General features: G+C 62.1%; 57 protein-coding genes and 1 tRNA gene (2 of these 58 cut by a window edge). 25 read left to right on the forward strand and 33 right to left on the reverse strand.

Going from position 1 to position 55,158, the window contains the following annotated elements; all coding sequences use genetic code 11:
• The 3 genes in view from glyS to Q0908_RS09450 are tightly spaced (each overlapping or abutting the next) and all read right to left on the reverse strand, a layout consistent with a single transcriptional unit that may run on beyond the window.
• A protein-coding gene (gene glyS, locus Q0908_RS09440) for a glycine--tRNA ligase subunit beta (protein ID WP_299283356.1) crosses the window boundary here: on the reverse strand, positions 1–980 show its 5' end (the start). It extends 1,321 nt beyond the left edge of the window; the window shows 980 of its 2,301 coding nt (coding positions 1–980); its start codon is at positions 978–980; the stop codon falls past the left edge of the window.
• A complete protein-coding gene (locus tag Q0908_RS09445; RefSeq protein ID WP_299283358.1) occupies positions 980–1,495 on the reverse strand; it encodes a DUF6446 family protein in 516 nt (171 codons plus the stop codon). Before Q0908_RS09445 ends, glyS begins: the two co-directional genes overlap by 1 nt.
• Positions 1,492–2,433 carry a glycine--tRNA ligase subunit alpha gene (locus Q0908_RS09450; RefSeq protein ID WP_299283359.1) on the reverse strand — a complete coding sequence of 314 codons (942 nt, stop codon included), beginning with the start codon at positions 2,431–2,433 and terminating at the stop codon, positions 1,492–1,494. Before Q0908_RS09450 ends, Q0908_RS09445 begins: the two co-directional genes overlap by 4 nt.
• A gap of 168 nt (positions 2,434–2,601) precedes the next feature.
• On the opposite strand from Q0908_RS09450, the gene Q0908_RS09455 reads away from it, so the two are divergent.
• Positions 2,602–4,353, forward strand: coding sequence for a serine protease (locus Q0908_RS09455; protein ID WP_299283360.1), 1,752 nt, complete (start codon positions 2,602–2,604; stop codon positions 4,351–4,353).
• Between the two features lie 122 nt (positions 4,354–4,475).
• Positions 4,476–4,742, forward strand: a complete 267-nt coding sequence (locus tag Q0908_RS09460) for a hypothetical protein (protein WP_299283361.1) — start codon at positions 4,476–4,478, stop codon at positions 4,740–4,742.
• A 79-nt stretch (positions 4,743–4,821) separates the two neighbouring features.
• Here the strand turns inward: Q0908_RS09460 and Q0908_RS09465 are convergent, their stop codons facing one another.
• The 6 genes from Q0908_RS09465 to metZ all read right to left on the reverse strand — a co-directional run bounded on the left by Q0908_RS09465 (position 4,822) and on the right by metZ (position 11,205).
• Positions 4,822–6,402 carry a 5-guanidino-2-oxopentanoate decarboxylase gene (locus Q0908_RS09465; RefSeq protein ID WP_299283362.1) on the reverse strand — a complete coding sequence of 527 codons (1,581 nt, stop codon included), beginning with the start codon at positions 6,400–6,402 and terminating at the stop codon, positions 4,822–4,824.
• Entirely contained in the window at positions 6,402–7,850 is a 1,449-nt protein-coding gene (locus tag Q0908_RS09470) for a TrkH family potassium uptake protein (protein ID WP_299283363.1), read from the reverse strand. Before Q0908_RS09470 ends, Q0908_RS09465 begins: the two co-directional genes overlap by 1 nt.
• A gap of 57 nt (positions 7,851–7,907) precedes the next feature.
• Positions 7,908–8,147 (reverse strand): hypothetical protein, encoded by a 240-nt coding sequence (locus tag Q0908_RS09475; protein WP_299283365.1) that lies wholly within the window; start codon positions 8,145–8,147, stop codon positions 7,908–7,910.
• A gap of 124 nt (positions 8,148–8,271) precedes the next feature.
• Positions 8,272–8,646 (reverse strand): hypothetical protein, encoded by a 375-nt coding sequence (locus Q0908_RS09480; protein ID WP_299283367.1) that lies wholly within the window; start codon positions 8,644–8,646, stop codon positions 8,272–8,274.
• A gap of 99 nt (positions 8,647–8,745) precedes the next feature.
• Complete coding sequence (folE2, locus tag Q0908_RS09485) at positions 8,746–9,849, reverse strand: GTP cyclohydrolase FolE2 (protein ID WP_299283369.1); 1,104 nt, start codon at positions 9,847–9,849, stop codon at positions 8,746–8,748.
• 156 nt (positions 9,850–10,005) lie between these two features.
• On the reverse strand, positions 10,006–11,205 hold the full coding sequence (gene metZ, locus Q0908_RS09490) for an O-succinylhomoserine sulfhydrylase (RefSeq protein ID WP_299283370.1): 1,200 nt from the start codon (positions 11,203–11,205) through the stop codon (positions 10,006–10,008).
• 295 nt (positions 11,206–11,500) lie between these two features.
• Between metZ and Q0908_RS09495 the strand changes: the two genes are divergently transcribed.
• Genes Q0908_RS09495 through Q0908_RS09505 form a run of 3 tightly spaced genes read left to right on the forward strand, consistent with a single transcriptional unit; the run spans position 11,501 to position 13,913 of the window.
• Positions 11,501–12,439 carry a DUF726 domain-containing protein gene (locus tag Q0908_RS09495; RefSeq protein ID WP_299283371.1) on the forward strand — a complete coding sequence of 313 codons (939 nt, stop codon included), beginning with the start codon at positions 11,501–11,503 and terminating at the stop codon, positions 12,437–12,439.
• A gap of 26 nt (positions 12,440–12,465) precedes the next feature.
• Entirely contained in the window at positions 12,466–13,152 is a 687-nt protein-coding gene (locus Q0908_RS09500; protein ID WP_299283373.1) for a glutathione S-transferase N-terminal domain-containing protein, read from the forward strand.
• A 50-nt stretch (positions 13,153–13,202) separates the two neighbouring features.
• Positions 13,203–13,913: a cyclic nucleotide-binding domain-containing protein gene (locus Q0908_RS09505; RefSeq protein ID WP_299283375.1), complete on the forward strand. Its 711-nt coding sequence runs from the start codon at positions 13,203–13,205 to the stop codon at positions 13,911–13,913.
• Here Q0908_RS09505 and Q0908_RS09510 read toward each other — a convergent pair.
• From Q0908_RS09510 to ftsY, 3 genes are all read right to left on the reverse strand, one after another.
• Positions 13,910–14,521, reverse strand: coding sequence for an inner membrane-spanning protein YciB (locus Q0908_RS09510; RefSeq protein WP_299283376.1), 612 nt, complete (start codon positions 14,519–14,521; stop codon positions 13,910–13,912). The genes Q0908_RS09505 and Q0908_RS09510 overlap by 4 nt on opposite strands.
• Before the next feature lie 9 nt (positions 14,522–14,530).
• The gene (locus Q0908_RS09515) at positions 14,531–15,433 is read right to left on the reverse strand and encodes an EamA family transporter (RefSeq protein WP_299283377.1); all 903 of its coding nucleotides are present in this window, start codon (positions 15,431–15,433) and stop codon (positions 14,531–14,533) included.
• A 109-nt stretch (positions 15,434–15,542) separates the two neighbouring features.
• On the reverse strand, positions 15,543–16,823 hold the full coding sequence (gene ftsY / locus Q0908_RS09520; RefSeq protein ID WP_299283378.1) for a signal recognition particle-docking protein FtsY: 1,281 nt from the start codon (positions 16,821–16,823) through the stop codon (positions 15,543–15,545).
• Between the two features lie 61 nt (positions 16,824–16,884).
• Between ftsY and Q0908_RS09525 the strand changes: the two genes are divergently transcribed.
• Positions 16,885–17,787, forward strand: coding sequence for a lytic transglycosylase domain-containing protein (locus tag Q0908_RS09525; RefSeq protein WP_299283380.1), 903 nt, complete (start codon positions 16,885–16,887; stop codon positions 17,785–17,787).
• Here Q0908_RS09525 and Q0908_RS09530 read toward each other — a convergent pair.
• A complete protein-coding gene (locus tag Q0908_RS09530) occupies positions 17,784–19,478 on the reverse strand; it encodes an NAD(P)H-dependent oxidoreductase subunit E (protein ID WP_299283381.1) in 1,695 nt (564 codons plus the stop codon). The genes Q0908_RS09525 and Q0908_RS09530 overlap by 4 nt on opposite strands.
• A gap of 228 nt (positions 19,479–19,706) precedes the next feature.
• Here Q0908_RS09530 and Q0908_RS09535 point away from each other — a divergent pair, with 228 nt between their 5' ends.
• Together Q0908_RS09535 and Q0908_RS09540 are read left to right on the forward strand one after the other, a co-directional pair.
• Positions 19,707–20,765 (forward strand): alkane 1-monooxygenase, encoded by a 1,059-nt coding sequence (locus tag Q0908_RS09535; protein ID WP_299283382.1) that lies wholly within the window; start codon positions 19,707–19,709, stop codon positions 20,763–20,765.
• Positions 20,766–20,769: 4 nt separating this feature from the next.
• Positions 20,770–21,165 carry a hypothetical protein gene (locus Q0908_RS09540; protein ID WP_299283383.1) on the forward strand — a complete coding sequence of 132 codons (396 nt, stop codon included), beginning with the start codon at positions 20,770–20,772 and terminating at the stop codon, positions 21,163–21,165.
• Between the two features lie 80 nt (positions 21,166–21,245).
• On the opposite strand, the gene xseA is transcribed toward Q0908_RS09540, so the two are convergent.
• Complete coding sequence (gene xseA / locus Q0908_RS09545) at positions 21,246–22,784, reverse strand: exodeoxyribonuclease VII large subunit (RefSeq protein WP_299283384.1); 1,539 nt, start codon at positions 22,782–22,784, stop codon at positions 21,246–21,248.
• A gap of 72 nt (positions 22,785–22,856) precedes the next feature.
• Between xseA and purD the strand changes: the two genes are divergently transcribed.
• Positions 22,857–24,122, forward strand: coding sequence for a phosphoribosylamine--glycine ligase (purD, locus tag Q0908_RS09550; RefSeq protein ID WP_299283385.1), 1,266 nt, complete (start codon positions 22,857–22,859; stop codon positions 24,120–24,122).
• Positions 24,123–24,210: 88 nt separating this feature from the next.
• Here purD and Q0908_RS09555 read toward each other — a convergent pair whose 3' ends face one another.
• Together Q0908_RS09555 and Q0908_RS09560 are read right to left on the reverse strand one after the other, a co-directional pair.
• Complete coding sequence (locus Q0908_RS09555) at positions 24,211–24,951, reverse strand: VCBS repeat-containing protein (protein WP_299283386.1); 741 nt, start codon at positions 24,949–24,951, stop codon at positions 24,211–24,213.
• Complete coding sequence (locus Q0908_RS09560; RefSeq protein ID WP_299283387.1) at positions 24,951–25,274, reverse strand: 2Fe-2S iron-sulfur cluster-binding protein; 324 nt, start codon at positions 25,272–25,274, stop codon at positions 24,951–24,953. The genes Q0908_RS09555 and Q0908_RS09560 overlap by 1 nt, the downstream gene beginning before the upstream one ends.
• Before the next feature lie 226 nt (positions 25,275–25,500).
• On the opposite strand from Q0908_RS09560, the gene Q0908_RS09565 reads away from it, so the two are divergent.
• Entirely contained in the window at positions 25,501–26,025 is a 525-nt protein-coding gene (locus Q0908_RS09565; RefSeq protein ID WP_299283389.1) for a peptidoglycan-binding domain-containing protein, read from the forward strand.
• Positions 26,026–26,073: 48 nt separating this feature from the next.
• Here Q0908_RS09565 and Q0908_RS09570 read toward each other — a convergent pair whose 3' ends face one another.
• The gene (locus Q0908_RS09570) at positions 26,074–26,871 is read right to left on the reverse strand and encodes a crotonase/enoyl-CoA hydratase family protein (RefSeq protein ID WP_299283391.1); all 798 of its coding nucleotides are present in this window, start codon (positions 26,869–26,871) and stop codon (positions 26,074–26,076) included.
• A gap of 62 nt (positions 26,872–26,933) precedes the next feature.
• Complete coding sequence (locus Q0908_RS09575; RefSeq protein ID WP_299283393.1) at positions 26,934–27,101, reverse strand: twin-arginine translocation signal domain-containing protein; 168 nt, start codon at positions 27,099–27,101, stop codon at positions 26,934–26,936.
• A 99-nt stretch (positions 27,102–27,200) separates the two neighbouring features.
• On the opposite strand from Q0908_RS09575, the gene Q0908_RS09580 reads away from it, so the two are divergent.
• Both Q0908_RS09580 and Q0908_RS09585 read left to right on the forward strand, forming a co-directional pair.
• Positions 27,201–28,304 carry a pyridoxal phosphate-dependent aminotransferase gene (locus Q0908_RS09580; RefSeq protein ID WP_299283394.1) on the forward strand — a complete coding sequence of 368 codons (1,104 nt, stop codon included), beginning with the start codon at positions 27,201–27,203 and terminating at the stop codon, positions 28,302–28,304.
• Between the two features lie 56 nt (positions 28,305–28,360).
• On the forward strand, positions 28,361–28,579 hold the full coding sequence (locus tag Q0908_RS09585) for a hypothetical protein (RefSeq protein ID WP_299283395.1): 219 nt from the start codon (positions 28,361–28,363) through the stop codon (positions 28,577–28,579).
• 7 nt (positions 28,580–28,586) lie between these two features.
• Here Q0908_RS09585 and Q0908_RS09590 read toward each other — a convergent pair whose 3' ends face one another.
• Positions 28,587–29,795, reverse strand: coding sequence for an aminotransferase class V-fold PLP-dependent enzyme (locus tag Q0908_RS09590; RefSeq protein WP_299283396.1), 1,209 nt, complete (start codon positions 29,793–29,795; stop codon positions 28,587–28,589).
• Positions 29,796–29,909: 114 nt separating this feature from the next.
• On the reverse strand, positions 29,910–30,578 hold the full coding sequence (locus Q0908_RS09595; protein WP_299283397.1) for a TIGR04283 family arsenosugar biosynthesis glycosyltransferase: 669 nt from the start codon (positions 30,576–30,578) through the stop codon (positions 29,910–29,912).
• Positions 30,579–30,648: 70 nt separating this feature from the next.
• On the opposite strand from Q0908_RS09595, the gene Q0908_RS09600 reads away from it, so the two are divergent.
• Positions 30,649–31,407, forward strand: coding sequence for a folate-binding protein (locus Q0908_RS09600; RefSeq protein ID WP_299283399.1), 759 nt, complete (start codon positions 30,649–30,651; stop codon positions 31,405–31,407).
• Positions 31,408–31,414: 7 nt separating this feature from the next.
• Here Q0908_RS09600 and efp read toward each other — a convergent pair whose 3' ends face one another.
• A complete protein-coding gene (gene efp / locus Q0908_RS09605; RefSeq protein WP_299149092.1) occupies positions 31,415–31,978 on the reverse strand; it encodes an elongation factor P in 564 nt (187 codons plus the stop codon).
• 219 nt (positions 31,979–32,197) lie between these two features.
• On the opposite strand from efp, the gene Q0908_RS09610 reads away from it, so the two are divergent.
• On the forward strand, positions 32,198–32,518 hold the full coding sequence (locus Q0908_RS09610; RefSeq protein WP_089420757.1) for a DUF6280 family protein: 321 nt from the start codon (positions 32,198–32,200) through the stop codon (positions 32,516–32,518).
• A gap of 67 nt (positions 32,519–32,585) precedes the next feature.
• On the opposite strand, the gene Q0908_RS09615 is transcribed toward Q0908_RS09610, so the two are convergent.
• The 4 genes from Q0908_RS09615 to Q0908_RS09630 form a co-directional block, all read right to left on the reverse strand.
• Positions 32,586–33,164, reverse strand: a complete 579-nt coding sequence (locus tag Q0908_RS09615) for a cobalamin biosynthesis protein CobQ (RefSeq protein ID WP_299283402.1) — start codon at positions 33,162–33,164, stop codon at positions 32,586–32,588.
• 38 nt (positions 33,165–33,202) lie between these two features.
• A complete protein-coding gene (locus tag Q0908_RS09620; RefSeq protein WP_299283404.1) occupies positions 33,203–34,117 on the reverse strand; it encodes a hypothetical protein in 915 nt (304 codons plus the stop codon).
• A gap of 74 nt (positions 34,118–34,191) precedes the next feature.
• Positions 34,192–35,616: a TolC family outer membrane protein gene (locus tag Q0908_RS09625; RefSeq protein ID WP_299283406.1), complete on the reverse strand. Its 1,425-nt coding sequence runs from the start codon at positions 35,614–35,616 to the stop codon at positions 34,192–34,194.
• A gap of 84 nt (positions 35,617–35,700) precedes the next feature.
• On the reverse strand, positions 35,701–36,354 hold the full coding sequence (locus Q0908_RS09630; protein ID WP_299283408.1) for a protein-L-isoaspartate O-methyltransferase: 654 nt from the start codon (positions 36,352–36,354) through the stop codon (positions 35,701–35,703).
• 151 nt (positions 36,355–36,505) lie between these two features.
• Between Q0908_RS09630 and Q0908_RS09635 the strand changes: the two genes are divergently transcribed.
• The 7 genes from Q0908_RS09635 (at position 36,506) to Q0908_RS09665 (ending at position 42,974) form a co-directional block, all read left to right on the forward strand.
• A tRNA-Cys gene (locus Q0908_RS09635) sits at positions 36,506–36,579 on the forward strand.
• Positions 36,580–36,904: 325 nt separating this feature from the next.
• Positions 36,905–37,963 carry a hypothetical protein gene (locus Q0908_RS09640; RefSeq protein ID WP_299283410.1) on the forward strand — a complete coding sequence of 353 codons (1,059 nt, stop codon included), beginning with the start codon at positions 36,905–36,907 and terminating at the stop codon, positions 37,961–37,963.
• Positions 37,964–38,116: 153 nt separating this feature from the next.
• Positions 38,117–39,010, forward strand: coding sequence for a hypothetical protein (locus Q0908_RS09645; RefSeq protein WP_299283412.1), 894 nt, complete (start codon positions 38,117–38,119; stop codon positions 39,008–39,010).
• On the forward strand, positions 39,003–39,254 hold the full coding sequence (locus Q0908_RS09650; protein ID WP_299283414.1) for an acyl carrier protein: 252 nt from the start codon (positions 39,003–39,005) through the stop codon (positions 39,252–39,254). Before Q0908_RS09645 ends, Q0908_RS09650 begins: the two co-directional genes overlap by 8 nt.
• Positions 39,254–40,768 (forward strand): AMP-binding protein, encoded by a 1,515-nt coding sequence (locus Q0908_RS09655; protein WP_299283416.1) that lies wholly within the window; start codon positions 39,254–39,256, stop codon positions 40,766–40,768. Before Q0908_RS09650 ends, Q0908_RS09655 begins: the two co-directional genes overlap by 1 nt.
• On the forward strand, positions 40,765–41,892 hold the full coding sequence (locus tag Q0908_RS09660) for a hypothetical protein (protein ID WP_299283417.1): 1,128 nt from the start codon (positions 40,765–40,767) through the stop codon (positions 41,890–41,892). Before Q0908_RS09655 ends, Q0908_RS09660 begins: the two co-directional genes overlap by 4 nt.
• Positions 41,889–42,974, forward strand: a complete 1,086-nt coding sequence (locus Q0908_RS09665) for an MBOAT family O-acyltransferase (protein ID WP_299283418.1) — start codon at positions 41,889–41,891, stop codon at positions 42,972–42,974. Before Q0908_RS09660 ends, Q0908_RS09665 begins: the two co-directional genes overlap by 4 nt.
• 113 nt (positions 42,975–43,087) lie before the next feature.
• Here Q0908_RS09665 and Q0908_RS09670 read toward each other — a convergent pair whose 3' ends face one another.
• The 5 genes from Q0908_RS09670 to Q0908_RS09690 are packed head-to-tail and all read right to left on the reverse strand — an operon-like array spanning position 43,088 to position 47,350.
• On the reverse strand, positions 43,088–43,981 hold the full coding sequence (locus Q0908_RS09670) for an alpha/beta hydrolase (protein ID WP_299283419.1): 894 nt from the start codon (positions 43,979–43,981) through the stop codon (positions 43,088–43,090).
• Positions 43,981–45,060: a tartrate dehydrogenase gene (locus tag Q0908_RS09675; RefSeq protein ID WP_299283420.1), complete on the reverse strand. Its 1,080-nt coding sequence runs from the start codon at positions 45,058–45,060 to the stop codon at positions 43,981–43,983. The genes Q0908_RS09670 and Q0908_RS09675 overlap by 1 nt, the downstream gene beginning before the upstream one ends.
• A 15-nt stretch (positions 45,061–45,075) precedes the next feature.
• A complete protein-coding gene (locus Q0908_RS09680) occupies positions 45,076–46,005 on the reverse strand; it encodes a formylglycine-generating enzyme family protein (RefSeq protein WP_299283421.1) in 930 nt (309 codons plus the stop codon).
• Positions 46,002–46,427: a heme-binding protein gene (locus tag Q0908_RS09685; RefSeq protein WP_299283422.1), complete on the reverse strand. Its 426-nt coding sequence runs from the start codon at positions 46,425–46,427 to the stop codon at positions 46,002–46,004. Before Q0908_RS09685 ends, Q0908_RS09680 begins: the two co-directional genes overlap by 4 nt.
• The gene (locus tag Q0908_RS09690; protein ID WP_299283424.1) at positions 46,427–47,350 is read right to left on the reverse strand and encodes an SMP-30/gluconolactonase/LRE family protein; all 924 of its coding nucleotides are present in this window, start codon (positions 47,348–47,350) and stop codon (positions 46,427–46,429) included. The genes Q0908_RS09685 and Q0908_RS09690 overlap by 1 nt, the downstream gene beginning before the upstream one ends.
• Positions 47,351–47,547: 197 nt before the next feature.
• On the opposite strand from Q0908_RS09690, the gene Q0908_RS09695 reads away from it, so the two are divergent.
• The 4 genes from Q0908_RS09695 (at position 47,548) to Q0908_RS09710 (ending at position 51,958) form a co-directional block, all read left to right on the forward strand.
• Complete coding sequence (locus Q0908_RS09695; protein ID WP_299283426.1) at positions 47,548–48,012, forward strand: (2Fe-2S)-binding protein; 465 nt, start codon at positions 47,548–47,550, stop codon at positions 48,010–48,012.
• A gap of 1 nt (position 48,013) precedes the next feature.
• Positions 48,014–50,191: a molybdopterin cofactor-binding domain-containing protein gene (locus Q0908_RS09700; protein WP_299283428.1), complete on the forward strand. Its 2,178-nt coding sequence runs from the start codon at positions 48,014–48,016 to the stop codon at positions 50,189–50,191.
• A 106-nt stretch (positions 50,192–50,297) separates the two neighbouring features.
• Positions 50,298–51,203, forward strand: a complete 906-nt coding sequence (ltnD, locus tag Q0908_RS09705) for an L-threonate dehydrogenase (RefSeq protein ID WP_299283430.1) — start codon at positions 50,298–50,300, stop codon at positions 51,201–51,203.
• Entirely contained in the window at positions 51,200–51,958 is a 759-nt protein-coding gene (locus Q0908_RS09710) for a TIM barrel protein (protein WP_299283432.1), read from the forward strand. The genes ltnD and Q0908_RS09710 overlap by 4 nt, the downstream gene beginning before the upstream one ends.
• Here the strand turns inward: Q0908_RS09710 and arsJ are convergent.
• The 3 genes in view from arsJ to Q0908_RS09725 are tightly spaced (at most 57 nt apart) and all read right to left on the reverse strand, a layout consistent with a single transcriptional unit that may run on beyond the window.
• Positions 51,924–53,186, reverse strand: a complete 1,263-nt coding sequence (arsJ, locus tag Q0908_RS09715; RefSeq protein ID WP_299283434.1) for an organoarsenical effux MFS transporter ArsJ — start codon at positions 53,184–53,186, stop codon at positions 51,924–51,926. The two genes, Q0908_RS09710 and arsJ, sit on opposite strands and share 35 nt — an antisense overlap.
• Positions 53,183–54,175, reverse strand: coding sequence for an ArsJ-associated glyceraldehyde-3-phosphate dehydrogenase (locus tag Q0908_RS09720; protein WP_299283436.1), 993 nt, complete (start codon positions 54,173–54,175; stop codon positions 53,183–53,185). Before Q0908_RS09720 ends, arsJ begins: the two co-directional genes overlap by 4 nt.
• A 57-nt stretch (positions 54,176–54,232) precedes the next feature.
• Positions 54,233–55,158, reverse strand: partial view of a beta-galactosidase gene (locus Q0908_RS09725; RefSeq protein ID WP_299283438.1) — the end only. The gene runs 1,006 nt beyond the window's last position; 926 of the gene's 1,932 nt are visible here — the last part of the coding sequence; its start codon lies beyond the right edge, outside the window; the stop codon is at positions 54,233–54,235.

A 55,158-nucleotide genomic window follows, 5' to 3' on the forward strand; every position in this document is an offset into this window, starting at 1 on the left:
AATTTCGCATCCGCCAGCCGCGCGCTTAGCACCTTTTCGTTGCCCGCCAGAATGGTGGCCCCGTTGTCGGCGGTTTCGCAGTTGGCCACAGTGATGAACCGTTCGATCCGGCCCGTCTTGGGATTGCGAACGGAGAAGAATTTCTGGTGTTCCTTCATCGAGGTTTGCAGGACCTCCGGCGGCAGGTCGAGGAAATCGTCGCCGATCTTGCCCATCAGCACCACAGGCCATTCGACAAGGCCCGCCACTTCGGCCAGCAGACCCGCATCCTCGACCACCTCGAGGCCGGAGGCGAAGGCCATGTTTGTGGCATCATTCCAGATGGTTTCGGCGCGCGCGCCGGGGTCCAGCACCACGTGGGCGCGGGCCAGCTTGGCCTCGTAATCGGCAAAGGACGTGACCGACATCTGCGCAGGGGCCATGAAGCGGTGGCCGCGCGTGGTGTCGCCCGAGGTGATCCCGTCAATGTCCACCGGGACAACCGCGTGCCCGGCCTCGTCGCTCAGGATGCACAGGATCGATTGAAGCGGGCGCACCCATTTCAACGCGCTGCTGCCCCACCGCATCGACTTGGGCCACGGGAAATGGCGGACGGTCGCTTCCAGCACCTCGGCGATGATCTCCGCCGCCGGACGCCCGGGTTTTTCGATCACCGCGAACAGCACATTGCCTTTGGGTGTTTCGCGTTCCTGCACCTGATCACGGGTCAGACCCGCACCGCGCAGGAACCCCTCGATGGCTTTTTCGGGCGCATCTGCCTTGGGGCCTTTGCGCTCTTCGCGGGTGGTCGGGCTTTGCGCCAGCAGCCCCTCAACCGTCAGCGTCAGACGGCGCGGCGTCGAAAAAGCCGCCGCAGAGGCATAGGTCAGTCCCGCCTCGACCAGTCCGTTCGTGACCAGCTTTTGCAGGTCTTCGCCCGCGCGTTTCTGCATCCGGGCCGGGATTTCCTCGGAAAAGAGTTCGATCAGAAGGTCAGGCATTATTCTGCGTCCCGTTTGGGGCATTCTTCGCCCACGATGGTTCCGTCATAGGCTTTTTCGCCGCAATCATTGAGTTCGTGCCAGACATAGCCGCGCCCGTCTTCGGTGATGGCCACGATCCGGTCGACGCCGAAATCGACGTTCTTCTGTCCGAGGAAGGGCAATGCGGTGCCCGCGTCGAGTTCGGCAGCGATGGCCTCGGCATCAAAACAGTCGAACCAGTGGGGCGCGTTGCGCGGGGTGGCATCCTCAAGGCCCACATAGGTCTCGGTCAGCACGGCCAGTGACATATCCGTCGTGAAGCAGGCGCGATAGCGGATCGGCGAGCTTTCGGCGTCGATTGCGTCAAAGCTGTTGATGCTGATCGGTTCCGGCTCGTCCGAGACGACCGAAACCAGCGCGACCTCTTCTGCCTTCACAGCTTCGTAGAAGCCGTAGACTTGCAGATAATAGAGCGCGATGCCGCCAATCAGTGAGCCGAGCAAGATGGTGATCCCTATGATTTTGCCGCTCACGCCGCATCCTCGGGTTGCCAGCCGCCCGCGCGGGTCTGCACGAATGCATCGGCGCATTGTTTGGCCAAGTTGCGCACCCGCCCGATATAGGCCTGCCGTTCAGTGACCGAAATCACGCCGCGCGCGTCCAGCAGGTTGAAGATATGCGAGGCCTTGATGCACTGATCATAGGCGGGGTGCGCCATGACGATCCGCTTGCCGGTCTTGGGGTCGTCATGGGCGGCAGAAAGGGTCGCCTTGCACTCGGCCTCCGCCTCCTCGAAGTGGCGCAGCAGGACGTCAGTGTTGGCGGTGTCGAAATTCCAGCGCGCATATTCCTCTTCGGTCTGCTTGAAAATGTCGCCGTAGGTCAGCGGGATTGCGGTTTGAGGGTCGTTGAAGGGCATGTCCATCACGTGATCGACGCCAAGGATATACATGGCGAGGCGTTCCAGCCCATAGGTCAACTCACCGGAGACAGGGTGGCAATCATGGCCCCCAACCTGCTGAAAATAGGTGAACTGGCTGACTTCCATACCGTCGCACCAGACTTCCCAGCCCAGCCCCCAGGCGCCGAGTGTCGGGCTCTCCCAGTCGTCTTCGACAAAGCGGATGTCGTGCAGGGCCATGTCGACCCCGATGGCCTCAAGCGAGCCGAGATAGAGCTCTTGCAGGTCCGGTGGGCTGGGTTTGATTAGCACCTGGTATTGGTAATAGTGCTGCAACCGGTTGGGGTTCTCGCCGTAGCGCCCATCGGTCGGGCGGCGTGAGGGTTGCACATAGGCCGCCGCCCAAGGCTGCGTGCCGAGGCTGCGCAGGGTTGTGGCGGGGTGAAAGGTCCCTGCCCCCACTTCCATGTCATAGGGCTGCAGGATCGCGCAGCCTTTGGACGCCCAGTAGGTTTGCAGCCTCAGGATGATCTCCTGAAACGAGCGGGGCGTATCTGGGGTGTCTGACATGGCGTTTGGCCCTCTGAGCGGTGCGCGTCTTACCTACGGCCCACCCCGGGGGAGGTCAATTGCGCGCGAGGTGTCTTTTTTGGGGGTATTCCCCCATTTTCATTGGGCGGTTTCCAGCCTATTCTTTCGCTCGGAAATGGGCGCAAAGACCATTAAAGGGGATATCGGGTGATTTTTAAAAAGTTAGCGCTGGTTTGGGCGTTGATCGTCTGGACCGCGGGTGCGGTTTGGGCACAGGACGACACGGTCTGGATCCAGATTGAAGCGCAACCCAACCTCAACGATGCCACCGCGCGGGCACGGGCCTTTGCGGCTGATCTGCCTGATGTGAATGGATTTTCACTTGGGGGCGGCTGGTATGGCATCGCCCTTGGCCCTTACGAGCGCACAGATGCCGAACAGGTGTTGCGGGTTTACCGCGCCGAGGGGGTCATTCCGCGCGACGCCTATATCGCGCTTGGCTCCAGCTTTCGCCAGCAATTCTGGCCTGTCGGGGCCAATGTGCTGGATCGCGGGGCCGTAAGCGCCCCTGTTGCGCCAAACACGCCCGTGGTCGAAACCCCGCCCGAGGTGGCCCCCGTGGTCGAGGCCCCCGCCCCTGCGGATGAAACGCCCGCGCAGGCGCAACGCAGCGAACGCACCCTCAACCGGACAGAGCGCGAAGCCTTGCAGGTCGCCCTGAAATGGGCGGGCACCTACACTGGCGCAATCGACGGGGCCTTCGGGCGCGGCACCCGCAATGCGATGGCGGCGTGGCAGGAAAGCAAAGGCTTTGATGTGACCGGCATTCTGACCACAGCGCAGCGTGCGGCATTGATCGGTGACTACAATTCCGTGCTGGATGATCTGGGTCTGCAAGTTGTGCGCGATGAGCGCGCGGGCATCGAAATCAAACTTCCAACGGATGTTGTCAGCTTTGCGACCTACGAATACCCCTTTGCGCAATATGACACGTCGGGCGACATCGCAGCCAAAGTGCTGCTGATCTCGCAAAAGGGGGACCAGAGCACGCTGTTTGGCCTGTACGACATCATGCAGACCCTCGACATCGTTCCGCTGGACGGCCCGCGCGAGCGCAAAAACACCTCTTTTGTGCTGGTCGGAGAGGATGCGACGCGCATTTCCGAAACGCGCGTCGCGCTCGAAGATGGGGTGATCAAGGGGTTCACTCTGATCTGGCCAGCGGGCGACGAGGAACGCCGCACAAGGTTGATCGACGAAATGGAGCAAAGCTTTGTCCGGCTCGCCGCCGTGCTGCCTGCGGATGCGGGGTCGCAGGATCAGGCGATTGACCTGATTGCGGGGCTTGAGGTGCGCAAACCCCGCCTGTCACGCTCGGGGTTTTTCGTGGACCGGCGCGGCACCGTGCTGACCACGACCGAGGCGGTCGAAGGCTGCACCCGTATTACCTTGGACGCTGATACCGAGGCTGAGGTGTCCTTGCTTGATGCCGCGCGCGGTGTGGCGGTTTTGACGCCCAAGGGCGCATTGGCCCCGCTGTCTGTCGCGACCTTTGCCGACACGGACCCGCGCCTCAACTCCGAGGTGGCCATGTCGGGCTATAGCTATGAGGGCGTCTTGGGCGCGCCGTCGATCACCTTTGGCACCCTTGGGGATGTGCGCGGCCTGAATGGTGAAAAGGACCTGTCCCGTCTGGCCATGACCACCCTGCCCGGTGATGCGGGCGGGCCGGTACTGGACAGTGGTGGGGGCGTCTTTGGGATGCTGCTGCCGGCACCTGACACCGGGCGCGCATTGCCAGAGGGTGTAGCCTTTGCACTCGACAGCGCGGTCTTGCAGGACGTGTTGGCCCAAGCCGGGATGGCCGCAGCCAGCACTGACAGCACGGCCCCGATTGATCCGCTGGACTTGGCGCAGGCGGCCACGGGCATGACCGTACTCGTCGGGTGCTGGGACTGACCCATTCGTTAAAATTGGGCAGACTGAAGCGTCTGCCGTTAGGGCGGCGTTAACGCACACGCGCCCATGGTGACATCAAGGCGTGGGGGCGCTGGTAACGTCATCAGTGAACGGAGTGTGTCATGTTCAAATCAATTCTATCTGCTGCCGCTTTGGCGGTGTTTTTCACCATCCCTGCCACCCAGACAGTCGCCGCGGTCGCCAAACCGCCCGCTACGTTTCAGGGACAATGGTGGACCCATCCTTTGGGCTGCGAATACAGCCGCGCCGGCCGTCCGGGCGAAACGATGTGGTTTCTGATCGTCAACACCCGCAAAAAAGGCTGCCCGGCTTACATCGCTGGCAAGACCTGGGGCAATATCTATCGCGAGGAAGGGTCCAAGATGTAGGACCCGCGCGGCTGCTCAGAGGCGCGGGGCTTTGGCCCAGCCTCTCCGGCCGCGTTTCTGATCTGAAAAAGTCAAGACATCACAGAACGTCTGATGTGAGGTAGATCAGCGTTGGGCCGTCTGCGTCGAATGCGGCGCGGACGGCCTTTTGCATGTCCGGCAGAGACTCTGGGGCTTTGGCATATGCGCCAAAGGCGTGTGCCAGTTTGACGAAATCGGGGTTCCGCGCAACGACCGCATTGGGCGCAATCTGGGCGCGCACCATCGAATCCTCGATCTCTCCCAATTTGCCGTTGTCCCACAGGATGATCGGCAGCGGCAGCTTGAGTTCGACGGCCACTCCCAGTTCCGCCATCGTGTAGTGGAACCCGTAATCCCCGATAATCGCCATGGTCGGCTGGCCTTGGCGCGCAACTGCGCCACCGATGGCTGCGGGTGTGGCGTATCCCAAGGTCCCAAATCCGAAAGGATGGTGCCAATGGCCGGGGTGATCCATGTCCCACACCTCTTTGGCGACATAGGCGAATTGGGTCATGTCGGAATAGATCATCGTCTGATCCGGCAGGCAGTCGCGCAGCGCGTCACAGATCGGCACGATGCCGGGCCGCTCCGCATCGACCTCCGCACGCCAACGGGCGCGGGTAGTGGCGATCTCCGAAGCGTTCCAGTCGGTCTTGCGCGGGGTGAACTCGTGGTCGAGCGCCGGCACAAACGCCTCCGCATCACAGTGCAATCGCAGTGCGGCATCCTGCGCATCGCACAGAGACGTCGCATCCATATCAACCCGGATCAGCGGTGCCGTGTGCCCCAGTTCTGCCCGCCACAGGTCGACCTCGGCCATTTCCGTGCCAATCGCAAGCACCAGGTCGGCTTGCCCAATAACACCCGCACTGTCGGGCCGCGCCAATGCAGCACCAAACAGGTACTCATAGGACGGCGGCACGATCCCACGCCCGGCATAGGTGGTGAAGACGGCAGCCGTCCAACGTGACAGCAAGCTGCGAATGGCCTCGGTCGCACCAACGGCCCCGCCCCCAAGGATCAATATCGGTTTTTCGGATTGGTCAATGAGATCAACGACCTGCGCGATGTCTTCTTTCGAAGCCACAGACCGCGCTTGCGGCAGCGGTTGAGCACTGTGCGGCGCTGCCGTTGCTTCAAGCGCGCCAATGGGCACCTGGATATGTTTGGGGCGCGGGCGGCCCGTCGCCAATTCGCCAAAGGCGCGGTCAATCAGCGTGTAGGCGGCCTGCGCCGTCCCCGCCTCCTCGGACCAGTCACAGACAGTAGCGGCAGCGGCGCGTTGATCGTTCATTTGATGCAGCTGCCCCTTGCGGGCTGCGACCTCATCCAGACAGCTGGAAATGACCAGCATCGGCACCGAATCCGAATAGGCCTGCCCCATCGGCGTCATGATATTGCACAGCCCCGGCCCTGTGATCACGTAAGCCACCCCCGGTTTGCCGGCGGCGCGCGCATATCCGTCCGCCATAAACCCCGCACCCTGTTCGTGACGGGCAAGGATGTGGGTGATCCCGGCCTCTTCGATACCGCGATACATTTCCTGATTGTGCACGCCGGGGATGCCAAAGATCGTGTCGACCCCGCGATCCTTCAGCATATGGGAAATTTGCGCACCAAGCGGGCGGTGTTGAGGCATCACGCTCTCCAGAATTGTAGGGTAAAGATCACGTAAACGGCCATGAGCTCAAGCCGACCAATCAGCATGGCCCCCGCCAGCAACCATTTGGCCGTGTCATTGAGCATCGAAAAGTTGCCGGCCGGTCCGATCTGATCCCCGAGACCGGGGCCGATATTGGCCAGGGCCGAGGCTGCGCCGGACACCGAGGTGATGAAATCAAGGCCCGTCATGGCCAGCCCGACAGACAGCAGCCCCAAGGTGACCGTGAAAAACATGAAGAAGGACATCACCGAGTTCAGCACATCCTCACTGACGGCCCGCCCGGCATAGCGCGGCGTGAAAATCCCATGCGGGCTGCGTGTTTTCTGGATCTGCGCGCGGATCGAGGCGAAAAGCAGCTGGTAGCGGAAGACTTTGATCGAACAGGCGGTCGACCCGGCACAGCCCCCGATCAGCCCCGTGAAAAACAGCACCGTCACCGCAAAACTGCCCCACTGCATGTAATCCGCACTTGCATAGCCGGTGCCTGTCATCAGCGACACGGTGTTGAACAGCGCAACCCGCACCGCCCCTTCGCCCGAGCCGTTTTGCTGCCACAGGTTCCAGACGGCAATCAGGCAGACGATCACGCCGGCGGTGATCAGAAAGGCATGGATTTGCGTATCGCGCATCAGCGGCTGCGCGGTGCCCGCGCTCAGCTGCACGAACCGCACAAAAGGCAAGGCGGCAAGGATCATGAACAGCACAGCCACATAGGAGGCCGCAGGGGGCAAGGCTCCAAAGGAGGCGTCGTAGTTTGCAAACCCCCCCGTCGCGATGGTCGTCATCGCGTGCACCGTGGCGTCAAAGGCGTTCATGCCGGACGAGATGTAGGCCAGCGCGCAAAGCAATGTCAGCGCCACGTAGATCACCGAAATCCGGCTGGCGATTTCCGTGGCGCGCGGCAGGATTTTCCCAAATGTATCAAAGGCTTCGGTACGAAAAATCTGCATCCCCCCGACCCGCAATTCGGGCAGGAACACCATCGCCACAACGATGATACCGATGCCCCCCAACCATTGCAGGATGCCCCGCCACAGCAAAAGGCCCTTTGGCATCTCGTCGAGGCCCGTGAACACCGTTGACCCGGTGGTGGTCAGCCCGGACATCGCCTCAAAGAACGCATCGACAAAGCGCGCCTCGGTGGCCCCGATGACAAAGGGGAGCGCACCAAAGATGGGCAGCGCAAGCCACACACCCGTGGTCAGCAGAAAGGTCTGTTGGATCGTGAGCCCTTCGCGCACCCCATTTTGGCAACTCAGCGCGATAATCGTCCCGATCAGGATCGTCAGCAGCGCGCTTTCGGCAAAGACCGGCCAGTGGTCGCGCCCCTCTGCAAGATCGACCAGCATCGGCAACAGCATCGCAATGCCAAGCACCGCGACCAGAAGGCCAATCACATATCCAACAGGGCGCAGGTCAATCATCTCGCACAGCGTTGGAGTGCCGCGCGCGGCGTGTCAAGCACGTGCGATCGGTTGGTTTCAGATGTGCATCAGGTCCCGAAAGACGAAGGCCGGAATATCGGCGCGGCGCAGGTTCATCGCGGCAAGTTCGGCGTCCGTCTTGGCATTGAGCGCCTCGATCCGGCGAAAGCGGGTTTCGGCTGCGGCGGACAAGGTGACGGAGTGCCCAAGTGCGCTGAGTGCGCGGGTGATCCCGTCCCTGAGGGATGACAGCAGGCCAGCGATGGATTTCGGGGCGGTGTGTGTGATGTAAGCCATTGGGATACCTTATAAACGTAACGGTTTTATGTGTCCTCCCGTTGGCTCAGGCGTAACAGTGCGGGCGCGAAACTACCAATGCCCGCTTTGCATAACCGGGTTGCACGCGGTCTGGGTCAGTACGTCAGATCGCGCGGGTCGGGGTCGATGAAATCGGGGGGGGCAGCTGCGCCAGACGGTGCGCCGTGATATGGGTATGCCCGAGATCAAGCGCCTTCAGCACCCTGTGCATTCCATCCATCACCCGCCCTTCTGGGCACAGCAGGATGGGCCATTTCAGGTCGGCCTGCTTGATCAGACGCGCGTGATGCAGGATCGACCGGCAAGTCGGCGTGGCCCCTTCCAGATCGTACCAATAAGGCGCGTCAATTTCACGGATCTGGTCGAGGGAAATATCGGTGACGGATGGATCATCACCAAGCTCGGCGATCAGTTTGGCGATATTCCAGACCAGAACGCGCCCGGCGTCGCGACGGAAATGGTATTGAGGACGGATCATGGTGGCAAAGACCCCTTGGACGTAAAAAAGGCGCGCCTCGGTTTCGGGCGCGCCTTGTCGTTTATTCCGTAAGGCGGAGGTGTCCTCCGCCCTGCGCTGCTAGCCCACGTGGAACAGGGTGCTGAACATCTTGGGATCGATGCTTTCGCAGGCGAAGGTCTCGCCTTCGGTCAGCACCGACACCGCATCGTGGCTGTGCAGGCTTTCCTGATGGCTTGCGATCACGCGGAAATCGCCGACACGCACATCCGCCAGAAGTTGTTCGCAGAACAGACGCGCTGCGTCTTCCACAAAGATCGGGTTGGCGGCGTTCAACTCGGCAAAAGCCTGTTCGTCTTCGCGTTTGACCATCACCTGCGTTTCGGTCGGCACTGCGCGGCGGCAGGCCTCAATCACGTCTTCGAACCACAGTACGTTTGTGTCGTCTTCCAGCACCACAGACACCCGCGCAACCGAGCGCTGCGAATGGGGCGTCGCCAGTTGCCCACGGGTGGCGCGGGCATGTTCGCTCAATTCCAGCGAACAGGGACAGGTCGAGGAATAGACATAATCGAGGTGCATGATCTTTTTGCGCACCCCGCCCCGTTCGACCAGTTCCAGCGCGATGTCATAGTACTGGTATCCTGACAGGCCCGAGCGCAGGCTGTCGATTTTCATCGGAAAGCTGAAGCGCATCTGAATGCGCGCATCAAAGGATTCTAGGTCGGTTTTGTAATCGTCCAGCGCCGCCTCGATCACCTCAAAGCTAAAGGTCTCTTCGGCGTATTTGTAGAACGACCGCATAATCCGGGACATGTTGATGCCCTTCTTGTCCGCCTCAAGGCTGACAGTGCCGGTCACGGAGGTCTCAAGCGTCAGCGCATCGCCCGAGCGGGTCTGCACCCGCAGCGGCAGGCGGAAATTCGAGATGCCAACGTGTTGAATCTGCTGCTTGGAGCCGCGGATCAGGCTTGAGGGCCCGTTTTGCAGATCGGGCAGCGTGTTCTTGTAATCAGAATCGACGTTGAAGCTGTCGGGATAGGTCCGCTCGAAGGACGGATAGTTCACCGCGTCCCCCCCAGGCACCAGTCGCGCCACGGATGGGTCCAGCTCAAGTATGTCAGTGGTTGATGCGGTTTTGGCCCATCTGCGCAGGGTGTCCAGCGCTGCTTCGGCGTCATCGCGTTTGGGTATTGAAGTCATGTCGGGCGTATGAATGTTCATAAAGTAGCCCCCCTTTTGTTTTGCATGTGACGATCATTTAGGTCGATCCGTCACAGATTTCCAATATTGCTAACGTACACGTGTGAGGTTGCAACATGGATGACATCACCGTGCGTGATGCTGTGGCCCCGCATAACTGCGGGGCCTGACGTCGATTTAGCCCGCCTTTTCCAAGGCTTGCAGCACATCCGCGATCAGATCATCGGGGTCTTCGATCCCCACGGACATCCGCACCAATCCCGGTGTGATGCCCAAAATATCTTTTTGGTCCTGTGGCAGGCGCTGGTGCGTCGTGGTGGCAGGATGGGTCAGGATCGATTTGGCATCGCCCAGATTGTTCGAAATCACCGGGATCGTCAGCGCGTTGAGGAACCGAAACGCCGCCTCTTGCCCACCTTTGAGGTCAAGCGACAACACAGTGCCCCCCTTGCCTCCCATCTGCGTCTGCACCAGCGCGTGTTGCGCGTGGCTTGAATGGCCGGGGAAAATGACCCGCGACAGGGCGGTGTGACCCGTCAGTGCTTCGGCCAGGGCAAGTGCCGATCCGGCCTGTACGCGCACCCGAAGATCGAGTGTTTCCAATCCCTTGAGCATGACCCAAGCCGTGAACGGCGACATGGAGCCGCCGGTGTGTTTCATATAAGGTTCAACCGTTTTGCGGATGAAATCGCGTGTGCCGAGGATGATCCCGCCAAGCGCACGCCCCTGCCCGTCGATATGTTTGGTGGCCGAATAGATCACCACGTCCGCCCCTTGCGCGATGGCATTCGAAAAAGCAGGCGTGGCAAAAACGTTGTCGACCAGCACAGTCGCCCCAACCGCATGTGCAAGTTTCGAAACCGCCGCGATATCAACAACTTCCAGTGTCGGGTTCGAGATGGATTCGAAGAAGACGGCCGTTGTGTCCGGTGTGATCGCAGCCTCCCAGGCCTCCAGATCGGTCCCGTCGACAAATTCGACCTCAACCCCATAGCGGGTCAGGATTTCTTCAAGCACATAAAGGCACGACCCGAACAGCGCACGCGCCGACACCACCCGATCCCCCGCCTTGAGCATCGCACTCAGCGCGCCGGACACCGCCGCCATGCCGGATGCGGTCGCAAACCCGTCTTCGGCCCCTTCGAGAAGGGCAATGCGTTCTTCGAACATCCGCACCGTGGGGTTGCCATAGCGCGCATAGATAAATTCGTCTTCACCTGCGGCCTGGAACCGCTGTGCGGCGGCTTCGGCACTGTCATAGACGAAGCCTTGGGTCAGAAATATCGCTTCGGAGACTTCACCGTATTGGCTGCGCCGCGTGCCGCCGTGTACCGCGTGAGTGCGCGGCTTCCAATCTTTGGACGTGCTGTCAGACATCTGTCTAACTCCTTGATCACGGGCCTGAAATCGGGTCAGGCCACAAAAAACCCCCAGACGCCAAGTCAAGCGAAAGGGGGGCTTTCATCCTGACCTTTTAGCGGAATTTTCCAGACATTCACTCAAGGTGAACACAAGAGAGGCCCGCAATCCGGTAACAAATCGCCTCATGCTTTGGATTTACGCGCAGGCTTGCGCAGCGTCAACACCGTCACGGTGCCGTAACCAAAATTTCATGCCCCCATCATATGAAGACTCCAGAGCAGCCCCACTAGATGTGGTAGGAGGTGGTGACATGCCGATCCTGAGAGTGAATGCAGGCCCCGAGGGGCTCTGCCTTGATCGCTCGCCCGCTGCCCCGTCTTCCGCCTTGCGCAGCGCAGCCCGTGGGACCGGTCCGATCATCATTCTGATCCACGGGTTCAAATATGACCCGACCTGCCTGCGCCACTCTCCGCACACCCGCATTTTTGCGCAGCGCACCCATCCGGACAAACCGGGTGATGTGGCGTGGCTGCGCCATTTGGGCTTTGGCACCGGCGACCCGGGCGAGGGGCTGGCCATCGCCTTTGGCTGGCGGGCGCGGGGCAATATCTGGGCAGCCCATGCCTCGGCCAGGGCGGCGGGTCGCCAATTGGCGGATATGGTCGCGGATTTGCATCGCCACGCGCCAACCCGTCCGATCCATGTGATGACCCATTCGATGGGATCCGAAGTGATCTTTGAGGCGCTGCGCACCCTGCCCGCCCACTCGATACAGCGCATCGTCACGATCACCGGCGCCAGCTATATCAGCAGCGCTGTGACCGCCTTGCAAAGCGGTGCCGGGCGTCTTGCTGAACTCATCAACATCACCAGCCGCGAAAACGATCTGTTCGATTTCATCTATGAACGGCTCATCGCGCCGCCCGCGCCGCTTGACCGCGCCATCGGGGGTGGTCTTGATCTGCCGAATACCGTGACCATTCAGCTAGATTGCGCCCACACATTGGCCCAACTGACCTGCTTTGGCGGTCATGTCGCCCCTGCCAAGGCGCGCGTCTGCCACTGGTCCGGCTACACGCGGCCCGGCGCGTTGCGCTTTTACACCCATTGCCTGCGCGCGCCGGGGGCCACCCCCTTGGCAGCACTTCAAGCCGCCATGCCAAGCGTCCCTGCCCCCCGTTGGTCACGTCTATTTGCCCAGCCATACACGCCCAAACCCTTGCCGGTGGCCCAAAAACACGCATCATGACGCCCTGAAACAACAGGGGCTGCGCAATGATTGATCTGTTTTACTGGCCCACGCCAAACGGGTGGAAAATCTCCATCGCGCTTGAGGAATTCGGCCTGCCCTACACGACCCACCTGATCGACATCGGGGCGGGCGATCAGTTCAAGCCCGACTTTCTGGCCATTGCCCCCAACAACCGGATGCCTGCGATCACCGATCCCGATGGGCCGGATGGCGCGCCGATTTCGATCTTTGAAAGTGGGGCGATCCTGCAATATCTGGCACGCAAGACCGGGCAATTCGGGGGCGCGACCGAACGCGAGCGTATTGCGGTCGATCAATGGCTGATGTGGCAGATGGGCGGCGTCGGCCCGATGGCCGGTCAGGCGCACCACTTTCTGAAATACGCCCCCGGCATGGGCCACGACATCCCTTATGCCAAGGATCGGTATCGCGCCGAAACGGGGCGGCTTTACGGCGTGTTGGACCGCCAGCTTACCAAGACCGAATATGTGGCAGGAGATTATTCCATCGCCGACATGGCGATTTGGCCCTGGGCCTCGCTGTGGGAAGGTCAGCAGCAGACGTTGGAGGACAAACCCAACCTCGCCCGCTGGCTGGATACCGTGGCCGCCCGTCCGGCTGTGCAGCGGGGTCACGCGTTGCATCTGGACAAACGCAACACCAAGCCTGACGCGGCGGCACAAGAAAAATTGTTCGGCAAAAAAGATTAGGTGACGCTAGATGGGCGCGCGGGACACCTGATCAAGAAAGACAAACCTCGATGCTGACTGACTATGTGGCCCCCGAAGTGGTGATTTTGCTGGCCGGTGGTGCCTTTACGATCGGCTATCTGATCATCAACCAGATCGTGCTGCGGCTGATGATCCTGTTGGGCACAAGCCTTTATATTTACTACTATTTCACCGCTGCCGACACACCCTTGTGGGAGGCGATCTACATCTCGATGGTGATGGGCACGGCCAATCTGATCGGGCTTGGCGGACTTCTTTGGCAGCAGTCCAAACTGGCCGTGCCGCATGCGCACCGCGACATCTATCCGCTGTTTTCCAGCCTGCCCCCCGGCGATTTTCGCGATCTGGTTCTGCGGGCCGAGCGGAAGGTGCTTGAGGCACCGATGCAGGTCACGACCGAAGGGGTGGAGCCGGACACCCTCATCTTTGTGATTTCCGGCCAGATTGATGTGGTTAAGCGAGGCGAGCGGTTTTCGATGCCGCCCAACCTATTCGTGGGCGAGGTCGCTTACCTGACCCAGCAACCCAGTGCGGCCACGACCCGCCTGCCTGCGGGGGCCGAGGTGTTGATCTGGGATGTCGCCGCCTTGCGCGCGCGGGCGGAGAAGAAATCCCGTTTCAAGCTGGCGATTGAGGCGATGATTTCAAGCGATCTGGCGGTCAAGGTCGCCTTTGCCGTGGCCCCCCATCACCACGAATGGGCCGAGGATGCCGAGGCGCGGCGGGTGGCGCGCCGCTAGTCGGCCTTGGTGTTTTCGTCGATCAGATAGCCCTGGAGCGCACTGATCTGCCAGAACAGGAACGCGACCAGTGCGAGGGGGAAACCGAAGGTTTCAATCTTGACCCAAGTGTCCGTCGACATGGTGCGCCAGACGATTTCGTTGGCGATGGCAAGTGCTGCAAACATCGCGCACAGCCGCTTTGTCAGGATCATCCACCCCTCGTGGCGCATCGGCATGGAGTCATTCAGCACCACCGCCAGCCAGCTTTGCCCGCGCAGCAGCCCGATGCCCAAGAGTAGGGCAAACAGGCCATAGACGATTGAGGTCTTCATCTTGAAGAACCGCTCGTCATTGAACCAGGCCGTCAGCCCACCAAAGAAGATCACCATGAAAGCGGTGAAAATCTGCATGCGGCTCAGTTTACCTGTCATCGCCCAGAGCACGCCGATGGCGATGAGCAGAATGGGCACAAAGATCAGCGTGGCCACGATGAACCCGGAATAGTCGATGCCACCAAATGTGTAGGTGTTGTCGCGGATGCGCAGGTAGATCAGGAAAAAGACCACCGGTGGCCCCAGTTCCAGCACCTGTTTCATGATCGGGTTGATGGTTTTTTCGTTGCTCATACCTGCCTCTTAGCCGCCCATTTCCACGATCACGGCCCCGGCCGCAATCAGCGCCATGAGCGCAATCCTGCGCGGTCCTACCGTTTCTTTCAGCACCAGCCAACCGATAATGGCCGCGAACACCGTTGATGTTTCACGCAGCACCGCCGCCTCGCCCACTTTGTCGAGCCGCGTGGCCATCATGATCGACCCGAAGGACAGGAACGCGACCACGCCGCCGATGACCCCGCGCAGGGCCAGCGGCGCAAGTGTCGGCGGGTTGTCCATCCGTTTGTAGCGCAGGTAGGCGATGGGCGGCATGAATATCCCGTCGATCATGAAGAACCATGCAAGGAACGTGAACGGGTTCGCGGTCGCCCGGATGCCGTAGGCGTCATAGGTGGTGTAGAGCGCAACGAAGAGCCCGGTGATCACGGCAAGTGTCAGCGCAAGGTGCAGCGTGTCCCGGTTGGTTTGCAGATAGCGCAGGTTATAGGCCGCCAGCCCGTAGATGCCTGCCAGCAGCACCCCCACCCCAAGCCATTGCACGGCTGTGAACGTCTCGCCAAACAGGAAATACGCCCCGATCACCGTGAACAGTGGCCCCGTGCCACGCACGACCGGGTAGACCACCGTATAATCGCCCTTGGTGTAGGCCCATGCTTGCAACACTTTGTACCCGATATGGATCACAAAGACCGTCGCAAAGATCGGCCACATATGTGGTTCGGGCCACGGCACGACGAACAGCGCAAACGGTGCGGCCATCAGCCCATAGCTGGCGTCAATCGCGCCGCGCGTCAGCCATGGGTCATGCCGTCCTTTCTGCAGCGCCCCGAACACCGCGTGCAGAAGGGCGGCAAGGATCGCAAGGCCGAGCGCGACGTGATGTCCCGTCTCGGTCCCTTCGATGCTGATCAGCCAGTCGGTCACCTCTGCGCCTGCGGCGGATACGTCTTCGCCTGCGGCGGGCGGGGTCGGGGGGCCAGCCCCCCGGCCTGCGGCCTCCCCCCGCGGTTTATCTGGCGAAATGAAATCAGGATCATTCCACCTCGAGACCGGTCAGCGCGGCGGCGAAGTCTTCTGGGTCGAAGGCTTGCAGATCGTCGATCTGTTCCCCCACGCCTATGGCGTGGATCGGTAGCCCGAATTTGTCCGCCAGTGCGACGAGCACACCGCCCTTGGCGGTGCCGTCAAGTTTTGTCATCACGAGGCCGGAGACATCTGAGACCTCCTGAAAGACCTTGACCTGGTTGAGCGCGTTTTGGCCCGTTGTCGCGTCCAGCACCAGCAGCGTGTTGTGCGGGGCTGTTTCGTCTTTCTTGCGGATGACGCGCACGATCTTGGCCAGTTCCTCCATCAGGTCACCCCGATTCTGGAGCCGCCCGGCAGTGTCGATCATCAGCAGGTCGGCCCCTGTTTCCTGCGCTTTTGTCATCGCCTCGAAGGCGAGGCTGGCGGGGTCGGATCCTTCGGGCGCGGTCAGCACCGGGACCCCGGCCCGTTCTCCCCAGACCTGCAACTGTTCGACGGCGGCGGCGCGGAACGTGTCGCCTGCCGCGATGACCACCGACTTGCCCGCCGCACGGAACTGGCTGGCCAGTTTGCCGATGGTTGTCGTCTTGCCCGAGCCATTCACCCCGACCACCAGCACCACTTGCGGGGTCTGCGGGTACAGCGGCATGGGCTTGGCAACAGGTTCCATGATCCGCGCGATTTCGCGGGCCATGAGGTCCTTGATCTCGGACACCGAGAGTTTGCGCCCCATGCGCCCTTCAGCCATGTTCGCCGTGACCCGCAGGGCCGTGTCCACGCCCATGTCGGCGGCGATCAGCAACTCTTCGAGTTGTTCGAGCATGTCGTCATCCAGCGTGCGGCGCAGGACGGGGGCACCGGTGTCGCGCTTGAGCAGGCGGCCGAGGATGCCGCGTTTTTGCGGCACGGGCGCGGTCGGTGTGGGTTCGGTGAGGGGTGGCAGCGGCTCAGGCGCGGGTGTCGGATCAGCGGCTGGCATCGGGGCAGGTTTCGGATCGACCGCCTCTGGCACATCGACAGCGGCGGCGGCGGGCTGCTCCATCTCAACATCGACGGGGGTGGGATCGGGGATGTCCGCCTCGGGTTCGGCGACGTCCATGGGCTCTTGGGGGCTGTCGATCGATGGTTCGGGTACATCCAAAGGCGGTCGATCCGCGTCCATCACAGGTTCGGCCAGCGGCGCGGCGGCTTCGGTCACGCCCCCATCTTCGACAATCGCCTCAAGCCCTTCATCCAGTTTGGACGATGATTTGAACAGCTTGTCCTTGAGTTTCTTGAAAAATGCCATGATGCCCCGATACTTGCACGTGCGTGAATTCCCTCACCTGACCTAATACGGGCGCTGCGACATGAAAAGGGACGGATTTTGGGCGGCCTGCCTTTGGGTCGTGGCGATGGCCCTGCCTGCGCCAGCCAATGCGAGCGAGCCGGGGACGATGTGTTCGACCGGCACCATCGGTCCGCGCGCCTGTATTCGCCCTGCGCATGCGCGGTTTGACATCTGCCAGCACATCCAAGGGGCCAGCCGCCGTTACATGCTGGATCCCGGGTTTTTTGCACGGCTTTTGTGGCAGGAAAGCCGATTTGATCCCTTTGCGCTCAGCCCGGCGGGTGCGCGGGGCATTGCGCAGTTCATGCCCGCAACGGCGGACCTGCGCGGCCTGCGCGACAGCTACAACCCGGCCGAAGCGATTGAGCGGTCCGCCCAATACCTTGGTGAATTGCAACGCCGCTATGGCAATCCCGGTCTTGCGGCGGTGGCCTATAACGGCGGGGAAGCGCGCGCGGGCGGGTTTGTGAACGGTGGCCCCCTCGCCCGTGAAACCATTGATTACGTGCGCATCATCACTGGCCACACGGCCCAGCAGTGGCGCGACGATCCCCCCAAGAGTGCTGATTTCCGGCTGGACAGGTCCAAGCCATTCTTGCCCGCCTGCCTTGCCATGGCTGCAAATCGGCGGGTGAGCCGTCTTGGCCCGCCGCCACCGCCATGGAAGACATGGGGCGTGCAGCTTGGCTACGGATCATCCACCCGGGCGGCGCGCAGCAGTTTTGAGCGTCAGACCCGTGCGTGCAGTGCGGTGGTGTCGGGGGAAACTGTGGATTACATCCCGGTCCCGTCACGCATTCGCGGGCAACGCCCCTATGTGATGGCGCGCATCAGCCGCCAGAAAAGGGGCGACGCCAGTGAGTTGTGTCGCGCCCTGGCGCGGTCGGGTTGCATCTGCCGGGTCTATCGCAACCCGCGCTAGACCTCTTCAGGGAAGTGTTTCATCACCAGCTTGATCGGGTTCGGGGCGGCCTGCCCCAGCCCGCAGATCGACGCGTCGGTCATGGCTGTACACAGCTCTCCAAGCAGCCCTTGGTCCCAGGTGTCCGCCTGCATCAGCTTGACCGCCTTTTCGCAGCCCACCCGGCATGGCGTACATTGTCCGCAGCTTTCATCCTCAAAGAATTTCAGCATGTTAAGCGCCGCATCGCGTGCCTTGTCGCGATCAGACAGGACGACGACAGCCGCCGAGCCGATGAAGGTGCCATGGGGTTGCAGCGTGTCGAAATCGAGCGGCACGTCATGCATGGACGCCGGCAGCAAGCCCGAGGATGGACCGCCCGGTTGGTAGGCCTTGAATGCGTGGCCCTCTGCCATGCCTCCGGCGGCGTCGATGATGTCGGTGATCGTCGAACCGGCAGACATCAGGTAGACCCCCGGCTTGGCAACCCGACCGGACACCGAATAGCTGCGCAGCCCCGTGCGCCCGTTTTTCTCGGTGCTGTTCAGCACCTCGGGCCCCTCGCGGCAGATGCGCGCGATCCAGTGCAGGGTTTCGACATTGTGCACCAGCGTCGGTTGGCCAAAAATGCCGACCTGCGCCACGTAAGGCGGGCGATGGCGGGGCATGCCGCGCTTGCCTTCGATGCTTTCGATCATCGCGGATTCTTCGCCGCAGATATAGGCACCCGCGCCGCGGCGCAGGTCAATATATCCCGGCGCGACGATCCCGGCCTCCTCCAGCGCCTTGATTTCATGCGCCAAAATCTTGAGCACGGCGGGATATTCATCGCGCATATAGATAAAGGCCGTGTCCGCCTCGACCGCCCATGCCGCGATCAACATGCCTTCCAGAAACAGGTGTGGCGTCCGTTCGAGGTAGTAGCGATCCTTGAACGTGCCCGGCTCGCCCTCGTCTCCGTTGACAGCCAGGTAGCGGGGGCCGGGATTGCCGCGCACGAAGCCCCATTTGGTGCCGGATGGAAAACCTGCGCCGCCAAGGCCCCGCAGCCCGCTGTCCTTGATTTTGGCCTGCACGTCCTGCCAGTCGCCGTTGGCGCGCAGGTCCTTGAGGGTCGCATAACCGCCCTGCCTCATATAGGTGTCCAAGGTCTCGTAGTCGGGAATGTCGGCGTGGGTGTGACCAGCGGCGATGGCCGCCTGCACCTTCTCGGGGGTCGCGTGATCGATGTGGTGGTGGCCCAGTTCGAGCACGGGGGCGGTATCGCAGCGGCCCATGCAGGGGGCGCGCAAAACGCGAACCTCGGAGGCGTCCAACCCATCCTCAAGCGCGGCTTTCAGCGCCTGCGCACCGGCCAGTTCACAGCTCAGGGAATCACACACCCGGATGGTCAGCGCAGGGGGCGGCACCTCGCCTTCCTTGACCACATCGAAATGGGCATAAAACGTCGCCACTTCATAGACTTCGGCCATGCTCATCCGCATCTCTTCGGCAAGCGCGCGCAGATGGGCCGCCGACAGATGGCCATAATGATCCTGGATCAGATGCAGAAACTCGATCAGCAGGTCAGCGCGCCGGGGCTGGTCGCCAAGCAGCGCACGGACCTCGTCCCATGCCCGATCCTCAAGCGCGCGGCCCTTCGGGCGCACCCGGCCTTTGCCTTTGCCGGATTTCCAGACGCCCTTGCCCTGCTTGCCGTGATCCAGCGCCATTGCGCACACTCCCTGCCCGATGCTGCGCCGCTGGCGCGTTCGGGGCGAGACTATCAGCGCCAATCCGCGCGGATCAGCCCAAAAGCGACCGGTCAGTGTGCAAATACCGCGCCGATAAACATCACCGTGCCGCCAATTGGCCCCATCGCCGCCCCAGTGGTCAGGGTAAGGTGGCGTCAAACGGTGTGTGATAAGGATTGCGCGCCGAAGATGGAGTGATTCTGTTTCATGATGCCGTTTGCGATTGCCACGCTGTTGCCTGCGCTTCTTTTGGGGCTTGCCTGCGTCCTTGGCGGCGTTTGGGCAATCCTGGGCATTTTGACAATCACTGTCGTGGTGTTCTTTCTGGACAAGATGGGCCGCGCCGAGGTCCCAAGCGCGCGCACCGGGCACCGCCTGTCGGAAGTCCTGGGGATTGTCCATTTCATCCTGCTTGGTCTGGCGGTTTGGGCGATGGGCGGGCCGCTGCCGACCATGGACAAAGTGCTGATCGTCGTCGGCTGTGGCCTCTATTTCGGGCAGATTTCCAACTCGAACGCACATGAGCTGATCCACCGCGCGGATCGGTGGGCGTTTCGCTTGGGGGCTGCAAATTACATTTCGGTGCTGTTTGGCCATCACACCAGCGCGCACCGTCTCGTGCATCACGTCCATGTCGCCACACCCCGCGATCCGGCATCCGCCCCCAAAGGGCGCGGCTTCTGGGCCTATCTGCCGCGCACATGGGCGGGCAGTTTTCGCGCAGGCCTGCGGGCCGAACGCCAACGGCATGGCGGCGTGAGGTTTCCTGCACCTTATGTGGTGTATGCTGTTGGGGCTTGCGTGACGTTGGCCATCGCCTATGCGCTTGGCGGTGGGGCGGGAATTGCAGGCCTGATCGCCATTGCGCTTTATGCGCAGACCCAATTGATGTTGTCCGACTATGTACAGCATTACGGGTTGCGGCGGGCGGTTCTGCCCTCGGGCAAGCACGCGCCCATGGGCCCGGCCCATTCGTGGAATGCGCCCCATTGGTATTCGTCGGCAATGATGCTGAACGCGCCGCGCCACTCGGCCCATCACACGCGCCCGACACGCGCCTTTCCCCAGCTTGATCTGGACCCGAGCACGATGCCTGTGCTGCCACATTCACTGCCCGTGATGGCGGTCGTTGCGCTGGTGCCACCGCTGTGGCGACGAGTGATGGATCGACGGGTTGATGCGTGGTCAGCGCCGCACTCTGACGGCGAAGTGATGCCTGCCGCGCGGGTCGTTGCTGGTGTCGCCCCCAGCACTCTGGCACATTGATCAAATGATACACCGCGCCCTTGCCCTGAGTTTCGTGTGCCTGTGCACATCCGCCGCCGCCGAGCCGATGACAGCCGCCGAATTCGAAGCCTATGTCACCGGAAAGACGCTGTTTTATGGCCGGGACGGAGCGGCCTACGGCGCAGAGATCTACCGGGACAACCGGCGTGTCACATGGTCGTTCCTCGATGGGGAATGCAAGGACGGATACTGGTACGACGAAGGGCCAAATATCTGTTTCGTTTACGAGGATCGCAGTGATCCGCAATGCTGGACCTTTGAACGCTCCCCCGGCGGGCTGATCGCGACCTTTGAAAATGACCCTGCCAGCACTGCGCTCTACGAAGCGCAGGATGTGGGTGAGGAACTGGTCTGTCTGGGCCCAAAAATCGGCGTGTGATTGTGTCGGTGCGGGGCGGAGGGCACCTCCGCCTTACGCGCCGATGGCCCGTGTAAGGCGGACGTGTCGTCCGCCCTCTTTCAAAATAATGAGCCTTGTTCCGGCGGTTCGGCTTTGGTCTTGCGCGCCGCGCCTCCCCCCAACTTCATCCGCCCATCTGCAAATTCGATCTCGAGCCCGCTGGCCGCTTCCGCAGCCACCTTCGTGGTCACGATCTCACCACCGCTGCGCACAACCGCATAGCCACGCGCCAGCGTCGCCTTGTAGCTGAGCGTTTCGCGCAACCGGTCCAGCGTTTCGATGCGCGTGCGCCAGGTCTGGGTCTGTCGCGCCCCCGCAGCGGACAACCGCGCGCTGAGTTGCGCGAGGGCCTGGGCCTTGCGCGCCTGATCCTGCACCAACGCATCCGGGCGCATCCGCGCAATACGATCCGCCAGAGCGCTCCTTTTGGCATCAATGGCGCGTTGCAAAGCCGGGGCCAGACGGGCGCTGCGATCTTCAATCCGACGCTGTTCGGTCTCAAGCGTGCGCCGCAATCCGGACGGGCGCAGCGCCCCTGCCGTGTCCGCCAGCTTTACCCGCCGCCGTTGGACCCCGGCAATCAACGCAGGGCCAAGTTTGTCGCCCGCCCGGTCCAGCCTTTGGCGTGGCCCGTCCAGCAGCGCATCCACCCGTGGCAAGGCGCGCGCGATATCGCGCAGCCGCTGGTCGCGGCGCTGCAAACCGGTGCTGAGCGCGCCGGACATCCGTGCGCCGACCCCGTCGAGCCATGCCGCAAGCTCAAGCCGCACAGGCACGGCCATTTCAGCCGCTGCCGTGGGCGTGGGCGCGCGCCGATCCGACACAAAATCGATCAGCGTCGTGTCCGTCTCGTGCCCGACGGCCGAGATCAAGGGAATGTCCGAGGCGGCGGCGGCGCGCGCGACCACCTCTTCGTTGAACCCCCATAGGTCTTCGACCGACCCGCCCCCGCGCGCGACGATCAAAAGATCCGGGCGCGGCATCGAGCGACCCGGTGTCAGCGCGTTGAACCCTGCAATGGCGCGCGCCACCTCGGGGGCGCAGGCCGCCCCTTGGACTGCCACAGGCCAGATCAGCACCTTGCGCGGAAAGCGGTCGCGCAGACGGTGCAGGATATCGCGGATCACCGCCCCCTGCAGCGAGGTCACGACCCCGATCACGTCCGGCAGATAGGGCAAGGGTTGCTTGCGCCCCTCATCAAACAGCCCTTCGGCGGCCAGCGCCTTCTTGCGTTTTTCGAGAAGCGCCATCAGCGCCCCTTCGCCCGCAATGGCAATCCGCTGCGCATTCAGCGAGAATTTGGACTGGAACCCCGACGCGGTCATGCGCCCTTCGGCGACCACCTCCATCCCCTCTTCCGGCATGGTGCCCAGATCGCCCACCTGCCCTTTCCACGTCATGCACGACAGCACGTTGCGGTCATCCTTGAGGTCGAAATAAAGGTGACCCGAGCGGGCCAGCACGACCCGGCCCACTTCGCCCTTGATCCGCACCCAGCCCAATTCGCCCTCGATCAGCTTTTTGACCTTTCCCGCGATCTCGGAGACCGAAAATTCGGGCGTGTTTGAACCCGGGATGGGATCGTCGAGCAGGTCCATGGCCGATGTCCTTGTGAAGCGGTGCAACCCAGCTTAGAACGCGCACCAACAAAGGCCAAGGAGGCGTGCGCAATGAATATCCTGATCCTGGGGAGCGGTGGACGTGAGCATGCCCTGGCTTGGGCCGTGTTGCAGAACCCCAAATGTGATCGCCTTGTGGTCGCCCCCGGCAATGCGGGCATTCATGCCATCGCCGATTGCGCTGATCTGGACATCAGCGACGGCGGCGCTGTCGCCGAGTTTGTCGAAGAAGAGGCCATCGATTTCGTGATTGTCGGCCCCGAGGCCCCCTTGGCCGCAGGGGTTGCGGATCGGTTGCGCGATGCGGGTGTGCTGGTCTTTGGTCCCTCAAAGGCCGCCGCGCAGCTTGAGGCGTCAAAGGCTTTTACCAAGCAGATTTGTGATGCTGCGGGTGCGCCCACCGCGGCCTATGGCCATTTCACGGATGCGGATGCCGCCCGCGCCTATGTCAGCAAGATGGGTGCCCCGATTGTGGTCAAGGCCGATGGTCTGGCCGCTGGAAAAGGCGTCATTATCGCCGAGACCGTGGCCGAGGCCCATGGCGCGATTGACGACATGTTCGGCGGCGCCTTTGGCGGAGCCGGTGCCGAGGTGGTGATCGAAGAGTTCATGACCGGCGAGGAAGCCTCGTTCTTTGTGTTGTGCGACGGGGAACACGTGGTGCCTATCGGCACCGCGCAGGACCACAAGCGCGTGGGCGACGGCGACACCGGTCCCAACACGGGCGGGATGGGGGCCTATTCCCCGGCACCTGTCTTGACCGATGCCATCGCCGAGCGCGCCTTGTCCGAAATCGTCCGTCCCACCATGGCCGAAATGGCCAAGCGCGGCATGCCCTATCAGGGGGTACTTTACGTAGGGTTGATGATCGAGGACGGCGCGCCCCGGCTGGTCGAATACAACGTCCGGTTCGGCGATCCCGAATGTCAGGTGCTAATGATGCGCCTCGGGGCGCAGGCGCTGGATGTGATGCATGCCGCCGCTGAGGGGCGTCTTGAGACGGCGCAAGTCAACTGGGCCGATGATCACGCGCTTTGCGTTGTGATGGCGGCGGATGGCTATCCTGCGGATTATGATAAGGGGGCCGTGATCGGCGGGCTTGATCGCATGCCCGAGACCAGCCAGGAAATGGTGTTTCACGCAGGCACAGCATTGAAAGATGGGGCTGTGACCGCATCGGGGGGCCGCGTGTTGAACGTTACCGCGCGGGGTGAGACTTTGGCCCAGGCGGCAGAGCGCGCCTATGCGATGGTCGATGCCATTGATTTTCCCGGCGGGTTTTGCCGTCGCGATATCGGCTGGCGCGCGCTCAAGTGATCCAAAGGCCGCTGGCGCGACGCTATGTTTTAGGGGCTCTGCCCCGTCCTTGCGGACTCCCAGCGGTATTTTGGGTCAAAAGAAGGGCTTAGTTGGCGCAGGTCATCGCCCGGTTGAAGGCGGGGCGCGAGGTGTCACTGCCCAGATCGGCTTGCAGAAAGGTGCTGCCCGTCCAACGCAGCGCAACCAGCGTGCGCCAATTGGCCGTGGCGAGGATCATTTCCGGAGTGCCATTGCAGGTTCGGATGCCCCCTGCGATGTCTGCCTCACCAATTCTGTGGTTCGTGAATCCCGCAAGGTCCGCACCTTGGGTCAGGGTGCCGTTCTCATACCGCCAGATGCGCAGCACCTTGGCCAGGTGGGGGCGGTCGATATAGGCGATCTCGGTGATCCCGTCCCCGTCGATATCAGCCGCGCCAAGCGGGGCAAGCCAGCGGTTGCGGGTGCCGATATGAGGGGTTTCGGTGATTTTGCCCGTGGGTCCGTAGATTGCGAATGCGCCGCCTTTGGTCACATCGGTTTCGACCACCATCACTTCGGGGCGACCATCCCCGTCAAGATCGGCAAGACGTGGAGCCACATCTTCGAACACGTGATCTTGCGGCAGGGTGAACTGGCGAGTTGTGCCATCCCCAAGCGTGATTTCCAGCCCGCCCCATTCGATCGCGTCGCCCAGGATCGCGTGGCCATAACGCTCGGTCGGGTCCGTAAAACGGGCCCCCGCGATCTCTTGGGCGTGACCCGCACCGACGCCAGCGAGCCACACATATGCAGCGGCGCGCACTGCGCGACGGGCGCGCGAGACACGACGCGGCACCCTGTGCAGCATCAGATCTGCTTTTCAGGCATTTGCACGACGAGGCCGTCGAGCGCGTCCGTTACCTTGATCTGGCAGGTCAGCCGCGAGCGGGTCTCATCCGGCTCATAGGCGAAATCGAGCATATCGGTTTCCATGTCGTCCTTGCCGGGCAGTTTTTCGACCCAGTCAGGATGGACATAGACATGGCATGTCGAACAGGCGCAGGCCCCGCCGCAATCGGCCTCGATGCCCGGAATGTTGTTGTCGCGCGCGCCTTCCATGACCGTAAGCCCGTTGGCCACGTCCACGACATGTTCAGTGCCGCCATGTTCGATATAGGTGATCTTGGCCATTGAAATGCCCCTTTGAATGTTCGTTTCCGGGTGGTTCTACCCGCCCCGAATTGGCCCCGCCAGCCCCTTTTGCGACATCGCTGTCGGGACGGCGCGACATGACGTATCTTTTCGTGTGCCTGACCGTGCTGTGCGCCCAGGGCTATGCAGACGACGCTCTGCCCGATATGATCGCCCAAACGGCCCGATCAGAGGCCCGTCACAGACCCGAGCAGAGACCACATTTATGCGATTGCCTCCCCTGCTATGCGCCGTTGGTGCCAGCATCGCCCTGATGGGCTGCGCTGAGAACGCGACCGTCTCTTCAGCGGCCAATATTGATCCCATTTCGCTGGCCACGGCTCCGCCCGGTGCGGCCCCCGGCACCTGCTGGGGCAAGACCGTCACGCCCGCCATCGTCGAGACCGAGACCCGCACCATCCTGTTGCAGCCTGCCCAGATCAGCAGCGACGGGCGCGTGCAGGCCCCGCCGATCTACAAATCCGAAGAACAGCAGGTCGTTGTCCAACCCCGCCGCGAAAGCTGGTATGAGATCCTGTGCGCTGACGACATCACGCCGGACTTCATCGCCTCGGTGCAGCGCGCCCTCGCGGCGCGCGGGTACTATAAGGGCCCCATCAGTGGTGAGATTGACGGGCGCACGACAGCAGCCATTGGCCGCTATCAGCGCGACGAAGGGTTGCAAAGCAGCACGTTGTCCATCGCCGCGGCGCGCAAACTGGGCCTGGTGGCGGTCGCTGACATTGGATGATGTGCCACTTTGGATATGAACGGCAAGTCCGTGATATCAAAGTAACTATCAGTTAAATTTCGGAGCCCGCTTTTGCAGGGTTGCTGCAACCACTTCCATCTGGTGCGGCTTGCCCATCAGGTCGGCCTGCGCCCGGCTTTCCTCCAGCAACACCGCCGGTGCGCCTTCGGTTTCGGCCACGCCAATCAGCGCCTTGGTCGCGCGCAAAGCGGACGGGGATTTCAGCGTCAGGCTTTCGGCGAGTTCCATTGCGGCCACCAGCGGATCATCGGCACATTCCGTCACCAGCCCCCACGCCTCTGCCTGCGCGGCGCTGATGGGCGTGCCGGTATAGGTCAGTTTGCGCAACACGTCCGAGCGGACAAGCCGGGGCAGCAACACCATGCCGCCCATGTCGGGCACGATGCCCCATTTCATCTCCATCACCGCCAGTTTCGCATCAGGTGCCGCGATCCGAATGTCTGCCCCGAGGGCCAGTTGCAGCCCAGCCCCGTAACAGACCCCGTGGATCGCCGCGATCACCGGTACAGGCACGCGGGTCCAGACCATAGCCACCTCTTGCCACTGGTTTGTTGTGCCCTCCCCGTGGGTGCGCGGCATAAGCAGGTCATTCGGGTCCTGCCCCAGCATCGTGCTGAGCCCGCCAATGTCGATCCCGGCGCAGAACCCTTTGCCCTCACCCGAGATCACACAGACCCGCGCGTCCGAGGCCGCCACCTCGAGCCCTGCCGCGATCACCGCGTCGATCATGGCCTGATCCACCGCGTTCATCTTGTCAGGCCGGGTCAGCCGCACATGGGCGATGTGATTGTCACATGAGACGGTGACGCGGGGGGTGTCGGACATGGGGCGCTCCTTGCGGGTTTGGCCCATCCAAGCGCATCGCGCAGCCCCGCGCCAGTGAAACGTCAGGGCACGATGCGTTCAACCGCGCGCATCATCCCGAGCCCCTTGTCATAGACCAGCGTGAGAATGCGCCGCCCGCCAGAGGCCCGCGTGACCGCCATCGGCAGCGCCCGCGCCGCCCCTGCTGCCGCAGCGGTTGCCAGAAATCCCCGTCGTGTCAGTTGAGCCATGGTGGCACTCCTCCAGTTGCGAACGATTCTCAATATAGGCACTGACAAGCGAAACCCCAAATCCTTGCCCCTGTGCGCGGGCCGCGTTACCCCTGAGCGATGACAGATCTTCGCCTGACCCCGCTTGCCGCCTCGCTGCCCTCGACCGTACCCTTTGTGGGCCCTGAAACGCAGGAACGTGCCCGGGGTGCTGCGTTCGACGCCCGCCTTGGCGCGAATGAGAGCACCTTTGGCCCCTCGCCCAAGGCGCTGGCCGCAATGGCCGCAACCGCGCAGTGGCAATACGGAGATCCCGAGAACCACGATTTGCGCTCGGCCTTGGCGGCCCGTCACGGGATTGATGCGGCCCATATCATGATCGGCGAAGGCATTGACGGATTGCTCGGCTATCTGGTGCGCCTGTTTGTGTCCGAGGGCGATCCTGTGGTCACATCTGACGGGGCCTATCCAACCTTCAACTACCACGTGGCCGGCTATGGCGGTGTGCTGCACAAGGTGCCTTACCGGGACGATCACGAAGACCCTGCCGCCCTCTTTGCCAAGGCGGCGGAGGTGAACGCCAAGCTGGTCTATCTTGCCAACCCCGACAATCCGATGGGCACGTGGCATGACGGGGCCACCTTGCATGCCGCACTGGATGCGCTGCCCGAGGGCACGATCCTGGTGCTGGATGAAGCCTATGTGGATTGCGCACCCGACGGCACTGCCCCCGAGATCGCCCCCGATGATCCGAGCGTGATCCGGATGCGCACCTTTTCCAAGGTCTATGGCATGGCGGGCGCGCGGGTGGGCTACGCCATCGGGGCCGCCCCTCTGATCGATGCTTTCAACAAGGTGCGCAACCATTTCGGGATGAATCGCAGTGCGCAGGCGGGGGCCTTGGCCGCGCTTGCCGATCAGGCCCATGTGGAGGACGTGCTGGCAAAGATCACCGCTTCGCGCGCCCAAATCACCGAAATCGCTGCGCAGTCGGGGCTGACCACCGTGCCCTCGGCCACCAATTTCGTCGCCATCGATTGCGGCAAGGACGGCGCGTTCGCCAAGGCCGTGCTGGATGGGCTGATCGCGCGCGGTATCTTTGTGCGTATGCCCTTCGCGGCCCCACAAAACCGCTGCATCCGGGTCAGTTGTGGCGGTCCGCGCGAAATGGCCGCCTTCGCCGCCGCGCTTCCCTCAGCCCTTCGTGATGCAAACGGGGGCTGACGCAAGGCCGGACCCACGCTAGGCTGACTGCGCTCAAGTTGGCTTTCGAGGGTGCCATGAACGACGATCAAAGAGGCCGCGCGCCCAATTACACCAATGCCTGCATCGTGATGTTCGGGGTCAATATCACGTGGATTCTGGTGATGATCTGGGCCATCTGGGGCCTGATCGCTGCGGGTCTGCTGGCCCTTGGGCTGAACCACCTGATGTCACGCCTGCATGTATGGGCGGCGGAGCGCCACGCCGCCTCGATCCGGCGCGGCAAGCAGGTCTGAGACGGCCCTAGCCCGCCGAAATCACGCCCGCCGCCGCATCAAGCGCACCGGGACCGTGGGGGATATCCAGCGCGCCGAGGCCGGCCTGAATACCACCCAACAGCCCCATGATCATGTGCCCGTTCACGTGGCCCATATGCCCCAGCCGGAAAAATCCGTGCCAGTCGGGATCAGAGGGGGGTGCCATGCCAAGGCCGATCCCCAGTGTCAGCCCGAGGTTCTGTTCGACCCAGTCACGCAGGGCCGTCCCGTGCGGTGCCCCGATGCGCAGCGACGTCACCGCCGTGCTGCGGTTTGCGGCATCTCTCACATTGAGCTCCAGCGGGCCGCCCTGCCCCCATGCCTCGCATGCCGCCCAGATGCTGCGCGCAAGTACCGTGTGACGCGCCCAGACCTGTTCGATCCCTTCGGCGTGCAGCATATCAAGGGCGGTGCGCAGCCCATACAGGTGGTGCGTCGGCGCGGTCCCGTTCCAGTACATGAAGAACTCTTCGGGATTGGCGCGCGGGGTCCAGTCCCAATAGCGGCTCACGCGGGGCATCTGGGCCCGCACGGCCGCCGCCTTGTCGTTGAAGAACACGAACGCCATACCCGGTGGCACCATCAGCCCCTTTTGACAGCCAGCCACCATCACGTCGACGCCCCATGCGTCCATCTCGAACCGGTCGCAGCCAAGCGAGGCAATGCAGTCGGCCATCAGCAGGGCGGGGTGATCTGTGGCATCCAGCACCGCGCGCACGGCGGCGATGTCGTTGCGCACCGAGGTCGAGGTGTCCACATGCACGGCGAGCACGGCCTTGATCCTGTGGGCAGTGTCCGCGCGCAGCGTTTCGGCTATGCGGTCGATATCCATGGGCGCACGCTTGCCGAAATCCATGATCTCGACCTCGGCGCCCAGCCCCTCGGCCATGTCCGCCCACCCGTGCCCAAAGCGCCCTGTTGCGGGCACCAGAACCGTGTCGCCGGGCGCAATGGTGTTGGCCAATGCGGCCTCCCACGCGGCGTGGCCGTTGCCGATATACATGGCCACATGGCCATCGGTGCGGGCCACCTTTTTCAGGTCCGGCACCAGGCTCGCCGCGATCTCGACCAGCTCACCGGCATAGATGTTCGGCGCGGCCCGATGCATGGCGCGCAGCACCGCATCCGGCATCACGGAGGGGCCGGGAATGGCGAGGTAGTCGCGCCCGTGCCGGGCAATTGGGGAGGTGGACATCGCGCTCTCCGAATGTCGGTGGATGGTGGGGTACGGGGCGGACACTAACGCGGTCCGGGGCGGCGTCAATCGTGGGTCTTTGATTGCGGGTCCGCGCCCGGCGGTCGCGCTGTCCTATCGGCGATAGGCGCGCGCCAAGACCTCGACATCCGTACCTGCAAAATAGCGCGCGAGGGTCCACAAGTTGCGCGCGCCGCGCCGCACCCACCCCTGCTGGCGGTACTTTGCCGCACTGGTGACGGCCACGCCGTTCAACGCGACCAACTGACCCTTGAGGTGACGGACCAGGGCGACATCCTCCATCAGCGCGATATCGGGATATCCGCCCACATGCGCATAAAGCGTGCGCCGGATCAGCAAGCCCTGATCGCCGTACGGCAGTTGAAAGACCCGCGCACGCAAGTTCGCCCACGCAGCCACAAAACGCCCGCCCCGATCAAAGCGCAGCTTGAAATATCCCGCTGTGGCAGCTCCGAGATGGGCGGCGACAGCCGCGGTCCAGCCCGGTGCCAGCACCGTGTCCGCGTGGATCACCAACAGCCAGTCGCCCTTGGCCGCGCCGCAACCGCGCTGCAGCTGCCCCCCGCGCGAGGCAGGTCCGGTGATCACACTCGCCCCCCACGCATCCGCCAAGGCGCATGTCTCGTCGCTTGACCCGCCGTCGCTCACAATCAGCTCCGCAATCAATCCGGCCTCGACCCCCTCCATCAACGCATGCAGGCACGCAGGCAGCATCTGCCCGGCGTTCAGCGTTGGAATGATGACAGAGATTGGCGCGGGCACGGCCTGCCCCCTTTTTGCAGATGCAGGCCGCTGCTATATGAAAACGAAGCCCATGAAAAGGAATGCCCCCATGTCTGCCCCCAACTCCGATCGCCATATCTTTCGCCTGTCGGGGGCGGATACGCGCGATTTCCTGCAAGGGCTGGTGACCAATGATGTGGCTGGTATTGATACCGGGCTTGTCTATGCCGCGCTGCTGACGCCGCAGGGCAAATATTTGGCGGACTTCTTTCTGGCAGCGGATGGGGACGGTGTCCTGCTAGATGCGGACGCGGCGCAGGCCGAGGCGCTGCGGACCCGGTTGGGCATGTACAAACTGCGCGCGGACGTGACCATTGAAGACAGCGGCTTGCACCTGCATCGCGGGCTTGGGGAAGCCCCTGCCGATGGCTTTGCGGACCCGCGGCACGCGGCGATGGGCTGGCGCGCCTATCGCGATCATGCGCCCGTGTCCGATGACACCGACTGGACGGCGTTGCGCGTCACGCATCTGATCCCGCAAACGGGGGTGGAATTGACACCTGACACTTTCATCCTCGAGGCGCGGTTTGAGGCCGTGAATGGCGTGGATTTCCGCAAGGGGTGTTATGTCGGTCAAGAGGTCACCGCGCGGATGAAGCACAAGACCACGCTGCGCAAAGGATTGGCGCAGGTCGAGGTCAAGGGAGACGCGACCCCGGGCACGGACATCGTGGCAGACGGGAAACCGGCTGGCACTTTGCTCAGCCGGTCTGGCGATACCGCCATCGCTTATCTGCGCTATGATCGCGCCCAAGGGTCAATGCAGGCCGGAGCGGCAAGCGTCTTTTGGACCGGTGCAGCAGGATAACGTCGCGTCAGGCGCGCTCGGCGTATTCCATGGTTTCGGTGTTGACCACGATGGCCTCATCCTGCCCAACGAAGGGAGGCACCATGACCTTGATCCCGTTGTCGAGAACCGCAGGCTTGAACGAGTTGGCGGCGGTCTGACCTTTGACGACCGGCTCGGTTTCGACAATCTTGCACACGACCTTCTGAGGCAGTGACGCGCTCAGCGCTTCGTCCTCGTAGAACTCGACCTGAATGGTCATACCGTCCTGCAGGAACGGGCGACGTTCGCCCAGGATCTCGGCTGACAGTTCGATCTGCTCGTAGGTGTCGGAGTCCATGAACACCAGCATCCCATCGTTTTCATACAGAAATTGCTGATCTTTCTGCTCAAGACGCACACGTTCGACCTTGTCGGCACTGCGAAAACGCTCATTGAGTTTCGAGCCGTTGCGCAGGTTGCGCAGCTCGACCTGAGCGAAGGCACCACCCTTGCCGGGTTTGACGTGGTCGACCTTTACGGCGGCCCACAGCCCGTCATTGTGCTCCAGCACGTTTCCGGGGCGAATCTCGTTTCCGTTAATTTTAGGCATGTGGCAAAACCATGGCAAAAGGTTGATGAAAGATTGATGCCCCCTATATCTGGGGAATGAGCAACCGGCAAGACAACCAGATACTGTGCTGCACCCGCAGAAAGATATGCATAGAATGCAAGGGGGCTATGCGAATACAGGGTATCCGAATCGTTATGGATAGGCCATAACGAGCGTCACGCCGAAAACACAAGAGCAAGAATAAAGGAAGGACGACGAATGAAAGATTTCGTTGACGGAACGGCCTTTAACAACGAACAAGGCAACCGTGCACGCAAACTGTTTGCAGCCGTGGTACTGGCCGCATTGGACGATGCCATTGCAGACGACAAGAAGTATGGCAATGGGCCTGAGCAGATCGCCCGTTGGGCACGCTCGCGCGATGGGCGCGAAGTGTTGAGCTGTGCAGGCATCGACCCAAACGAGCGGGTCGTATCCGGGCTTATGGAATTCGTGGGCAAAGGTGTCCGGACATCGGTGGCACTCAGCCGCGAAGAGTCCGAGCGTCGCAATGCCGCACAACAGGCCGAGGCCGCCTGATCCCAAGACCTTAACAAACGCTGCTAAGGAAAACGCGCCCCTCTGCCGGGCGCGTTTTCTTTTGTTCTCAGCTGTTTACAAAAAAGAACAGCCACTGGCGCACGACCCAGAATTCGGCAAAGAGCAGCGCCGTCGTGGCGACCACCGCCCAGACAGGCGGCTTGCGCAGCCACAGGATGATCCCCGCCCCAAGCGCCAGTGCAGCCTCAAGCGGGGCGACCCACATCGCCCCCTGCGTACGATCCCAATAACTGACCGGGCTTTCAAACACCCACGACGTCAGAGGCCAGAAATGGGGCCGTCCATCGTCGTGATGCAGAGGCAGATCAAGGCACAGATGCAGGATCGCGGACCCCGTCAACGCAATAGCCCAGGGCGAGGCGCGCCAGAGCGCGAGCCCCAGCAATAGCCCCCACACGATGAACGAATTGTCGATGGCGAAAACTGTTTGCCACGCGTCCGAAAAGTACAGCTCGTTAAAGACCCGCGACGGCGGGATATTCAGCGCAAATAGCGCCACGCCCGCCATCACGTAAAGCGACAGATCGGGCAATGCTGCACCCGCGAAGGCGGCAAGCAATATGCGGCCATGTGCAGGCCGACCAAAGGCCGCAGCCCCGATCAGCAAATGGGCAGGCGTGTTCATGGCAGGATGTCTTTATCCCGCCGGGCGTGCGTGTTGTGTCATTCCAACTCTTGCGCGGCAAGGGCGCGATGGATTTCGCGGCGCACCAGTTTGCGCACGTTGCGCGTGATCCGCTCGCCCAGTGCCCCCTGCAATTCTTCGCGCACGATATCGCTGACCAGTTCACGCAGCGCGTCCTCGTCCAAAACATCTTCGTCGTTGGAAAACAACTGGGCCTGATCATCCTTGGGCGCTGCCTTGGGGGCTTCGGCAAATGCGGCGTGCACGGGGGGCTCTTCGGCGTCTTCCCATTCCATCGCAGGCGCTTGCGTGCCGGCGTAATCGCCAGCGCCGGGATCGTCCGGCTCAAACTCGTCGTCGCGCCCCCCGATCAACGTCTCAAGGGCAGCGATCTTGTCACTCAGGCTTTGGCTCTGGTCGGTTGCAGGTGCCGCGGGTGTTTCGACCTGAACGTCAGGTTCGGCCTCGACCGCGTCTCCATCATCTTCGGGCGGCGACATGTTCGCGGCCCCATTCGGTATCGGCCAGACATCGTCCTCAGCCTCTACATGCACAAAAGGGGCCTCATCCTGTTTTTCAGGCTCTGCATCATCGTGGTCGTCATAATCCTGGCCTTCGACCTCGTCCAGCTTGGGCATGGTATCAGCCCAATCCTCATCCGCGATCAGATCGTCCACCGTGGCGTCAACTGCTTCTTCTGGCGTGTGATCCTCGTCCTCAGTCGTGAACCCGGCTTCTTCGACCTGCTCGGGCTCTGCTTGCACCTCAACCTCGGCATCGGCGCTATCGTCAGCCGGTTCATCCTCCATCACGCGCAGCGATGGGGTCAGCACCAATCGGTCGGTTGCCGGTTTCTCAGCCGGTGCGGATTCAGGGCGTTTGTCATCAGACACCAGACGCCGGATAGACGCCAGCACGTCCTCCACCTCGGTGTTGGTCATTGGATCAGACATATTTTGTACCACTCTCAGCCTCGGGACACAGTCTAGCTGCCCGGAAAGAGTCGCACAACACTGTGCTGAAAACCTTAATCGATTTGCAAAGCACGCAAAACCTTGTCCAGCTGCTTGCCCTGACGGGACACGCGGGCAGGCGCGTTTTTGACAAGGTTGTAGTAGGCGGCCGGATCATAGAGCTGCACTGGCAGTTGCAGGCGTTGCGCGGTTAGCAAGCCCATCGATTCCAGCACTGCATATGCGGCGATATACTGATCGGCCTGCGCCGAAATCCGGTTGGTTTCCGCATCCAGCAAGTCCTGCTCGGCGTCCAGCACGTCCAGCGTGGTCCGTGCGCCCAATGTCGCCTCTTCGCGCACCCCGCGAAAGGCAACGCGGGCCGCGCGAATCTGGCGGTCCGATGCGGCGAGACTGGCGCGCGCAGCCACGAGATCGGCAATGGCATCGACCACATCCTGCTGCACGTCATGGCGCACATTGTGCAAGTTCCCACGGGATGCATCACGCACCGCCTGTGCGCGCCGCTCGCGCGACGACAGTTCGCCACCGCGATAGATCGGACCCGTGACCGCAACCCCAACTGACCCGGTTTCGGACTTACTGTCATTGGTGAACGTCTCGGACAGGCCAAGCGATCCATTCAAAGCCACCGTTGGCCGGGTGTCGGCGCGCGCCGCCGTCACCAGCAATTCGTTGGCCGACACCTGACGGCGCGCCTGGTCCATTTCGGGGTGGTTGCGCACGGCAACGGCCTGCGCACTCGGAATGTCGGTTTCAACACTGGGCAGGCGCGGCACCTGCGACAACCGGCCCGGCTGACGGCCCGTGACGTTGATATACTCCGCCTGCGCCTGAATGAGATCACGTTGTGAATCTGCCAGATTGCTGCGTGCCTCTGCGACCGCGGCCTGAGCCAGGGCCACGTCCGTGCGCGTCACCTCGCCCACTTCGAAACGGTCATTGGCCGCGCGCAATTCTTCTTGCAGAAGGCGCAGGTTGTTTTGGCGCAACGCCACGAATTCCTGCTGCCGTCCGACATTGAAAAACGCCGTTGCGGCGCGCAGCAGAACGCCCTGTTCGATGCTCAGCAGCGATGCGCGGGTGGCAAGCACGGTTTCCTTGCTGGCCTCGATCCGGGCACGGTCCGCCCCACCATCAAACAATTGCAGCGTGGCGTTCAGCCCGATATTGGCCGAGGTCGATCCGATATCCACAGAAAACCCGCTGGATTCAAACGAGGTGGAATTGCCGAACTGTCGTGTGACATCCGCGCTCCAGCTGATGATGGGGCGCAGGGTGGATGTCGCGATGGCCACATCTTCGTCCGCGGCGCGCAACAGCGCCCGGTTCTGATCCAACAAACCGCTATGTGTATATGAGCCTACCAGTGCATCCGCCAGCGTGTCCCCGGCGATAGCGGGGGTTCCGAGGGTGACTGTCGTCAGGGCGATCACGCTGCCGCGCTGCCATGCCCGCGTCCATTTGCCTGTTTTCATCATATGCCGCCTTCTGGTTGCTATGGTTCGTCTTGTTATTTGTTGCGTCCTGGTCGTTAAGTCTTGTGGTGCCAAAGCCTGTGGTCAGAGCGTAAATGCGTCGTGTTTTTCAAATCCTGCCAGCACAGGCGCACCCGCGTTGAACGCGCGCCGCCATGACATCCGTCCATCCAGCTTATACCCAATGCGCACTTCGCCCAATGCCCCATCCATAAAGACGCACGCCATACGCCCGCCATCCTTGAGTTGGTCCATTATTTCGGCAGGAACGTGACTGACCCCGCCTTCGATCACGATGACATCGTAAGGCCCATGTTCGGCCGCCCCGGCAGGCAGGGGTCCGATATGGGTGATGACATTGTCCATACCGGCGGACATCAGCGCATCAGTTGCCTCACGGGCCATGTCTTCGTCTTCTTCAAGTGCGACAACTGCTTGGGCCATATGAGCAATGACCGCAGCCGAATACCCGATCGCCGCCCCGATATCGAGGACGAGTTCGTCGTTTCCGATATCCAGCGCGTCCAGCATTTTGGCAAGCGTGCGTGGCTCAAGGACAACGCGGCCTCCGCCAAGCGCCAGATTTTCGCCCATATAGGCCGCCTCGCGCAGTGCCGCAGGCACAAAGTCCTCACGCTTGACGGACAACATTGCATCGATGATCGGGAATTTGGTCACATCGGACGGGCGCACCTGCGTGTCGACCATCAAAGTACGGCGGGCAGAGAAATCGGTCATTACTGCTAAACTCGTTCGTTCAGGTTTCTGAAAGAAGATGTGCCACATCCCGTGACATTGGGCAACGCGTAGCTGTCGCAATCGCCGCTTTGAGCGGGACACGCCCTTGCACGAGACTATGGAATGGTCTATCGCGCCTCCACACCATGGCGGCGAGTTGGCGGAGTGGTGACGCAGCGGATTGCAAATCCGTGTACACCGGTTCGATTCCGGTACTCGCCTCCACGATTTCCTTTGAAGTCACAGTCAGCACCGAAACAGCCGCGAGCAGCGCGGTGCAGGCTGTCCGTACCACAATTTCCTCATCAGACGGAAGTCCGGCCCGACGTGGGACTTTGCCTTCCGTCCATCCCTACCGGTCCTCGAACCCAGCCCAAAACACCCATCCAGCCCGCCTTTTCAGACGCATCGCGCAAGCACGACTGTCGTGATGTGATTGCAACAAAAACCCTCAAATGCCCGAAAACTGCCATCATTGTTGGCCAGAATTTGTAAACCTTTGCTACGGTATCAAAAAAACGACCAAAAAATAATATTGAGGAACGAAGCAGTGACGGACACAGCAACCCCGACCCGATCCTATGCGGATTTGCCTTGGATACGGAACGCCCGGTTTGATGCCGGGTTCATTTTTGGACTACTCGCCCTGTCGTGCATCACCGGATTGGTGATCTTGTACGAACCCTCGTTGTTCTACCCCATTCTGGTGATCGACCTGTGGTTTCTGGGCTATCACCATGTCATCTCGACCTTCACCCGCATCTGTTTCGACAAGGAAAGCTTTCAGGAGCATAAGTTCCTCATGGTCGGCCTGCTGCCCATCGTGATCGTGGCCACCCTGGGTGTGGTCTGGATCGCGGGCCTGTGGGTCATCGTCACGATCTATTTCTACTGGCAATGGTATCACTATACCCGCCAAAGCTGGGGCATTTCGCGCGCCTATCGCGGCAAGGACCCGCAGGCGGCTTACGAAGATGGCTGGCTTGATCAGGCGATCTTCTATTCGATCCCGGTCTTTGGCATTTTGGCCCGTTCAGCCGAACAGCACCCCACCTTTATCGGGATGGAGCTGTGGTCGTTCCCAGTACCCGCCGAAGTGGCCGTGGTGTCAGGCTATATCGCGATGGGTCTGCTGGCCTATTGGGTTCTGGGCCGCCTGCGCGCGGCCGCCGAGGGCCGTCTGGCCGTCGTCCACACCATGTATATGCTGACGCATTTCGCGATCTTCTATCTCGCGTACATTGCCACCAGCGACATCACGTTGGGCTGGCTGATGATCAACATCTGGCACAACGCGCAGTACATTCTGTTCGTGTGGATGTATAACAACAAGCGCTTCAGCGGTGGCGTGGACCCGGACGCCAAGTTCCTGTCCTATATTTCGCAATCGGGGCGGCTGTGGCTTTACATGCTGACCTGTATCGCGATCACGGGCGTGATCTACTGGGGCGTTCTGCGCACGATTGACTGGCTGTTCTTTGCCGGATTGTCGGCCACGATCGTGCTCTACCAGATCGTGAATTTCCACCACTACATGATCGACAGCAAGATCTGGAAAATGCGCAAGCCCAAAGTGCGTGAAACGCTGGACCTCGCGCCCGGCGAATGACTTCACGCTGCGGATGGGACCTCGCGTGCCCATTCCCACCGATCCTGACAGACGGCAGTTTCAACTGCCGTCTGATCTGGGTCAAACGGGGCGATTGTCCCTTCGAATATAACCAACGACCCGCGCCACCCGCTGCTTTGCAAAGCGGCCCAAATGACCAAAGGGCTTATCAAATTGACCAGCCGCCAGCCAGACGATGCCAGAGCCGCGCAGGCCCGCTTGCCCGCGCGCAAGGTGGCGTTCTGTGCCAGCACCGGGCGCACCGCGACAACGTTTCTGGCCGCGACGCTGAACGCCTTGCCCGACGTCATCGCCCTGCACGAAGGGCAGTTGCCCGACAAAGAGCGCACACCGCAACTGCCGCTGATCAATTTTCACGCCCGCAAAGCGTGGTTCGACCCTGCTTTTGCCCGTCAGCTTGTTGCAGACATGCGCGGGGGCGATGCCATCGCGCAAGCGGCAGGTGACGCCTGCCTGCTTGTCGACATCGCATTCAACAACGCACCGTTTCTGGATGCGCTTGCCGATCAACACCCCACCGCCCGGCTGCTCGCAATCTTTCGCAGATGCGAAGGGTTCGTGCGCTCGGCCACCATAGTGGAGGGCGAAGATGATCAGCCCGCAGGCTGGCCCGCCCCCGACAAACCCTTGAGTGACCGGGAAAAGTTCATCTCAATGGGGCGGCTCAAACCGCAAAAAGGCACGCCCGAGGATCAAAGCTGGCCCTCATGGACCGCTATTCAACGGAATATCTGGCTCTGGTCAGCCACAAACGTTCACTTGCTGGAGCGCACGCGCACCCTGCCCAACTGCCACCCCGTCATTTACGAGGACCTGAGCGCGGACCCCGAAAAATTCTGGACCATCCTACTCACCCATCTTGATCACTTCACACCCGACACGCTGGCCCGCTGCGTGGAGCGGTCCGTCGCCAAGGTGAACACCCGCACATCCTATCAGGTCGGCCCGGCTGACACATGGTCCGGCCCCGAACGGGACCTCTATCAACGCCTTGCCCTTCCATTGGAGAACGAAATCTATGGCTGATCCCACCCAAGACAAAATCATCGCCATCATTCAGGACATACTGCAAGAAGATGCAGGCGGCGCGGCCGTCGAAGTGACGCCTGATGCGTCCATGGAAACGCTGCCTGCGTGGGACTCCATGTCGTTCATGAAAGTGTTCATGGCCATCAACGAAGCCTTTGGGATCGACCCCGATTTTGACGATGCGGTGCACTATACGTCGGTTCCGGCGCTGACGGCCTATATCAAAAGCGTCCGTGCATAATGCTGCAGGGTGACGACAGCCGGCGCGCTTTGCTCGACGCCATGCGCGCTGTTGTTGCAGCCAATGCTGAGCGAATTGCAGTGCGTGAGCATGACGGCGACGTCACATATGAGGCTTTCGGGCAGCTGATCGCCACGGCATATGCCGCCATTGAGGCGGCAGCACCGACGACAGACACGCCCATTGGCATCCTCCTTGACCGCTCTGCCAACGCCTATGCGGCGATCTGGGCCGCGATTGCGCATGGTCGCCCCTATGTGCCGCTCAACACCCGCTACCCCGTCAGCAGATTGCGCGACATCGTACGCAACGCCGGGATCGATGCGATTGTGTGTACGAAAGCCACCCAGCCCCACGGCGACAAACTGGGCGGCGTATTGGCGTTGATGGATCAGGAGGATACCCCACCCGCGCAAACGGGTTTTGATTGGGGCCAAGGCAAAACAGCGGGCAAAACAGCCTATATCCTGTTCACATCGGGATCGACGGGTGCGCCCAAGGGCGTGCCTGTGTCGTACAGCAATCTCGCCTCATTCGTGACCAATATGAACGCGGTCATCCCCTACCGCCCGGACGATATCTGTTCGCAGGTTTGCGAATTGTCGTTTGATTTCAGCGTGCACGAAATCTACCTCGCCCTGCTGAACGGTTGCACCCTGTGCCCGGCCCGCCAGATCGACCTGTTCAATCCAGCCCACTACATCGCCAGCCGCGCCATCACCGTCTGGATCTCCGTGCCCTCCCTCGCGCGCGTCATTCTCAACAACGGTCTGTCGGCCAAAACGCCCCTCGGCACTGTCCGCCTCAGCATCTTCAACGGCGAGGCGTTGACGGCACCCCTTGCACAAGAGTGGAGCAAAGCGGCCTCCAATGCGACAATCTGGAACACGTATGGGCCGACCGAATGCACCGTGGCCGTCACGGCCCTGTGCTGGCAGGACGACCCTGCGCTGGTATCGGCGGATGTGGTGGCGATCGGCACGCCCCTTCCCAATTGCGCGACGGCCCTATTGCATGGTGATGTGATCAGCCCAACAGGGACCGCCCCCGACGACACGCGGGGTGAGTTGCTGCTGTCGGGGCCGCAGCTTTTTGACGGCTACCTTGATCCAAATCTGGCTGAGCCCTTCGTGACCGATACTGCGGGCACCCGGCACTACCGCACGGGCGACAATGCCATGTGGCGCGATGGTCGTCTGTACCATCTGGGGCGGGTTGATCACCAGGTAAAGATTGGCGGTCACCGGATCGAGTTGCTTGAGATTGAGCATCGCGTGCGGGCCAACCTGGGCAGTGAGGCGGTGGCCGTGATCGCCCACCCCGACATCCAACCCACTGAACTTGTGCTGTTTTATTCCGGCGCGCAGGAGCCTCCAACCTTGACGGCAGAGGCACTGGGCCTACCAGGCTACATGATTCCCAAACGCGCAATAGAACTTGAGGCGATGCCCACAAGTGCCCACGGCAAACTGGATCGGGCCGCCCTTCGTGCCTTGGCGGATCAGCCGAGATGACCCGTCCTGCGGTCTTCAGATGGCTGTGCGTGGGGCTGACCTGCGCTTTGGTGGCCATCTTGCTGTGGCTCGATCAGACCCGCGGCGGCCCTGCGAGCCTATTGTCGCGTTGCAACCTCATGCTTGCCCGCGCGGAGGCTGCCCCTGCAGATGTCCTGATCCTTGGCACCAGCCGAAGTGCTGTCGCGCTTGACCCCTTCGCACTATCAGCATTTTTGGAAGAGGCCAAAGGCAGGTCTGTTTCCGTGGATCGCATCGCGATTGGCAACAACTCCTTCCGTGCCGCAGATGCGTTCTTGCAAACCTATCTGGACCGGCGCGGTGGCCCGGATGTCGTGGTGCTGGAATTGATGTTCATGTCCGAGCGCACAGTCAATCGGTTGGCGCGCGCCCATCCCGGCACTGCAGCCGAAAGCTACATTTATACGCGCGATATCAATCTGATGACCTATCCGCAATTGCTGTCGCAGGACGCGGTCGGGATGCCCTTCACCACTTCGGAAAGCGCGATCAACCTGTGGCATATGCGTCTGCGCGGTCTGGCGCTGCGGACTGGCGCGCTGACCTATCAATTTGCCAAACACCCGATCCAAAACTGGCAGTTGTCTGATTGCGGACCCAAAGAGTGGACGAAAGAACCGGAGTGGGCCGAAGACTTTGCGTTCAGCTGGGGTGAATTCGTGCCCGACCAACCCCTGCCCGCCATGATCGACACGCTTGAGGCCGAGGTCATGGCATACACCACCCGCGCCCTCGAAAACGGCGCGGCAGAGGCGGGCGATGCGCCGACGCCATACGCCTATGATTTCGATGCGCCGTACCGGCGTGGCGAGATGGAAATTCTGGACGGGATGGTGCAGGCGCTTCACGCCGCTGGCGCGCGCACGGTGCTGGTGCCGCTGACTCTTGCGGGCACGCAGCCAGACCCGGACGATTTGGCGCGCCTTGCGCAAAGGTTTGAGGGGCAGGCAGCGATCTTTGATGTCTATGGTGCGATTACGTCCGATTTCAGCGCGCTTTGGTATGATGACGCGCATGTCCAGCAGTATCCGGTCGGGGCCCTCACCACGACATTGATGGCGGATCACATCCTGCACGCAGCCTCTACGGATACAGCCAAGTGATTGATCCGCTCTCCTTTCTGATCCTTATTCTTTTGTCCTTTGGGCTGTCTCAGATTGCCTTTGCCCATCACTTTGCAAACCGGCTGTTCTGGATGGTGGTGCCGGGGATCTACCTGCTTTTCGTGGTGCACCCGCTGGCCTTGCTGTTTGCACTGGCCTGTTTTTGCGCCAGCACGATCCTGTTCGCGATCGGGCGGATCACGCACAGCGCATGGCTGAAATCCCGCCTGCCCTACATGATTTTGCTGCTGCTTTTTGTGCCTGATATCAGTCTGTTGATCGGCAATGCACCGATCCTGTGGTTGGGCAGTGCATTTTTCATCATCCGCCAGATGATGACCACAGCGCAGGCCATCAAAAGCGAGGCAAGCTTTGACGCGTTCATTCCGGCCCTGTTGATCGCGACCTTCTTTGTGGCCGCTTTGCCCTCTGGTCCGGTCTTTCACGGGCTGAAGATGTGGCGCGAGGTGCAAAAGAACAATCCGCCGAACTACGCTGAGGGTTTCTACCGACTGTTCGAAGGCTTCGTCTATCTGTTCGCTATTGCCGGTTTCCTGAGCATGTTCGTCAGCCGCATCGACGTGGTGCAGGCGATCAACAGCGCGCAGGGCGACACGCTTGTATGGGCGCTCAACTACATTCTGCTCAAGCCGCTTGTCGGGTTCGGGTTTCTGTTTGCGACCTTCTATGGCTATTCCCGGATGGCCGAGGGCACAGCGCTGCTATTTGGTTTCGAGGTGCCGCAGAACTTCAACAAACCGCATCTGGCCCGCGATCTTGGCGATTTCTGGAAGCGTTGGCACCGCTCGATGGCCGAATTCGTGATGCAGTACATCTACTTGCCGCTGCTCGTCACCACGTCGCGCACCAAACTGGCGCTGATTTCGGCCTTTGGGTTCATGGGGCTGTGGCACAACTTTTCGCTCAGCTTTCTGATCTGGGGCGTGGGGCACGGCCTTGCGCTGTCCTATGCGCTGCCTTGGGCCAAACGCGTCAAGGTTCCGCCCCTGACGTTGCGGATCACGTCACTGGCCTATGTCGTCTTTTTGTCAGCGATTGCGCATGGAGTATGGACGCTATGACCCCTCGCCTGCAGCGTATCCTCTACCTCGCGGTTTGCCTGGGCATTCTGGTGCTGTGGATCTGGTATGGCCAGTTCGAAGCGGTCGAGGCCCCCTACGTCCGCTTCTGACCTCTAGCGCGCCAGAAAGGCCAGCACCTTGTCGGCGAGCGCTTGCGGCACCTCTTCGGGGATGGCGTGACCACAGGGCAAGGCGTACCCCGTCACGTCATCCGCCTTTTCGCGCCATGTCTGCGCCACATCATAGGTCTGGCCCACCACGCCGTCTGCCCCCCAGATCGCACACAGGGGGGCCCTGATCCGCGCCTCTGCATCCGCCGCATCATGGTCCAGATCAAGGCTGGCGGCGGCCCGGTAATCTTCGCAAATGGCGTGGATCGTGGCCGGGTCGCGATAGCAGCGCAGGTATTCCGCGATGACCTCTTCGCTGACCGCGCCGGGCACTTTGACCTGCCCCGCGATGTGACGACGCAGGAAATATTCCGGGTCCGATCCGATCATCCGTTCCGGCAGATCAAAGGGTTGGATCAAGAAGAACCACCAGAAATACCGCGTGGCAAAATCCTGATCCGTACGCGCGTACATCGTTGCGGTCGGCGCGATGTCGATCACCACGACCCGCTCGACAGCGTGCGGATGATCCAGCGCCATGCGATGGGCGACCCGCCCACCCCGATCGTGGCCAATCACCGCAAACTGCTTGTGCCCAAGTGCGCGCATCACCTCCACCTGCTCGCGCGCCATGACCCGTTTGGAATAGGGCGCATGATCGCTGTCGCTGGCAGGCCTGTCGCTGTCCCCGTAGCCGCGCAGGTCGGGCGCGATCACACGGTATCCGGCCTCTACCAGCAGGGGTGCGAGCTTGCGCCATGCGATATGGGTCTGGGGATGGCCATGCAGCAACAGCAGCGGTGGCCCTTCCCCGGCGGCGGCGTAGTTGATGCGCACCCCGTCCACGCGCACGTGATCCACCTCGAAACCGGGGATAAACCGCGAAGGCTGGCCCATTATCCAGCCGCCAGCAGCGCATCGGCCACTGCCGCGCCGCATGTGGCCGTGTCTGCCGTCCCGCCCAGATCGGGGGTGCGCAAGGATGGCTCGACCAAGACGGCCTCAATCGCGGATACGATGGCGGCCCCAGCCTCGGGTTGGCCCAGATGGTCCAGCATCATCGCCCCCGCCCATATCTGCCCAATCGGATTGGCGACCCCTTTGCCAGCGATGTCCGGGGCCGAGCCGTGGACCGGTTCAAACAATGACGGAAAGCGCCCCTCGGGATTGATATTGCCCGAAGGTGCGATACCGATGGTGCCGGTACACGCCGGGCCGAGGTCGGACAGGATATCCCCGAACAGGTTCGAGGCGACCACCACGTCAAACCAGTCGGGATGCAGCACGAACTGGGCGGTCAGGATGTCGATATGGTACTTGTCGACCTTGATGTCGGGATAGGCTTTGGCCATCTCTTCGACCCGTTCGTCCCAATAGGGCATCGTGATCGAAATGCCGTTGGATTTCGTGGCCGAGGTCAGATGCCCGCCCCGCTTGGCCGCCAGATCAAAAGCGTATTTCAGGATGCGGTCCACGCCCACCCGGCTCATCACCGTTTCCTGTATCACCACCTCACGCTCGGTGCCCGCGAACATGCGCCCCCCGATCGAAGAATACTCGCCTTCGGTGTTTTCGCGCACGATCATCATGTCGATATCTTCGGGATTGCGCCCTGCCAAAGGCAGCGGCACGCCGGGCATCGCGCGCGCCGGGCGCAGGCTGACATATTGGTCGAACTCGCGGCGAAACTGCAGCAGCGACCCCCAAAGCGAGACGTGATCGGGCACCACATCGGGCCAGCCCACCGCGCCGAAGAAGAGCGCGTCGCTGTCCTGCACCCGCGCCTTCCAGTCATCGGGCATCATCTGCCCGTGTTTCTGGTAGTAGTCGACGGACGAAAAATCATGATCGGTGAACTCGAACCCAAGGTCGAACCGCTTGGCCGCTGCTTCAAGCACTCGGACCCCTTCGGGCGTCGTTTCCTTGCCAATTCCATCGCCGGGGATGACCGCAATCTTGAGTGTATTGGTCGCCATCAATGTGTCCCTTTCCTAAATATCATAAACCAGCCGAAACCCCTGATGCCCGGTCGAGCTGTCCGGGGACGAGCCGCTGCGCGCCGCAATTCGATAGCGAAAACAATAGGAAGCGTGACACAGGTAAGACCCCCCTTTGTTCAGCTTGTACCCTGCCTTGCCCGCATGAGCCGCCTGCACCGCCTTTTTCAGGGACCTCACCTGAAAGGGTTGGCCGGTCCATTCCCAGACATTTCCGACCATGTTGTAGAGCCCATAGCCGTTGGGATCGAAACTGCGTGCGGGGGCTGTGCCGACAAATCCGTCGCGTCCCAGATCAGTTTGCGGAAACGGCCCCTGCCAGATGTTGCAGGGGAAATGGCCGTGATCGTTTGGGGCGGTATCGCCCCACGGAAATGGAACGTCGCCCAAGCCCCCACGCGCCGCATGTTCCCACTCGGCCTCGCTTGGCAAGCGCCCCCCGGCCCATGTTGCAAAGGCCCGCGCATCATTCCAGGTGACATGCACCACCGGGTGATCCGCCTGCCAGGTGTCATCCCCGTCCGGCCCGTTGATCGCGCGCCAATGCGCCCCTTTGACGATCCGCCACCAGGGGGCGGCCTCGACCACCGGGCTTGGGGGTGCGGACTTGGGCAAGAACCCTTCGAACACAAAGGAATCCCCAAACCGCTCGGCTTCGGTGACATAGCCTGTGGCAGACACAAAAGCCGCAAACCGCGCGTTGGTGACGGTGGTGACGTCCATCGCAAAGGGCTTGAGGGTGACGCGGCGCACCGGGCCTTCGCCATCAAGTGCGATGCCCGGTGTGCCTGTGCCGACAAGGGCGCGGCCTCCGGGAATGATCACGCGATCCGAGGTGTCCTTGCCGCAGTCAAAGTCAGTATCCGAGCGCGCAAGCCCGCGGCCACCCCGTGCAGGCTGGCAACAGACCTTGCCGTCGCTCACGCCGGCGTCACCGTGGCCGAAATCGCGGCGAGGGCCGCCTGCCCCACGGCGATGTCCTGATCGCCCGACCCGGACCCAACGCCGATGGCCCCCACAAGGTCGCCCCCCACATAGATCGGCAATCCGCCGGGCAGCCCCGTCACCCCGTTCTGGGTGGCCGCAGCAATATGGGGGCGCACAGCCTCGGGAATGGTCGTGGTCGGCGCACCGATTGAGGCGGCGGTGCGCGCCTTGGTCGCGGCACTCTTGCGGCTGAGATATTTGGCCCCGGTCATGCGGATTTCACCCTGCACCTCACCGCTGGCATCCACGATTACGATGCACTGGGGCTGGCCCGTCTGTTCGGCCGCCGCGATGGCAGCCTCAAGCATCGCCATGACGGCGGCATGGGTCAGCACTTGGGTGGGCTTTGTCACTTCCATCAGCGCGCGCCGTTCACGTTCAGGAACACGGAATAAAGCGAGGATGTGGCTGTGATGAACAGCCGGTTCAACTTCGGTCCGCCAAAGCAGACGTTCGAGACGACCTCGGGGATATGGACCTTTCCGATCAGCGCGCCTGAGGTGTCAAGGCAATGCACCCCGTCGGCTGCCGATGTCCAAATGCGCCCGTCACGATCAAAACGGAAACCATCGAAGAAGCCATTGGTGCAATCCGCGAAATGCACCGCAGGCCCAAGCGTTTTGCCATCCGCCTCGACGACGTGCCGCCGGATGTAGGCAGGCCCGTCCAGCGCGTGGGTGCCGCCTGTGTCGGCAATGAACAACTCGGTCTCATCGGGTGAAAAGGCGAGCCCATTGGGTTTGACATAGTCCTTGGTGACGACCGCGATCTCTTCGCTTTCGGGGTCCCATCGATAGACATAGCAGGCCCCTATTTCGCTTTCGGCGCGCTCGCCTTCGTAATCCATCATGATCCCATAGCTGGGATCGGTGAACCAGATCGAGCCGTCCGATTTCACCACCACGTCATTGGGGGAATTGAGGCGCTTGCCCTCGAATCGGTCCGCAATGATCTTGATGGATCCGTCATGTTCGGTGCGGGTCACCCGACGCGCCAGATGTTCGCAGGACACAAGGCGGCCCTGGCCGTCCACGGTATGCCCGTTCGAGTTGTTGGCAGGTGCCCGGAACACAGACACAGACCCGTCCGTTTCATCCCACCGCATCATCCGGTTGTTGGGGATGTCGGACCAGACCACGTAACGCCCCGGCGCGAACCACGCAGGGCCTTCGTGCCAGCGCCCGCCCGAGGCCAGCCGCTCCACCCGCGCATGGCCGATATAGCAGGCCTCGAACGCAGGGTCCAAAACCTCAAATCCTGTCCCCTCAATCACACCGTGCACGCCGCATCCCCCTTGACCTTTGTTGTGACGCAACCTGCCCTGCGCATACCTCGCTTGGCAAGGGCCGCCCGCGCACAGGCCAAGGCACGCCGATGGCACTGATCGCACGATCTTGTCTCTTGCATGACCGGCGGTTCAATCTACCGTAGGTAGATGACCTACTCACAATGCAGACCCCAGCCACAGGAGAGTTCAGCATGGCAATTTCCCTAAAATTGAATGGTAAGGATCAAACGGTCGAGGCCGAACCCGGCACCCCGCTTTTATGGGTCATTCGCGACGAGTTGAAGATGACCGGCACCAAGTTTGGCTGCGGGGTCGCGTCCTGCGGGGCCTGCACCGTGCACCTGAACGGCCAGCCCGTGCGCTCGTGCCAGACCTATATCGAGGATGTGGAAGGCGCCGAGATCACCACCATCGAGGCCATGGAAGACACCAAGATCGGCGGCGCCGTGCAGCAGGCATGGGTCGAGCTGGACGTGGTCCAGTGTGGGTACTGCCAGTCTGGCCAGATCATGTCTGCCGTCGGTCTGCTCTCGGAAAACCCCAAGCCAACCGCGCAGGAAATCGACGATTACATGTGGGGCAATGCCTGCCGCTGCGCCACCTATCAACGCATCCGTGCTGGCATCCAGCGCGCCGCTGACATTCTGGAGGCCTGATATGACACTCGATACATCCCGCCGCGCCTTCCTTGCCGGGGCCGCCGCCGTTGGCACCGCCTTGGTCGTGGGCATCCGCCCCGACGGCGCACTTGCCGCCAATGCCGACACGATGCTGAATCCCTTTGTGCGCATCACGCCCGATGGGCAGGTCACGGCCATCGTCAAACATTTCGAGATGGGTCAGGGCCCTGTCACAGGCCTCACCACCCTCATCGCCGAAGAGCTGGGCCTGACCATGGACCAGATCGACTACGACTTTGCGCCGTCAAACCCCGAAGTCTACGCCAACATGTTGCTCGGCCCGATCCAAGGCACCGGTGGCTCGACTGCCATGGCCAATGCCTATGCCCAGTATCGTCAGGCCGGGGCTGCGGCGCGCGAAATGCTGATCGCGGCGGCTGCCGAAACATGGGGTGTCGACGCAGGCACGCTCAAGATCGAAGACGGCATGGTCACGGGCGCGGGCAACTCCGCCCCGTTGGCCGCGTTCGTGGCCAAGGCTGCGACCCTTGATGCACCCGCCGTGCCACGGCTCAAGGACCCGTCCGAGTTCCGCCTGATCGGCAACGCCGACGTACGCCGCCTCGACAGCGCGGCCAAGGGCAATGGCACAGCGATGTATGGGATGGACCTGCACCTGCCCGACCAGATGGTCACGATGATCGCACGTCCTGAACAGCAACGCGCCACGGTCGTCAGCTTTGACGACAGCGCGGCGCGCGAGATCAAGGGGTTTATCAGCGCCGCGACCCTGCCCAACCACACAGGTGTTGCCGTCTTTGCCGAGCACACGTGGGCGGCGATGCGGGCGCGCGACGCGCTGGACGTGACATGGGACACGTCGAGCGCCGAAACCCGCAGCTCGGACGAGATCGAGGCCGAAATCCGCGCTGCCTTGGAGGCGGAACCCGCCTACAATGTCAACAAGACAGACGCGGCCGCGACCCAAGCCGCCCTCGACGGGGCCGCGCAGGTGGTCGAAGAGACGTTCTATTTCCCTCTCCTCGCCCACGCCCCGATGGAGCCGCTGAACTGCACGATCGAGGCCACGGCAGATGGCGGCATTCTGATGCATGACGCCGCCCAGATCCCGACCTTGCCCCATAGTGCCATGGCGCAAATCTTTGATCTGCCGATGGAGAAAATCCAGATCAAGACCATGCTGGCGGGTGGCTCGTTCGGGCGACGCGCCACACCCGAGGCGGATTATCAGGTCGAGGCGGCGCTGGCCTTTGCCACAACGGACCGCACCCGCCCCGTCAAGCTGGTCTGGTCGCGCGAAGATGATCTGCGCTCGGGCTATTTCCGCCCGGCCTTCGGCCACAAAGTGCGCGTCGGCCTTGATGAGGCGGGCAACATTGTCGGATGGGATCACCGCATCGCGGGCCAGTCCATCATGAAGGGCACACCGTTTGAGCAATTCCTCGTCCATGACGGTGTCGATCACAGCTCGGTCGAGGGGGCATCCGACACACCCTACCAGATCCCCGGCGCGCATTTCGGGCTGACGGATACGGAAAAGGCGACCAGCACGCTTTGGTGGCGCTCCGTCGGGCACACGCACACGGCCTATGTGATGGAGACCATGATGGACAAAGCCGCCAAGGCAGCGGGCGTTGATCCGGTCGATTATCGGCTGCAATACCTCACCGGTGACGGCGTGGACCAACAGCGCAAGGCGGGCGTTCTGCGTCTGGCGGCGGAAAAAGCCGGTTGGGGCAACGCCCCTGCGGGTCACACCCAAGGAATCGCCGTCCACAAGAGCTTTGCCAGCTATGTGGCTGAAGTCGTGGAGATCTCCGGCAACGCAGAGGATGGCGTCAAGATTGAAAAGGTCACCTGCGCCGTTGATTGCGGGCTGGCCGTTAACCCGGATGTGATCAAGGCCCAGATGGAGGGCGGCATCGGGTACGGCATCGGGCACAACATGCGCGACAAGATCACGTTGACGGGCGGGGTCGTGGACCAGTTCAACTTCCCCGATTATGAACCGCTGCGGATCAGCGATATTGGCGCGATCGATGTCCATATCGTTCCCTCGGCTGAGCCACCCACCGGCGTGGGTGAGCCGGGCACACCCCCCGCTGCTGCCGCCCTTGCCAATGCGATTGCCGCTGCAAGCGATGTGCGGATCGGTGCACTGCCGCTGGCCGATAACGGCATCAGCTTCGCCTGAGCCATGCCGCCTCCGGACCCCTACGGGTCCGGAGGCGCGCTTCCCCTTGTGATTTGCGCACCCATCGCGATGATGCCTGCAACTGGCAATCAAGCAGGGTGCAAAGATGACCAATTCCCAAAACACGGCTGTGATCGGCCTCGGCTCTATGGGCTACGGCATCGCGCAATCCTGCGTGGCCGGGGGGCTGACAACCTACGGTTTTGACGTCCGCCCCGAGGTCACCGCCCGCTTTCAGGCGGAAAGCGGCGCGCAGGGCACGCTGGCAGAGGTCGCGCCAAAGCTCGCCTCGCTGATTGTTGCGGTCCTGAATGCGGCACAGACCGAGGACGTGCTGTTCGGCCCGGATGGCATCGCGCAACACCTCACCCCCAGCACCGTCGTGATCGCCTGCGCCACAGTCGCGCCGGACTTTGCGCGCGAGATGGAGTCGCGCTGCGCCGCCCACGACTTGCACTACCTCGACGCGCCCATCTCGGGCGGGTCGATCAAGGCGGCCCAAGGCGCGCTCAGCATCATGGCGGCAGGCACGCCCGCCGCGTTCGACGCCGCCCAGACCACGCTTGACGCCATCGCCGAAACTGTGTTCCGCCTTGGCGACGAAGCAGGCCCCGGATCGGCGATGAAGGCGGTGAACCAGTTGCTCGCCGGTGTGCACATCGCGACCATGGCCGAGGCGCTGACCTTCGGCATGACCCAAGGCGTCGCGCCCGACCAGTTCGTCGAGGTGATCAGCAAATGCGCAGGCTCAAGCTGGATGCTGGAAAACCGCGCGCCCCATATCGTGGCGGGGGATTACACACCGCATTCATCGATCAACATCTGGCCCAAGGATCTGGGAATCGTGCTCGACATCGCGAAATCCGCGCAGTTCAGCGCCCCCATCACCGCCGCCGCCCTGCAACAGTTCGTGGCCGCTGCGGGTATGGGGCTGGGGGGTGAGGATGATGCGGCCGTCGCCAAGGTCTATGCCCGCAATGCGCAACTCACGTTGCCGGGGGAAGAGGCGTGAAGTTCTCGGCCAATCTCGGGTTCCTTTGGGCTGACCGCCCCCTGCCAGACGCCATACATGCCGCCAAAGTCGCAGGGTTCGACGCAGTGGAATGCCACTGGCCCTATGCCACCCCCGCAGACGAGGTCAAAGCCGCGCTGGACGCGACCGGCTTGCCGATGCTGGGGCTGAATACGGACCGAGGCGATGTCGGGGGGGGCGAGAACGGGCTGTGCTCTCTGGTGGGACGCGAGAATGACGCCCACGCATCAATCACCCAAGCCATCGAATATGCGGTGCGGATCGGGGCCGGAGCGGTGCATGTTATGGCCGGATTCGCGAGCGGTGCGCCGGCGCATGAGACGTTCATCTCGAACCTACGCTTCGCTTGTTCCAGCGCCGAAACCCACGGGCTGACCATCCTGATCGAACCGCTCAACCGCCACGACGCGCCCGGCTACTTCCTGCAAAGCACCGATCAAGCCCGCGCGATCATCGCTGAGGTAGACAAACCCAACCTCAAGCTGATGTTCGACTGCTATCATGTGGGCAGGACCGAGGGCGATATCCTAACCCGCATCGCCGATCTGCGCGACATCATCGGGCATATCCAGTTCGCGTCCGTTCCCGACAGGGGCGCGCCGGATCACGGAGAGTTGGACTACGCACACATCTTTGCCGCGCTCGCAGACTGGCCGCGACCGCTCGGGGCCGAATACAAGCCCGGCGACGATACCCACGCTACGCTCGGCTGGCTGGCGCGCTATCGCGATTGATCCGCCCGATCGACAACCAACTGAGCGCGATCATCAAGGCCGCCGTTCCCAGACACAGGGGCAGACCGCCGATCTGGTAAGTCAGCCCCGACAGAACCGTGCCGATCAGCCGCCCCGCCGCGTTCGCCATGTAGTAAAACCCCACATCCATCGTGACCCGCTCGGCACTTGTGAAGGCGAGGATCAGGTAGGAATGCAGGCTTGAGTTGAGCGCGAACAGCACGCCAAAGATCAGCAGACCCAGCACCACGATGCCCGTCAGCCATGGGGCTGGCGCGCCAACGGCCCACACGATCAGCGCAAGCGCGGCAGTCACGATGGCCAGCGTGCCGACCCAGAAGCGCGCAGCGGAGGCCAGGTCCACCTCACTGCGCCCGGCACTGCGCAGGATCGCCGGGGCCTGCATCTGCACTGCTCCATACAGGATCACCCACAGCGCCATGAAGGTGCCGATCAAGAAGAAGGCCGCGCGCTGGCCTTCGGGCGTCCCATCGCTCAGCACGCTGTAGAAATAGATGGGGATGCCAACCACGAACCACACGTCGCGCGCGCCGAACAGGAATACGCGCGCTGCACTCAGCCAGTTGATGCGGGGGTTTTTCGACCAGACCTCGGCGAATTTGGCGTCCTTGCGCCCCATGGGCAGTCCCGGTGGCATCCGCAAGATTACGGCGATCAGGATCAGACCCAGCATTGCGGCCATGCCCAACACGCTCGGAACGAAGCCGAACAGCGCCAACGTCCCGGCCCCGAGCAGAAAGCCGAGACCCTTCACCGCGTTCTTCGATCCCGTCAGCAGCGCGACCCACCGGAACAGCCCGTCGCCTGCGGGGGCGAGCACCTTCACCGCAGATTTCGACGACATCTTGGCCAGATCCTTGGCCACGCCGGACAGTCCCTGCACGGCCATCACGAACACGACCGAGGCGGCCACGGACCATGCCGGATCAAGCTGCGCCAGGGCAATCAGCGCGACGATCTGCAACCCGAGGCCGACATAAAGCGTGCTGGTCACCCCAAACCGCGCCGCGATCCAACCCGCCGACAGGTTCGTGATAACGCCCGCAATTTCATACAGCACAAAGAGATAAGCCAACTGCACCGGCGAAAAGCCGAGCCCATTGAAATGCAGCAGCACCAGCATCCGCAACGCGCCGTCCGTCAACATAAACGCCCAATAGGCCGCCGTCACCGCCACATAGGCGGCAAAGCCCGCCGGTCGGCTCACAACCGCGCGCCCACCATTTGAGCGACATCCACCAGCCGGTGCGCATAGCCCCATTCGTTGTCATACCAGGCATAAATCTTCACCTGCGTGCCGTTTACGACCATGGTCGAGGGCGCGTCGATGATGCACGAGCGGGGATCATTCGTGTAGTCGGTCGACACCAGCGGTCGTGTTTCATACCCCAAGATCCCGTTCAGCGGTCCTGCGGCAGCGGCTTCGAACAGCGCGTTGACCTCTTCGACCGTGGTGTCGCGCGCCACTTCGAAAACGCAATCGGTCAGCGAGGCATTCAAAAGCGGCACCCGCACCGCATGTCCATTCAGCTTGCCCGCAAGCTCGGGATAGATCAGCGTGATCGCCGTGGCGGACCCCGTGGTCGTGGGGATCAGCGAGTTGAGGGCCGAGCGCGCGCGGCGCAAATCCTGGGCGGGCCGGTCAACTATGGTTTGCGTGTTGGTGACGTCATGGATCGTGGTGATCGAGCCGTGCCTGATCCCCAACCCTTCGTGAACCACTTTAACAACGGGCGCCAAGCAATTGGTTGTGCAGGAGGCTGCAGTGACGATGGACTGATCAACGTAGGCATCATCATTGACGCCAAAGACAATGTTCGCGGTGTCCCCCTCTTTGACCGGGGCCGATACGATCACCTTTTTCACGCCCGCCGCAAAATATGGGGCAAGCTGGGTTTCGGTCTTGAAGACGCCCGTGCAGTCGATGACGACATCCACCCCGTCAAGCGGCAGGTCCTCGATCCGGCGGGCGTTAAGCGCGGGGATGCGGGTGCCGCCGATGGTGATTGAGGTCTCGTCCGCGCCGAACTCTGCGGGCCAGCGCCCATGTACTGTGTCGAACTCAAGCAGGTGCGCATGCATCGCCGGGTCGCCCACTGCATCGTTGACAAAAGCGATGTTGCAGCCACGTTCCAGCAAGGGGCGCAGCGCGATTTTACCGATGCGGCCGAGGCCGTTGAGAGCATAGGTGGTCATAGGCAGGCTTTCGTGCAGCAGGGTCTGTGCGCCCTATGTCAGCCGCGTGTGACAGTTCTATGACACGTGCGACAACACTTTACGCAAGATACCCGCAGGTGGCACGTCTTGCCCTTCGATTTCAACGGCTTGTGTGGTGTAGTTGAACCAGAATACCTCCGACCCTGTCGCGCGTCGGCGCACGCCTTTGGGCATATCCGTCACCGCGAGCTCCGGCGCGACAACGCGGATCAGCGCCATATGTGCCACATCATCACCCCACCCCGCCATGTAGGTCACACGCGCGCCGCATTGCACCGCAACAGGCGCATCATCCTCGGTGCGCAACACCACCTCACCCCCGCCTTCGATCTGTTCCAGATAGCCCTCGACCTGCCCGCCGCCTGCAAGCGCAATGGGCAGATCGGGCCGGATAGATTGCACCCGCGAGACAACCAGATCGCTGCCCGGCCATGCGGGCGGCAGTGGCGTCGTAATGTTGAAATGCGGGTCACGCGCGCCACTGCGCGGGCCGATAATGATTTGGCCTTCGGCATCGTTCAGCGCCGCTTTCAGATCGTCGGGCATGTGCATCATCCCCGGCACCATCACCAGCGCATAGCCTGCAAAATCCCGCGTCGTGGGGGGGAGGATATCCACCGACAGCCCCAGCTTGCGGCAAGCCCGGTACCACGCGAAGACCAACCCGAAATAGCTGAGGTCGACCCCATGCGGCTGCACGGCCCAGGCCGCGTCGGCGTCATAGTCGAACATGATGGCCACGGGCGCTTGCGCCATAGCCACGTCCGGTGCGTCCTTCAACTCCGCCATCACCTCGGTGGCCTCCCCGAACGCTTCCGCCTCGACCGAGTCAGGGCGCAAGAGGCCTGCATGCATCTGCTCTTGCGCGAACGGGGCCTGCCGCCAGCGGAAATAGCACACCGCCTCGGCCCCGTGAGCAAAGGCTTCCCACGTCCACAGGCGCACCATGCCGGGCAGTGGCG

Source organism: uncultured Tateyamaria sp. (genome assembly GCF_947494755.1).
Classification (GTDB): domain Bacteria; phylum Pseudomonadota; class Alphaproteobacteria; order Rhodobacterales; family Rhodobacteraceae; genus Tateyamaria.

Coding starts and splice junctions, on each gene's coding strand:
- xseA (WP_299283384.1), bottom strand. CDS start 22,784: ATGGACCTGCTCGACGATCCCATCCCGGGTTCAAACACGCCCGAATTT.
- Q0908_RS09590 (WP_299283396.1), bottom strand. CDS start 29,795: ATGTCCACCTCCCCAATTGCCCGGCACGGGCGCGACTACCTCGCCATT.
- Q0908_RS09450 (WP_299283359.1), bottom strand. CDS start 2,433: ATGTCAGACACCCCAGATACGCCCCGCTCGTTTCAGGAGATCATCCTG.
- Q0908_RS09525 (WP_299283380.1), top strand. CDS start 16,885: ATGAAAAGGGACGGATTTTGGGCGGCCTGCCTTTGGGTCGTGGCGATG.
- metZ (WP_299283370.1), bottom strand. CDS start 11,205: ATGTCTGACAGCACGTCCAAAGATTGGAAGCCGCGCACTCACGCGGTA.
- Q0908_RS09655 (WP_299283416.1), top strand. CDS start 39,254: ATGCTGCAGGGTGACGACAGCCGGCGCGCTTTGCTCGACGCCATGCGC.
- efp (WP_299149092.1), bottom strand. CDS start 31,978: ATGCCTAAAATTAACGGAAACGAGATTCGCCCCGGAAACGTGCTGGAG.
- Q0908_RS09465 (WP_299283362.1), bottom strand. CDS start 6,402: ATGCCTCAACACCGCCCGCTTGGTGCGCAAATTTCCCATATGCTGAAG.
- Q0908_RS09555 (WP_299283386.1), bottom strand. CDS start 24,951: ATGCTGCACAGGGTGCCGCGTCGTGTCTCGCGCGCCCGTCGCGCAGTG.
- Q0908_RS09475 (WP_299283365.1), bottom strand. CDS start 8,147: ATGGCTTACATCACACACACCGCCCCGAAATCCATCGCTGGCCTGCTG.
- Q0908_RS09565 (WP_299283389.1), top strand. CDS start 25,501: ATGCGATTGCCTCCCCTGCTATGCGCCGTTGGTGCCAGCATCGCCCTG.
- Q0908_RS09580 (WP_299283394.1), top strand. CDS start 27,201: ATGACAGATCTTCGCCTGACCCCGCTTGCCGCCTCGCTGCCCTCGACC.
- Q0908_RS09470 (WP_299283363.1), bottom strand. CDS start 7,850: ATGATTGACCTGCGCCCTGTTGGATATGTGATTGGCCTTCTGGTCGCG.
- Q0908_RS09540 (WP_299283383.1), top strand. CDS start 20,770: ATGATACACCGCGCCCTTGCCCTGAGTTTCGTGTGCCTGTGCACATCC.
- Q0908_RS09575 (WP_299283393.1), bottom strand. CDS start 27,101: ATGGCTCAACTGACACGACGGGGATTTCTGGCAACCGCTGCGGCAGCA.
- Q0908_RS09500 (WP_299283373.1), top strand. CDS start 12,466: ATGATTGATCTGTTTTACTGGCCCACGCCAAACGGGTGGAAAATCTCC.
- Q0908_RS09700 (WP_299283428.1), top strand. CDS start 48,014: ATGACACTCGATACATCCCGCCGCGCCTTCCTTGCCGGGGCCGCCGCC.
- ltnD (WP_299283430.1), top strand. CDS start 50,298: ATGACCAATTCCCAAAACACGGCTGTGATCGGCCTCGGCTCTATGGGC.
- Q0908_RS09720 (WP_299283436.1), bottom strand. CDS start 54,175: ATGACCACCTATGCTCTCAACGGCCTCGGCCGCATCGGTAAAATCGCG.
- Q0908_RS09625 (WP_299283406.1), bottom strand. CDS start 35,616: ATGAAAACAGGCAAATGGACGCGGGCATGGCAGCGCGGCAGCGTGATC.
- Q0908_RS09695 (WP_299283426.1), top strand. CDS start 47,548: ATGGCAATTTCCCTAAAATTGAATGGTAAGGATCAAACGGTCGAGGCC.
- Q0908_RS09610 (WP_089420757.1), top strand. CDS start 32,198: ATGAAAGATTTCGTTGACGGAACGGCCTTTAACAACGAACAAGGCAAC.
- Q0908_RS09535 (WP_299283382.1), top strand. CDS start 19,707: ATGATGCCGTTTGCGATTGCCACGCTGTTGCCTGCGCTTCTTTTGGGG.
- Q0908_RS09650 (WP_299283414.1), top strand. CDS start 39,003: ATGGCTGATCCCACCCAAGACAAAATCATCGCCATCATTCAGGACATA.
- Q0908_RS09530 (WP_299283381.1), bottom strand. CDS start 19,478: ATGGCGCTGGATCACGGCAAGCAGGGCAAGGGCGTCTGGAAATCCGGC.
- Q0908_RS09510 (WP_299283376.1), bottom strand. CDS start 14,521: ATGAGCAACGAAAAAACCATCAACCCGATCATGAAACAGGTGCTGGAA.
- Q0908_RS09645 (WP_299283412.1), top strand. CDS start 38,117: ATGACCAAAGGGCTTATCAAATTGACCAGCCGCCAGCCAGACGATGCC.
- Q0908_RS09600 (WP_299283399.1), top strand. CDS start 30,649: ATGTCTGCCCCCAACTCCGATCGCCATATCTTTCGCCTGTCGGGGGCG.
- Q0908_RS09620 (WP_299283404.1), bottom strand. CDS start 34,117: ATGTCTGATCCAATGACCAACACCGAGGTGGAGGACGTGCTGGCGTCT.
- Q0908_RS09460 (WP_299283361.1), top strand. CDS start 4,476: ATGTTCAAATCAATTCTATCTGCTGCCGCTTTGGCGGTGTTTTTCACC.
- ftsY (WP_299283378.1), bottom strand. CDS start 16,823: ATGGCATTTTTCAAGAAACTCAAGGACAAGCTGTTCAAATCATCGTCC.
- folE2 (WP_299283369.1), bottom strand. CDS start 9,849: ATGAACATTCATACGCCCGACATGACTTCAATACCCAAACGCGATGAC.
- purD (WP_299283385.1), top strand. CDS start 22,857: ATGAATATCCTGATCCTGGGGAGCGGTGGACGTGAGCATGCCCTGGCT.
- Q0908_RS09480 (WP_299283367.1), bottom strand. CDS start 8,646: ATGATCCGTCCTCAATACCATTTCCGTCGCGACGCCGGGCGCGTTCTG.
- Q0908_RS09670 (WP_299283419.1), bottom strand. CDS start 43,981: ATGGGCCAGCCTTCGCGGTTTATCCCCGGTTTCGAGGTGGATCACGTG.
- Q0908_RS09630 (WP_299283408.1), bottom strand. CDS start 36,354: ATGACCGATTTCTCTGCCCGCCGTACTTTGATGGTCGACACGCAGGTG.
- Q0908_RS09495 (WP_299283371.1), top strand. CDS start 11,501: ATGCCGATCCTGAGAGTGAATGCAGGCCCCGAGGGGCTCTGCCTTGAT.
- Q0908_RS09685 (WP_299283422.1), bottom strand. CDS start 46,427: ATGGAAGTGACAAAGCCCACCCAAGTGCTGACCCATGCCGCCGTCATG.
- Q0908_RS09560 (WP_299283387.1), bottom strand. CDS start 25,274: ATGGCCAAGATCACCTATATCGAACATGGCGGCACTGAACATGTCGTG.
- Q0908_RS09615 (WP_299283402.1), bottom strand. CDS start 33,164: ATGAACACGCCTGCCCATTTGCTGATCGGGGCTGCGGCCTTTGGTCGG.
- Q0908_RS09675 (WP_299283420.1), bottom strand. CDS start 45,060: ATGGCGACCAATACACTCAAGATTGCGGTCATCCCCGGCGATGGAATT.
- Q0908_RS09570 (WP_299283391.1), bottom strand. CDS start 26,871: ATGTCCGACACCCCCCGCGTCACCGTCTCATGTGACAATCACATCGCC.
- Q0908_RS09585 (WP_299283395.1), top strand. CDS start 28,361: ATGAACGACGATCAAAGAGGCCGCGCGCCCAATTACACCAATGCCTGC.
- Q0908_RS09660 (WP_299283417.1), top strand. CDS start 40,765: ATGACCCGTCCTGCGGTCTTCAGATGGCTGTGCGTGGGGCTGACCTGC.
- Q0908_RS09505 (WP_299283375.1), top strand. CDS start 13,203: ATGCTGACTGACTATGTGGCCCCCGAAGTGGTGATTTTGCTGGCCGGT.